At 57.7% G+C, this 47,441-nt stretch carries 44 protein-coding genes; 19 read left to right on the top strand and 25 right to left on the bottom strand.

The genetic code is table 11. From position 1 onward, the window contains the following. Positions 1 to 51: 51 nt before the first annotated feature. From LDK53_RS01435 to LDK53_RS01425, 3 genes are read right to left on the bottom strand one after another with little or no spacing between them, the layout of a single operon-like run. On the bottom strand, positions 52 to 1,047 hold the full coding sequence (locus LDK53_RS01435; RefSeq protein ID WP_225283564.1) for a DUF2891 domain-containing protein: 996 nt from the start codon (positions 1,045 to 1,047) through the stop codon (positions 52 to 54). A 9-nt stretch (positions 1,048 to 1,056) separates the two neighbouring features. Beyond that, positions 1,057 to 2,043 (bottom strand): DUF979 domain-containing protein, encoded by a 987-nt coding sequence (locus LDK53_RS01430; RefSeq protein ID WP_025756466.1) that lies wholly within the window; start codon positions 2,041 to 2,043, stop codon positions 1,057 to 1,059. Continuing rightward, the gene (locus LDK53_RS01425) at positions 2,040 to 2,762 is read right to left on the bottom strand and encodes a DUF969 domain-containing protein (RefSeq protein ID WP_025756467.1); all 723 of its coding nucleotides are present in this window, start codon (positions 2,760 to 2,762) and stop codon (positions 2,040 to 2,042) included. The genes LDK53_RS01430 and LDK53_RS01425 overlap by 4 nt, the downstream gene beginning before the upstream one ends. Before the next feature lie 198 nt (positions 2,763 to 2,960). On the opposite strand from LDK53_RS01425, the gene LDK53_RS01420 reads away from it, so the two are divergent. Beyond that, the gene (locus LDK53_RS01420; RefSeq protein ID WP_095440652.1) at positions 2,961 to 3,506 is read left to right on the top strand and encodes a winged helix DNA-binding protein; all 546 of its coding nucleotides are present in this window, start codon (positions 2,961 to 2,963) and stop codon (positions 3,504 to 3,506) included. A gap of 2 nt (positions 3,507 to 3,508) precedes the next feature. Here LDK53_RS01420 and glgX read toward each other — a convergent pair whose 3' ends face one another. From glgX to treZ, 3 genes are read right to left on the bottom strand one after another with little or no spacing between them, the layout of a single operon-like run. Next, positions 3,509 to 5,581, bottom strand: coding sequence for a glycogen debranching protein GlgX (gene glgX, locus LDK53_RS01415; protein ID WP_225283563.1), 2,073 nt, complete (start codon positions 5,579 to 5,581; stop codon positions 3,509 to 3,511). Between the two features lie 15 nt (positions 5,582 to 5,596). Next, positions 5,597 to 8,065 (bottom strand): malto-oligosyltrehalose synthase, encoded by a 2,469-nt coding sequence (gene treY, locus LDK53_RS01410; RefSeq protein WP_225283552.1) that lies wholly within the window; start codon positions 8,063 to 8,065, stop codon positions 5,597 to 5,599. Continuing rightward, positions 8,062 to 9,849 (bottom strand): malto-oligosyltrehalose trehalohydrolase, encoded by a 1,788-nt coding sequence (gene treZ / locus LDK53_RS01405; protein ID WP_225283550.1) that lies wholly within the window; start codon positions 9,847 to 9,849, stop codon positions 8,062 to 8,064. The genes treY and treZ overlap by 4 nt, the downstream gene beginning before the upstream one ends. A gap of 132 nt (positions 9,850 to 9,981) precedes the next feature. Here treZ and LDK53_RS01400 point away from each other — a divergent pair, with 132 nt between their 5' ends. The 4 genes from LDK53_RS01400 (at position 9,982) to LDK53_RS01385 (ending at position 13,381) form a co-directional block, all read left to right on the top strand. Next, positions 9,982 to 10,509: a GNAT family N-acetyltransferase gene (locus LDK53_RS01400; RefSeq protein ID WP_025756472.1), complete on the top strand. Its 528-nt coding sequence runs from the start codon at positions 9,982 to 9,984 to the stop codon at positions 10,507 to 10,509. A 77-nt stretch (positions 10,510 to 10,586) separates the two neighbouring features. After that, positions 10,587 to 11,339 carry a 5'-nucleotidase, lipoprotein e(P4) family gene (locus LDK53_RS01395; protein ID WP_126800735.1) on the top strand — a complete coding sequence of 251 codons (753 nt, stop codon included), beginning with the start codon at positions 10,587 to 10,589 and terminating at the stop codon, positions 11,337 to 11,339. A gap of 142 nt (positions 11,340 to 11,481) precedes the next feature. Further along, positions 11,482 to 12,468 (top strand): MBL fold metallo-hydrolase, encoded by a 987-nt coding sequence (locus LDK53_RS01390; protein WP_095451292.1) that lies wholly within the window; start codon positions 11,482 to 11,484, stop codon positions 12,466 to 12,468. A 1-nt stretch (position 12,469) separates the two neighbouring features. Then, a complete protein-coding gene (locus LDK53_RS01385) occupies positions 12,470 to 13,381 on the top strand; it encodes a LysR family transcriptional regulator (RefSeq protein WP_225283548.1) in 912 nt (303 codons plus the stop codon). Between the two features lie 15 nt (positions 13,382 to 13,396). On the opposite strand, the gene LDK53_RS01380 is transcribed toward LDK53_RS01385, so the two are convergent. Continuing rightward, complete coding sequence (locus tag LDK53_RS01380; protein ID WP_225283537.1) at positions 13,397 to 14,389, bottom strand: hypothetical protein; 993 nt, start codon at positions 14,387 to 14,389, stop codon at positions 13,397 to 13,399. Between the two features lie 524 nt (positions 14,390 to 14,913). On the opposite strand from LDK53_RS01380, the gene LDK53_RS01375 reads away from it, so the two are divergent. Then, a complete protein-coding gene (locus LDK53_RS01375) occupies positions 14,914 to 15,201 on the top strand; it encodes a VF530 family DNA-binding protein (RefSeq protein WP_225283535.1) in 288 nt (95 codons plus the stop codon). 7 nt (positions 15,202 to 15,208) lie between these two features. Beyond that, a complete protein-coding gene (locus LDK53_RS01370) occupies positions 15,209 to 16,501 on the top strand; it encodes a glycoside hydrolase family 10 protein (RefSeq protein ID WP_225283523.1) in 1,293 nt (430 codons plus the stop codon). A 40-nt stretch (positions 16,502 to 16,541) separates the two neighbouring features. On the opposite strand, the gene dsbG is transcribed toward LDK53_RS01370, so the two are convergent. The 15 genes from dsbG to LDK53_RS01295 form a co-directional block, all read right to left on the bottom strand. Beyond that, positions 16,542 to 17,300 (bottom strand): thiol:disulfide interchange protein DsbG, encoded by a 759-nt coding sequence (gene dsbG / locus LDK53_RS01365; protein WP_225283512.1) that lies wholly within the window; start codon positions 17,298 to 17,300, stop codon positions 16,542 to 16,544. Positions 17,301 to 17,341: 41 nt separating this feature from the next. Further along, the gene (locus tag LDK53_RS01360; protein WP_225283510.1) at positions 17,342 to 17,953 is read right to left on the bottom strand and encodes a DsbA family protein; all 612 of its coding nucleotides are present in this window, start codon (positions 17,951 to 17,953) and stop codon (positions 17,342 to 17,344) included. A gap of 7 nt (positions 17,954 to 17,960) precedes the next feature. Further along, positions 17,961 to 19,985 carry a protein-disulfide reductase DsbD family protein gene (locus LDK53_RS01355; protein WP_225283508.1) on the bottom strand — a complete coding sequence of 675 codons (2,025 nt, stop codon included), beginning with the start codon at positions 19,983 to 19,985 and terminating at the stop codon, positions 17,961 to 17,963. Positions 19,986 to 20,033: 48 nt separating this feature from the next. Further along, complete coding sequence (locus LDK53_RS01350; RefSeq protein WP_225283506.1) at positions 20,034 to 20,405, bottom strand: hypothetical protein; 372 nt, start codon at positions 20,403 to 20,405, stop codon at positions 20,034 to 20,036. An 87-nt stretch (positions 20,406 to 20,492) separates the two neighbouring features. Beyond that, a complete protein-coding gene (locus tag LDK53_RS01345; protein WP_225283603.1) occupies positions 20,493 to 21,053 on the bottom strand; it encodes an RNA polymerase sigma factor in 561 nt (186 codons plus the stop codon). 5 nt (positions 21,054 to 21,058) lie between these two features. Continuing rightward, positions 21,059 to 21,478 (bottom strand): hypothetical protein, encoded by a 420-nt coding sequence (locus LDK53_RS01340; RefSeq protein ID WP_025756496.1) that lies wholly within the window; start codon positions 21,476 to 21,478, stop codon positions 21,059 to 21,061. Positions 21,479 to 21,752: 274 nt separating this feature from the next. Then, the gene (locus tag LDK53_RS01335; protein ID WP_225283504.1) at positions 21,753 to 22,181 is read right to left on the bottom strand and encodes a hypothetical protein; all 429 of its coding nucleotides are present in this window, start codon (positions 22,179 to 22,181) and stop codon (positions 21,753 to 21,755) included. Positions 22,182 to 22,361: 180 nt separating this feature from the next. After that, the gene (locus LDK53_RS01330) at positions 22,362 to 23,912 is read right to left on the bottom strand and encodes a methyl-accepting chemotaxis protein (protein WP_225283502.1); all 1,551 of its coding nucleotides are present in this window, start codon (positions 23,910 to 23,912) and stop codon (positions 22,362 to 22,364) included. An 89-nt stretch (positions 23,913 to 24,001) separates the two neighbouring features. Next, the gene (locus LDK53_RS01325) at positions 24,002 to 25,018 is read right to left on the bottom strand and encodes a LacI family DNA-binding transcriptional regulator (protein WP_095451278.1); all 1,017 of its coding nucleotides are present in this window, start codon (positions 25,016 to 25,018) and stop codon (positions 24,002 to 24,004) included. Between the two features lie 28 nt (positions 25,019 to 25,046). Continuing rightward, positions 25,047 to 26,453, bottom strand: a complete 1,407-nt coding sequence (locus tag LDK53_RS01320; RefSeq protein ID WP_225283489.1) for a sucrose-6-phosphate hydrolase — start codon at positions 26,451 to 26,453, stop codon at positions 25,047 to 25,049. After that, entirely contained in the window at positions 26,453 to 27,823 is a 1,371-nt protein-coding gene (locus LDK53_RS01315) for a sucrose-specific PTS transporter subunit IIBC (protein WP_045285762.1), read from the bottom strand. The genes LDK53_RS01320 and LDK53_RS01315 overlap by 1 nt, the downstream gene beginning before the upstream one ends. A 68-nt stretch (positions 27,824 to 27,891) precedes the next feature. Continuing rightward, on the bottom strand, positions 27,892 to 29,409 hold the full coding sequence (locus LDK53_RS01310) for a carbohydrate porin (protein ID WP_047958642.1): 1,518 nt from the start codon (positions 29,407 to 29,409) through the stop codon (positions 27,892 to 27,894). 173 nt (positions 29,410 to 29,582) lie between these two features. Continuing rightward, positions 29,583 to 30,473 carry an aminoimidazole riboside kinase gene (locus LDK53_RS01305; RefSeq protein ID WP_225283487.1) on the bottom strand — a complete coding sequence of 297 codons (891 nt, stop codon included), beginning with the start codon at positions 30,471 to 30,473 and terminating at the stop codon, positions 29,583 to 29,585. Positions 30,474 to 30,561: 88 nt separating this feature from the next. Next, a complete protein-coding gene (locus tag LDK53_RS01300; protein WP_225283475.1) occupies positions 30,562 to 31,773 on the bottom strand; it encodes a diguanylate phosphodiesterase in 1,212 nt (403 codons plus the stop codon). A 90-nt stretch (positions 31,774 to 31,863) separates the two neighbouring features. Beyond that, a complete protein-coding gene (locus LDK53_RS01295) occupies positions 31,864 to 33,345 on the bottom strand; it encodes an alpha/beta hydrolase (protein ID WP_225283474.1) in 1,482 nt (493 codons plus the stop codon). A 266-nt stretch (positions 33,346 to 33,611) separates the two neighbouring features. On the opposite strand from LDK53_RS01295, the gene LDK53_RS01290 reads away from it, so the two are divergent. The 7 genes from LDK53_RS01290 to LDK53_RS01260 are packed head-to-tail and all read left to right on the top strand — an operon-like array spanning position 33,612 to position 40,445. Further along, positions 33,612 to 34,466: a MurR/RpiR family transcriptional regulator gene (locus LDK53_RS01290; protein ID WP_155031213.1), complete on the top strand. Its 855-nt coding sequence runs from the start codon at positions 33,612 to 33,614 to the stop codon at positions 34,464 to 34,466. Between the two features lie 12 nt (positions 34,467 to 34,478). Next, the gene (gene ddpX, locus LDK53_RS01285) at positions 34,479 to 35,054 is read left to right on the top strand and encodes a D-alanyl-D-alanine dipeptidase (RefSeq protein WP_045285768.1); all 576 of its coding nucleotides are present in this window, start codon (positions 34,479 to 34,481) and stop codon (positions 35,052 to 35,054) included. Positions 35,055 to 35,069: 15 nt separating this feature from the next. Continuing rightward, on the top strand, positions 35,070 to 36,602 hold the full coding sequence (locus LDK53_RS01280; RefSeq protein ID WP_225283472.1) for an ABC transporter substrate-binding protein: 1,533 nt from the start codon (positions 35,070 to 35,072) through the stop codon (positions 36,600 to 36,602). 22 nt (positions 36,603 to 36,624) lie between these two features. Continuing rightward, positions 36,625 to 37,647, top strand: a complete 1,023-nt coding sequence (locus LDK53_RS01275) for an ABC transporter permease (protein WP_059386669.1) — start codon at positions 36,625 to 36,627, stop codon at positions 37,645 to 37,647. Next, a complete protein-coding gene (ddpC, locus tag LDK53_RS01270) occupies positions 37,644 to 38,537 on the top strand; it encodes a D,D-dipeptide ABC transporter permease (RefSeq protein WP_225283470.1) in 894 nt (297 codons plus the stop codon). The genes LDK53_RS01275 and ddpC overlap by 4 nt, the downstream gene beginning before the upstream one ends. Then, on the top strand, positions 38,537 to 39,523 hold the full coding sequence (locus LDK53_RS01265) for an ABC transporter ATP-binding protein (protein ID WP_225283460.1): 987 nt from the start codon (positions 38,537 to 38,539) through the stop codon (positions 39,521 to 39,523). Before ddpC ends, LDK53_RS01265 begins: the two co-directional genes overlap by 1 nt. Next, positions 39,516 to 40,445, top strand: coding sequence for an ABC transporter ATP-binding protein (locus LDK53_RS01260; RefSeq protein ID WP_225283458.1), 930 nt, complete (start codon positions 39,516 to 39,518; stop codon positions 40,443 to 40,445). The genes LDK53_RS01265 and LDK53_RS01260 overlap by 8 nt, the downstream gene beginning before the upstream one ends. Here the strand turns inward: LDK53_RS01260 and LDK53_RS01255 are convergent. Next, positions 40,442 to 41,167, bottom strand: coding sequence for a lytic polysaccharide monooxygenase auxiliary activity family 9 protein (locus tag LDK53_RS01255; protein ID WP_225283457.1), 726 nt, complete (start codon positions 41,165 to 41,167; stop codon positions 40,442 to 40,444). The genes LDK53_RS01260 and LDK53_RS01255 overlap by 4 nt on opposite strands. Before the next feature lie 325 nt (positions 41,168 to 41,492). Further along, entirely contained in the window at positions 41,493 to 41,888 is a 396-nt protein-coding gene (locus LDK53_RS01250) for an OsmC family protein (protein WP_225283439.1), read from the bottom strand. A gap of 133 nt (positions 41,889 to 42,021) precedes the next feature. Here LDK53_RS01250 and LDK53_RS01245 point away from each other — a divergent pair, with 133 nt between their 5' ends. Then, positions 42,022 to 42,984 (top strand): hypothetical protein, encoded by a 963-nt coding sequence (locus LDK53_RS01245; protein WP_263643412.1) that lies wholly within the window; start codon positions 42,022 to 42,024, stop codon positions 42,982 to 42,984. Here the strand turns inward: LDK53_RS01245 and LDK53_RS01240 are convergent. Further along, a complete protein-coding gene (locus LDK53_RS01240) occupies positions 42,972 to 43,847 on the bottom strand; it encodes a LysR family transcriptional regulator (protein ID WP_225283435.1) in 876 nt (291 codons plus the stop codon). The two genes, LDK53_RS01245 and LDK53_RS01240, sit on opposite strands and share 13 nt — an antisense overlap. Before the next feature lie 110 nt (positions 43,848 to 43,957). On the opposite strand from LDK53_RS01240, the gene LDK53_RS01235 reads away from it, so the two are divergent. The 4 genes from LDK53_RS01235 (at position 43,958) to LDK53_RS01220 (ending at position 47,363) form a co-directional block, all read left to right on the top strand. Further along, a complete protein-coding gene (locus LDK53_RS01235) occupies positions 43,958 to 44,809 on the top strand; it encodes a Vmh family MBL fold metallo-hydrolase (RefSeq protein ID WP_225283432.1) in 852 nt (283 codons plus the stop codon). A 231-nt stretch (positions 44,810 to 45,040) separates the two neighbouring features. Continuing rightward, a complete protein-coding gene (gene bdm, locus LDK53_RS01230; protein ID WP_013096534.1) occupies positions 45,041 to 45,256 on the top strand; it encodes a biofilm-dependent modulation protein in 216 nt (71 codons plus the stop codon). A 95-nt stretch (positions 45,257 to 45,351) separates the two neighbouring features. Beyond that, positions 45,352 to 45,489 (top strand): stationary-phase-induced ribosome-associated protein, encoded by a 138-nt coding sequence (sra, locus tag LDK53_RS01225; RefSeq protein WP_008501714.1) that lies wholly within the window; start codon positions 45,352 to 45,354, stop codon positions 45,487 to 45,489. Between the two features lie 176 nt (positions 45,490 to 45,665). Next, positions 45,666 to 47,363, top strand: coding sequence for an NAD-dependent malic enzyme (locus LDK53_RS01220; RefSeq protein WP_013096532.1), 1,698 nt, complete (start codon positions 45,666 to 45,668; stop codon positions 47,361 to 47,363). The last annotated feature ends 78 nt before the right edge of the window (positions 47,364 to 47,441 follow it).

Genomic DNA, 47,441 nt, shown 5'->3' with positions numbered 1-47,441 from the left:
TGTAGGCCGGGTAAGCGCAGCGCCACCCGGCAAGAAAGACGGCGCAATGGTTTACTCCAGCGCCAACAGCGCAAAGCTTGCCAGCCAGTGCCCCCCGCTGTAGTGGCTGCCCACCACATGCCCGACGCTCGCCGTCAGGTGTTTCGCTACCGCATCACGCAGCGCCTGCTGCGCCGGATGGCTGGCAGGTAGCGCTTTCGCAATGTGCTTCATGCACCACGCGCGGCTGAGGTTTAACCCGTCAAGATGGGCAATTTTCGGGTCGGTACGATCGCTCACCTCTGCCGGGTTCATCAGTGCCGCAACGGAGCCAACATCCGGCAGAAACGCGTCAAACCACGCCGAGAAGTCCTTTGACACCTTGCTCATCAGCAGCGCTTCCGTCAGCGCGCCGGAAATATACTCATCACCGCCGGGTTCGTAGTGGGCTGGATAGCGCGTGTCGGCAAGATAAAACCGCTCGGCCGAGGACAGAATAGCCTGCTCAAGCGCGCTGTCTTCTACGGCTCGGGCGTAATCGAGCGCCAGCGCGAGCGCAAATGCCGTGTTGTAGTGCGTCCCGACGCGGATCGGGTAGGTGAGCTTAGCAAGATAATCCACCAGCCGGTTGCGAATGTCCTGGGTGAGCGGCGCCAGCGTCTGATACCAGCCTGCGGCCTGTGGCAACGACGACTGTTTCAGCTCCTGGGCCAGCGCCAGCAGCCAGCCGTAGCCATACGGCCGCTCAAACGAGGCGCGGAACGGCGCGGTGAAATAGGCCAGCTCCTTCGCCACGTTCTCTTCGATCAGGTGCTCGTTGACAAGCGCGACGATCGCTTCCCGGCACGGCAAGTCGGGATAGAGACGCACGCAGCGCAGCAGCAGCCAGTATCCGTGCACCGCCGAATGCCAGTCGAAACAGCCGTAGAAAATCGGGTGCAGCTCGCGTGGCGGCAGCACGTCGCCATCATCATTCAGCAGGTGCATGATGTGGTTCGGGTATTCCTGGCGCAAATAGGTCAAAGGCATGCGGGCAAACGCGTCAGCCTGATGTTGCGTTAATTCCATGACAGCTCCTTAGCGAAACACGAGGAAATACATTAAGAACACGTTCACCACCAGCAGGGTTAACGCGGTCGGGATCTGGATCTTGATCACCTGATATTTGTCCTTCAGCTCCAGCAGCGCGGCGGGAACGATATTGAAGTTCGCGGCCATCGGCGTCATCAGCGTGCCGCAATAGCCCGCGTACATGCCAATCGCCAGTAGCGGCGCCGGGTTGCCGTGATGCACGTTAATCAGGAACGGCAAGGCGATACCGGCGCTCAGCACCGGGAAGGCCGCAAACGCGTTACCCATGATCATGGTAAACAGCGCCATCCCCACGCAGTAAATGACCACCAGCATAAAGCGGTTATCCGGGTTCACAAACAGGCTCACCACCTTTTGCACCGAGTCCCCCGTGTTCGCCACCACAAAGACCCCGCCAAGCATGGCCAGCATCTGCGGCAGGATCACCGCCCAGCCGATGGTATCGACAAGGCGACGAGACTGGCGAACCGCATGCAGCGGCGTGCCTTTGGTCAGCCACCAGCCGGTAAGGATCGCCGCAACGCAGGCCACACAGAGCGCCGCCAGGGTAAGCTGTTTCTGATCGAGCAGGAACACGCCGCCAACCGACACCCCTTTCAGGAACAGGGTGCCGATCACCGTCACCACCGGGATCATCAGGGCGGGCAGGAACAGCCAGTTCTTGAGTCTGTTCGAAGAGGCGACGCGCGCCTCCTCGGTGGACATTTTATAGTGCCCTTTCCCGACCAGGCCAAAGCCCGCCAGCAGCGCGATAACAATGACGCCGCCGCCGATGATCCGGTACGCCAGGGATTTACCCAGCTCCTGCACCATCAGGTCGCCAAACAGGAAGATCCCGCCAAACAAGAACCAGAACAGCGCGGTGGTAAAACGCTTCGGATTGGCGCGATCGCGAAGGGTCATCACGACCAGCAGCATCACGACAAAGCCAATCAGGTAATACACGCGGTTAATGGAGATAAGCGTCATCATTGCGCGGCCTCCTGCGTACCCTGTTCGGCGCGCCAGGCCATGACGTCGCGACGGATGCTGGCATCGAGGCGCAGCAGGCGCGTCATATGAATAATCAATGCCGCAATGGCGGTTGGAATGGCCCACAGGCCGATGTGCAGCGGTTCGATGCCCTCAATGCCGTTTTCCTTCAGGAACGCGTCAATCAGCAGCACCGCGCCAAAGGCAATAAAGATATCTTCCCCGAAGAAGACCGCAATGTTGTCACACGCGGCGGCATGGGCTTTGATTTTGTCGCGGATGTGCTGCGGGAGTTCGCCGTATTCGTTCAGCGCCGCCCCTTCGGCCATCGGCGCCAGCAGCGGACGGACCGTCTGAGCATGACCGCCCAGCGACATCAGCCCCAGCGCGGCGGTGCCTTCACGCGCGACAAAGTAAAGCATCAGAATGCGCGCCGAGGTGGCGCTGGCGATCTTCGCCACCCAGGCCTGGGCGCGCTCCTTAAGCCCGTAATATTCCAGCAGACCAATTACCGGCAGGATCAGAATGAAGGTGGCCAGCGAGCGGCTGTTCACGAACTTCTCGCCGAAGGTCTCCAGCAGCATGCCGAAATCCATACCGACCAGCAGACCCGTCGCCAGCCCCGCGACCACGACCACCAGCAGCGGGTTGAAGCGCAGTGCAAAACCAATGACCACGATCGGTATCCCGATCAGCGGCAACAGCGTAGTACCGTCCATAACGTTTACCCTATCGAAAGTGAGCGTTGCGCGCCGACGGCTATTTTTTTAATTTGCGGCGAGCGATGTTGTGTTTTTCGTCAGGTTTGGCAAACCTGCGCTAAAAAGCTATATCTGAACCTCAAAAACATGTAAACAATTTATCAATAAAATGTTCTTATTTTATCGATGAGTTTACATTTCTGGCTAAGGAACGTTATGACTTCAGAAAAGAGTGCTAGCTCCCATCACGACGATATCAACGACGGCCGGATCGTCTCCTCCCGCCATCTGGTGTCCGAGCGCTGCGCGGAGCTGTCAGAGCTGGAATACGCGCTGATCATGACCAGCAACGCCTTCAACAAATGGATGGTGCGCTGCATGACCGCAGCGGGCGAGCCCGACATGGGCGCCTTTGACGTCTCGCTGCTGCATCACGTGAACCACCGCGATCGCAAGAAAAAGCTGGCTGATATCTGTTTCGTTCTCAACGTGGAAGATACCCACGTGGTGACCTACGCCCTGAAAAAGCTGGTCAAAGCGGGCTACGTGACGAGTGAAAAAGCGGGCAAAGAGCTCTTTTTCTCCACCACCGAGGAGGGGAAAGCGTTGTGCATGAAGTACCGGGACGTTCGGGAAGCGTGTTTAATTGCGATCCACGCGGAGAGCGGAATTGCCGGGAAATCGATTGGGGAAACCGCGCAGCTGTTACGCACGATCTCCTCCCTGTATGACACCGCCGCCCGCGCGGCGGCATCACTCTGAGGCTAAGGACGTCTGAACAGGGTAATGCTGCGTCCGGCCAGTGCGTACTCGACGGTTTCGGTGATCGCGGTCCCGGCGGCGTCATCCGCCGTAGAGAGTTCCAGCACCCATCCCCCTTCGCCAAACTGTGGGATCTGGAACGGCACGGTGCCTTCAAACGGATTGAACAGCATCAGCACGTCGTGCCAGATGCCCTCCTCCTGCTGAAGATCCGGCCTGCTGATGGAGACCCCGAGCGTCGAGCCTTCATCCCACTGCTCGGCCTGTTGCGGACCGCCGCCGGCATTGAACCAGCGGATCTCCAACCCGTCGCGCCAGCTTTCGCGACGCAGCAGCGGCTGCTGCGCGCGCAGGGCGATCAGCCTTTGGGTAAACTCGCGCAGCGCGGTGTCGTTTTCAGAGAGTCCCTTCCAGTTGATCCATGAGATCTCACTGTCCTGACAGTACCCGTTATTATTGCCCTTTTGCGACCGGCCAAACTCGTCCCCGGCCAGCAGCATCGGCGTACCGTGAGACAGCAGCAGCGTGGCCAGGAAATTACGCTTCTGCCGCTCCCGGGTGGCAATGATCTCCGGGTTCCCGGTTGGCCCTTCCTCGCCGTAGTTATACGACCGGTTATCGTTGTGGCCGTCGTTATTGTCCTCACCGTTGTCGGCATTATGCTTCTCGTTGTACGACACCAGATCGTTCAGCGTAAAGCCATCATGGGCGGTGATGAAATTGACGCTGGCCCACGGGCGACGCCCGCGCAGATCGTACAGGTCGCCGGAGCCGAGCAGACGCGCGGCAAAGTCGGTAGAGACGTTATCTCCCTTCCAGTACTCGCGCACGGTGTCGCGGTATTTGTCGTTCCACTCCCCCCAGCCCGGCGGGAAACCGCCGACCTGATACCCGCCAGGACCGATATCCCAGGGCTCACCAATCAGCTTCAGTCGGGATAACACCGGATCCTGGGTCATGGCGTCAAAGAAGCCGCCGCGCGGATCAAACCCTTCTGGCTCGCGACCCAGAATTGTCCCGAGGTCAAAACGAAAACCGTCGATATGCATCAATTCCGCCCAGTAGCGCAGGGAATCCATCACCATCTGCAGCACGCGCGGGTGCGAGGTATTCACCGTATTCCCGGTACCGGTGTCGTTGATGTAATACCGGTGCTGGTCCGGCAGCGTGCGGTAATAGCTGTAGTTATCAATCCCTTTAAACGAGAGCGTGGGGCCAAGCTCGTTGCCTTCCGCCGTGTGGTTATACACCACGTCCAGAATCACCTCGATGCCCGCGTCATGGTACGCGCGCACCATATCGCGAAAGCCCTGGATCCCCGCGGGTCCGTAATAACGTGACGCCGGGGCAAAAAAGCCCAGCGTGTTATAGCCCCAGAAGTTCTTCAGGCCACGGTCGAGCAGGTGTTGATCGTCCGGGAACCAGTGAACCGGCAGCAGCTCTACCGCGGTGATGCCCAGGCTTTTGATGTAGTCGACCGAGGCTTTATGCCCCATCCCCTCAAACGTGCCGCGCAGTTCGGGCGGTATGGCCGGGTTGAGCTGGGTAAAGCCTTTCACATGGCTCTCATAAACGACGGTATGCGGCCAGGGGACGTTTGGTCGGTTAGTGTCCTGCCAGTCAAAGGCATTGGGGTCGATGACCCGGCATTTCGGCGTAAACGGCGCGCTGTCGCGCGTGTCGAAGCTCAAATCTAACTCGTCATGCCCCAGCTCATAGCCGAAATGGGCGTCGTTCCAGTCGATATCGCCCACCAGTTCACGGGCATAAGGGTCAATAAGCAGCTTATGCGGGTTAAAACGATGACCGTTTTCCGGATCGTAAGGACCGTAGACGCGATAGCCGTACAGCGCGCCGGGCTTCAGATCCGGTACGTAGCCGTGCCAGATCTCGTGGGTATACTCCGGGAGTTCCAGCCGGGCGATTTCTGTTTTCCCGGACGGGTCAAACAGACAGAGTTCCACCCGCTCGGCGTGAGCAGAGAACAGCGCGAAGTTGACCCCCTTCCCGTCATAATTCGCCCCCAACTGCTGGCCATGACCGGCCCGAATTTCAAACGTTGTATCCTTAGCCATTTTCGTTCTCCACGATTATTCGCAGGTAAGCAGAACCAGTACACATCCCTTTTCTGACGTTAAATCCAGCGTCTCTTGCAGAATGCGGCTTTCACCGCTGAACAGATCCCGATAGCGCTTCCCGGCCAGTTCTGCAGGGATTGCTACCGTGGTATTCACCCACAGCCTGTCGTGACCGGTGATGTCAAACACCAGACGCGGCACGGCAACGATCAGCGCCTCATCGTCCTTAACGCGGGCATAAACAATCAGATTCTCCTCACGCTCACCGGTCACCTTAAGCGGCAGCCAGTCACCGTAATGGAAAAGTGAGGCGTAATGCGGTCGAAGCCGTAACAGCGTGGCGGTAACGAACTGTTTTACCCTTCCGTCCCGCCAGCAGGCCGGGTCGTTAAACACGCGGGCATCCGCCGCGCTGAGGTGTCTTTCCAGGGCCGGGAAGTCCGGCTCCCGGCGGTTATCGGGGTCGACAAGGCTAAAGTTAAGCGCCTCGCTGCCCTGATAGATATCCGGCACACCGGGTGCCGTCAGCTTGATCACCGACCGGCTGAGGCTGTTCATCAGCCCGGCGCGGATAAAGGGCTGCATCGCCTCGCTGAAATCCTCCAGAAACGAGCTGTTGTCCGGAGAAAGCAGGTGCCGCGCGTAGCTCAGCACCACGCTCTCATAGCTCTCGTTGCTGTCGATCCAGTCGGTGCGCTGTTTCGCCTCGCGCAGCGCTTTCTCCAGGAATCCGAGGAAACGCGCTTCCAGTGATTTAAGCCCGTCCACATCGTCGGGAGACAGCGTGGCGGGCCAGACACCCGCCAGCGCCTGGTAGATCATCCAGGTGTCAGCGGCGTTCGGCGCGGTACCGTCATTAAGGAAACGCACCTGGGTCTGGTTCATCTGTCGCCAGCGGGCCAGGTTTTCCCCCCACTGTTCCGGGGCTTCCGTCAGGGTGTAAAGACGCGCCCGGGCATCTTCCCCGCGCTTGGTGTCGTGCGTGGAGGTGCCGAGCAGCGCGTCGGGCTGACGGGCAAGACGAATGCGCATCTCCTGGTGAAAACGGGATAGCGAGAACGCGCGCGGCGTCGGGTCGGCGCCTACTTCATTGAGCGCCAGCTCCAGGTTATGGCGGAAGAACAGCGTGTCTTCAACGGACTTCGCCATCAGCGGCCCGGTCAGCTGCTGGAAGCGGGTTCTGAACAGCGCGGCGCTCTCGCGGCAATCTTCCGGCAGGTCGCCGGTAAGAATGCGCACAATCAGGCTGAGCGCCGCTTCAGAGGTCTCCACGCTGGCGACCACGCGGTTGAGCAGCGCCACGTCCGGCGGGGTTAACCCCTCGCGAGTGCCATAGGTGCGGTAAACCGGAAAAGCGATAAGCAGTTCGCGCAGCGCGTGGCGGATCTCATCGCGCGGCAGCGCAACGTCATTGCGCCGGGCCAGATCAACCGCAATCGTGAGCAGCGTGGTGAATTCACCCTCAAAATTGCGATCGGTCATCAGGCCCTTAGCGTCCCGCAGTTCAGCGTGGCGATCGACCGTGCCCCCCAGCGTCTCGTCGTGGATTTTCTCCAGGCGCGGCAGGTTAGCGTCGTCGACCAGCACCTCCGCCAGCGAGGCGATAAACTCATAGCCGGTAGTGCCGGAGACCGGCCAGTCTGTGGGCAGCTGTTCTCCCTTCGCGAGAATTTTTTCGACCGTAATGTAGCAGTCGGGGCCGGTTGCCTGCCGCAGGCGCTGCAGATAGCCCAGCGGATCGGCCAGGCCGTCGATATGGTCAATGCGCAGGCCATCCACCACGCCCGCATGGACCAGTTCAAGAATAAGCCGGTGCGTGTCGTCGAAGACCGCCTCATCTTCAACCCGGACGCCAACCAGCCCGGTGATCTCAAAGAAGCGCCGCCATGAGAGCTGTTTTGGCGCTTCGCGCCAGGACATCAGCCGCCAGCTTTGTGCGTCGTGCAGCTCGGCAATGCTCTTTTCCTCGCTGTACGTGCCGGGGTTGAGCGGGTATACGGCGTCATAGTAGACCAGGGCGGCCTTTTTTGTGACAGGGTCACGTTTTAGCGTAATGGCTCCCTTCTCCAGCTCCGCCTCAAAGGTATCGCCAAGAAACGGCAGCGTGAGCGGTCGCGACCAGTCGATATCAAAATAGCGCGCGTAGCGGCTCTGCTGGCCATGTTCAATCACATCCCGCCACCAGGCGTTCTCCAGCGAGGTGGACATATGGTTTGGGACAATATCCAGAATCAGCCCCATACCGGCCTGCTTAAGCGCCGCGGCCATGCGGTCAAACCCTTCTCGTCCGCCGACGGCGGGGTCAATTTCATTTGGGTTGGTCACGTCATAGCCGTGGGTAGAGTCTTTTGTTGCGGTAAACACCGGCGAGGCGTAGAGGTGGCTGATGCCGAGATCTTTCAGATACGGCACCAGCGCGACGACGCGGTCAAAGGTCATTCCGTTACGGAACTGAATACGGTATGTGGCGGAAGGGATCATAACGATGCTTCTCCATCAGCAAAGCGAACAACAATACTGTTCGGCGGTAAAACGTCGTCTACGTCCGGCCAGGCAAAGCGCGTCTCCCCCGCGAGCGCGGGCAGCCCGACGGGTCGGGTTCCGATATTCAGCGCCAGTGAGAGTGTCCCCGACGGGAAGCGCCAGCTCACCGCCACCATGCCGGGGGCCGTCACGACCACCTTGCCTTCAACGGCGCCCCCCTGTTGCAGCAGCGGAACAATATAGCGATGACGCAGCGTGAGCAGGTGGCGCGTAAAGCGCAGCCACGTTTTGCCCTCGTCGGTGGCGATTTTATGCCAGTCGAGTTTTGAGCGGAGAAAGGTGTTCAGGTCATTCGGATCGGGTACGTCGTCATCGTGCCCCGCGTGGCCGGTAAACTCTTTCGCGCGCCCTTCCCGCACCGCCTTTGCCAGTTCGCCGTGAAAATCGGTGAAGAACAGGAACGGGTGCGTTTCACCGTACTCCTCGCCCATAAACAGCAGCGGGATATGGGGGGAAAGCAGCAGCGCGGCCAGCAGTACCCGCGTCTTGTCAGCGCCCGCCAGGGAGATGAGCCGCTCGCCCTGGGCGCGATTCCCGGTCTGATCGTGGTTTTGAATAAAATCGACAAAGAACTGCGGCGGCTGCGAGTGGCACTCCACCCCGCGGGATTCACCGGTTTGCAGGGACACTTCGCCCTGGTAGACAAACCCTTCGGCCAGCGCCCGGGCGAACTTTTTCTCCGGTTCAAAGGCAAAATCCTGGTAGTAGGCGTGCGTCTCACCGGTGGCAAACACGTGAGCAGCGTTGTGAAAATCATCGTTCCACTCGGCGGTAAACAGGGGCGTGTGGCCCTGTTCATCGCGCGGATGCAGGAAAATCACGTTGCGGCTGTCTTCCGTGGTCAGGTGAACGTGCCGGTGCGGGATCGCCTGACGGATCTTCCCGGCTATCTCCACCAGAACATGCGTATCCGAGGCGTCTTTAATCTGGTCGATGGCATCAAACCGCAGGCCATCCAGATGATATTCCGTCAGCCAGTAGAGCGGCGCATCGGTAATATACTGCCTGACCGGCTCCAGCTCATAGGCGATGCCGTTACCCCAGGGCGTCGTGCGCTGTGCATCGAAAAACGCCGGCGACAGCAGGGGCAGATAATTCCCTTCCGGGCCGAAGTGGTTGAGCACGATATCCAGCACCACGGAAAGCCCCAGCCCATGCGCGGCATCAATAAACGCGTGGAAATCCTCCGGCGTGCCGTAGGCGGCGTGCGGAGCATACAGCAGTACGCCGTCGTACCCCCAGCCGCGGGAACCGCCGGACTGGGAGACGGGCATCACTTCAAGCTGGGTGATCCCGAGCTCTGCCAGATAAGGCAGCTTGTCGATGGCCGCCCGGAAGGTGCCCTCCGGAGTGAAGGTGCCGATGTGCAGTTCGTAGATGACCGTCTCTTCCCATGGCCGCCCGGCCCATTCCCGGTTGACGGGCTGCCAGCGGCGGGGATCGATAACCACGGAAGGTCCGTTAACATCCCCCTTTTGCGCCCGTGACGCGGGATCGGGCACCGTCATCCCGTCCTGCAGGACAAACTGATATTCTGTCCCGTGTGTGACGCCGGGTACGTCTGCCTGGAACCAGCCACAGCCCGTTGCCGTCATCGGCACGTCGGCGTTGGCCAGACGAAGCGTAAGTTTTTTCTGTCCTTCTGCCCAGACGCGAAAACGTACAACGTCATCGGAAATAAACTCAGCACCCCACTGCTTTTGAAATGTCCTGAATTCCATTCATTGTCCTCGAATGACCCACATTTTACGCGGAATGAAGTACAAGCTTAGTTCAGGATTAAAAGTGCGTGAGCTCAGCGGATTTATCCGCTTCGTCTATTCTTTATGAAATAACTCACTACAGAGAATACTATGCAGATTCGAAAAGGATTAAATACCGACCTCGTTCGTCTTGAATGTTGTGACTTTTCTTTCACCATAAGCCACATTGCCCGAGAGCCCTTTATCCACTGTGATTTGCATATCGAAGCCGTTGCCGAGCCCTGGATAAAAACCTACGAGCTCGACATACAAACCCTTGAAAACCATTGCGTAAATCCGGACGCCATATTTCTTGTCGCCGAAACTGATGACGGCGAAATAGCCGGATTTATTACCGCCTCAATGAGCTGGAATAAATTTATTTCGGTGGATTATATTGCCGTCGATCGCGCCAGACGCAGAACCGGCGCGGCTCAAAAATTAATGGCCGCCGCCCACGTCTGGGCCCGCAGCGTCAATGCCGCCGGATTACGACTGGAAACCCAGAATGTGAACGTGTCTGCCTGCCTTTTCTACCGCCATTATGGTTTTACCCTGGGCGGATACGATCGTTATTTGTACAACGCCTTACCGGAAAAAGACGAGGTCGCCCTGTTCTGGTATTACATGCTGGTATAGCGGCGCGGCATTCATCAATTTGTCATTAAATTTCACTACCCTTTCCGGATTTTAAACAAGGCGTTGAGGAAAGAAGCGTGAATTTTATGGCGAAGGCAGTACTGCTGGCATTACCTGTTCTGAGTGCGACGGCAACGGCCGCTGAGAGCAACCTGTGTGAACCCAAAGCGTACGAAATGGCGCTGCGCTATCAGCAGAAATCGGCTGAGATTATGGCTCTTCAGCTACAGACATATCGGTTTGCCACCGAGCGTTTCAATGAAAAATTAAAAAATCTGAAAACGCCCGAAAATTACGCCGTGGTGATGGATCTGGACGAAACGGTACTGGACAACACGCCTCTGCTGGTGCGCGACACAGAGCAGTGCCACGACTATACAAAATGGGACACCTGGAGCGACTGGGAGAAACAGGGGAAACCCGGTTTGATCCCGGGGGCGAAAGCGTTTCTTGACCACGTGAATCAAAGTAAGGTCCGTATCTACTATGTCTCGGATCGTATGCAGGAAAACAAAGCCGATACGCTCAATACCTTAAAAGCCCTCGGACTTCCGCAGGTCTCCGACGAAAGCGTGCTGCTGGATACCGTCAGTAAGGAAGAGCGTCGCCAGAGCATTCTCAAAAAGCAGCAGATCGTGATGCTGTTCGGCGACAGCCTGCCGGATTTCGCGGTGCAGTTTAAAAACAAAAAACCAAGCGAGCAGCAGCGCGAGCTGGTGGAAGCCAGTAAGGCGCACTTCGGCGATGACTGGATTGTGCTGCCTAATGCCGCTTATGGCTCATGGTCCAAAGCCACGCCGGACAGCTGGAACGCACCGCTGAAAAAATAATGTCTTACGGGCCGGGAAAGCTATCGCGCGCCTTCCCGGCCTTTCGGTTTCCTATCCATCCCGTTTATAGGTCCTATCATTTCTGGGCAGCTTCTTATAATTTTACGGAGCAGTAAGATGAGCACTTTCAAAGGAGACTCGTATGCTTACCGTGAAAAAACTTGCTCTTTCCACGCTGATTTCCAGTTCACTGCTTTTTTACCCTGCGCTCCAGGCCTCTGCAGAAACGCCGCAGCACGTCGTTAAACAACCGGCGGGCGGTTACAGCGTGCAGGTCGGCGACGTGCTTGTCACCTCGTTTACGGACGGAACCGTCGCGCAGGATCTGCACACGCTGCTGCGCCGGACAACGCCGCAAAACATTGATGCCCTGCTCGCGAAAAATTTCCAGACCAACCCTGCCGAGGTGTCCATCAACGCTTTCCTGATTGCGATACCCGGACATAAAATCCTGGTGGATACCGGGTCAGGCCAGCTCTTTGGCCCCGATGCCGGCGGACGTCTGGTTGAGAGCCTCGCCACGCAGGGAATAAAACCCGAGGACATTACTGAAGTCCTGCTGACCCACGCCCACTCCGATCATGCGGGCGGCCTGGTGAAAGACGGCAAGGTGGTGTTCAGCAACGCCCGCGTCTTCGTTGGTAAACCGGACATCGACTTTTTCTTTAACGACGACAATCAGAAGAAAACTGGCTACGGCAAGAACTACTTCGATGTCGCGCAGAAGACCTTAAAACCCTATCTTGACGCGGGTAAAGTGGTGCCGTTTAGCGGCACATCGGAGATTCTTCCGGGGCTTACCGGCACGGTTCATCCCGGACACACGCCGGGTTCAGCCTTCTACACCCTGGAAAGTAAAGGCGAGAAGATCACCTTCGTGGGCGACATCATTCACGCCGCGGCGGTCCAGTTCCCGCAGCCTGCGGTGACCATCACCTACGATGAAGATGAGAACAAAGCGGCAAGCGTACGCGAGCATGCGTTCGCTGACTTTGTGAAAAATAAAGACCTCATTGCCGCGCCTCATCTGCCGTTCCCGGGCATCGGCTATGTGACGAAAGGCGAGAAAGGCGGCTATGCCTGGGTCCCTGTGACCTATACCAACCGGGACGCCAGCAGCGCGAAATAAGATGACGCGGATATCTGACATGGACATAGACCTGCTCCTGACGCTGGATGCCCTGCTTCAGGACAGGAACATCACCCATGCGGCCGCGCGGCTGGGCATCAGCCAGCCCGCGCTGTCCGCTCGTCTCGCGCGTCTGCGCACGTTGTTTGGCGAACCGCTGTTTATCCCCTCCCCGCATGGACGCGGGGTATTGCCCACGCCGCGAGCGGAAGCGCTTAAGCCCCAGGTGGAAAGCGTGCTGCGCGGCATCAGCGCGATGTTTGCCCCCACCACGTTCGAGGCGCGAACCAGCCGCCGGACCTTTGTTATTGCGCTGCATGAAAACCCGGCGCTGATGCTAGGCACCGGGCTGCTTAACCAGGTGGTTACCGATGCTCCCGGTATTCGCCTGCGCTTCGCCCTGCCCGAGATGGCCGAACTGCCGCAGCAACTGGAGAACGGCGATGTGGACATCTACATCGGCGTAAGCGCGGGCGCCCATGACGGCTGGGTGAGGCGCAAACTCCTCGACGACGCTTTTGCCACCGCCCAGCGTAAAGGCCATCCGCGCGGGACAGGTCCGCTGGATCTGGAAAGCTACTGCGCGCTTTCTCATCTGGTGGTCTCCTCTGCGGGGGATCCGTTCACCGGCTTTGTCGATCAAACCCTCGCCGGGCTGGGCCACCAGCGACACGTTGCCATGTCCACGCAGAGCTACGCCGTGGCGCCTGCGCTGGTTGCCGGTACCGACCTGGTGTGTACCCTGCCGGAACGGATGCTGAAGCAGTTTGCCAGCACGCTGGATCTCTTTACGCCGCCGCTGCCGCTCCAGCCGATTACCATCAACATGTACTGGCACCCGAAGAACAGCCAGGATCCGGCGAACGCCTGGCTGCGCGAGCAGCTGCTGCGGGCGGCTGGACGTCAGGTGTGATGATTCCAAAGTGAGCTATTCATCACGGCGATTACGTTCAAATCCCCTCCGTCCTCTTGCAGCCCACTCAGCATTGAGCACAACATAGCGCTCAAAGCGCTCACGCAGTTGCGTGAGCTTCAACGGTAGTTCTTTGGTGACAAAAGCTTCCGGGATGTCAAAATCATCAAGATGTCCTGCAAGGTAGGAGTGAACAGCCTCCAGTACATCCGGCAGCGTGATGTTGTTGCTTTGTTGCCTTTCAAGTAGCGGACCCTGCCAGCTATGCCAGAATGCTTGCTGGCGTAGGCAACCTTCATCATTAGCCAGCCGCCACAAGTCCATAAATATCTCCCGTGCTACTTTGAAGGGCTGTTCATCAAACTGCTCGATGAGAAAGAAATAACATGGGATTTTCAGCGCGTTAATTCTGGCAATTTCAATTTCTGCATCGCGACGTAAGTTAATCAGATTACTAAAGCGAGAGCGCATACAGGCGACAGGGGTGAGCACTCTTACCTTTTCATTCATTTCTGGCATGCCAGGGCCGGTGGCTTCCACATAAAATGGAGCAGTATGCAGGTAAAGTTTTGCCCCTAGAAAATCAGAATGGTCAAAACCTCCGGGCCGGTCGATAATATCCACCACATTTGGCTCGTCAGGCGCATCCGGTACGGCAAACAAGCGTCCATCATCACGCTTGATATCGTGAGTGTCCTGATCGATAAGCATGAACAGTGCAAGGGATGGTGGCTGGCCGTCTGTGTTCTCCCACGTTTTAACGTTTAGCGTTTCGGCTATCGCCGCAATATCCTCTTTCCGGGCGCTATAATCGCAATCAACAGAAGTTATAAGACGCTCGTCAGGCAACCTGTCGCCGTATTGTGCATGATAGTAGGATATCCAATATTGTACGGCCTGACCGCCGACTGTGATAACGGCATGTCTGAGCCTATCAGCATTGCAGATCAGTTGCTGATTTAGCAGATATATCTGCTCATAGGGAGGAATAACATCTTGAACAGGCATAAAAAAACCATCAACGAATGATGGTTTATTGTGCCTTAAAGTTCAGGATCAGGCAAAAGTGATAGCGTGAGCAAATTTATTGCTAGCTGACTTGCTGAAACGACTTTTCATGGCAGGCTTGTATCCGTCACGACCACGCGCTACCTGCACCGCTACGGCATCGTAACGTTTATGCTGCTTTTGTTTGGCTTGTGCGGGAGACATAATTAAGTACCTGACGGTTGAAACATACAAATCGGTTGACGTAACTATACGTCACGAAACTACATCACACAATAGTGAGCTATGGTTAGACATCAACGATGTCTGCCCCACTGGCAACCACTACTCTGGCCGCATCGGTTTGAAGCCGCGCTGGTCACTGCTTTCGTTGCCTTTTGCGGATAATTTTCTTCTTCCATTTTCCTTTTGTTCACCTCTCCGAGGTGAAGAAACCTCACGCCAAAATTGCCGCTTCCCCTCCTTTCTTGGTACCCTTTCAGCGTTTACCCCATTCCCCTGAAAATCGAGACATCCGGACGCCTATGACTGCACATATTTCCAAAGATCCTTTGCATGGCGTAACGCTGGAGATGATGGTCAACGCCCTGGTGGCGAAATATGGCTGGCACAAGCTGGGCGACCGAATCAAAATTAACTGTTTCAGAAAAGACCCCAGCGTTAAATCGAGCCTGAAATTTCTGCGCCGTACCCCGTGGGCGCGCGCGGAGGTTGAAGCCCTGTATCTGGACTCTCTCAACGATGAGGGACACGCAGAACAGGAAGCGCCCGTCTTTAATCCCTGGGCCAACAGTCGGATTATCAAGAGCTAATACGCAAATGACGCGACACGTAAAACGGACTGGTGCGCTGGCTGCCTGCGCACTTTTACTTGTAAGTTGCTCCTCAAAACCGCCAAAGTCACTGGTTACCCCCCTTCCCACCATCAGCAAACCGACGCAGCAAGCAAATGTGCCGATGCGCGGGATCTGGCTGGCGACCGTCTCGCGTCTCGACTGGCCCCCGGTGGCCTCGGTGAACGGCCGCAGCGCGGATCAGCGCATCGCGATGCAGAAACAAGCGCTGACCAGCAAGCTCGACAACCTTAAACACCTCGGCATTAACACGGTGTTTTTCCAGGTGAAGCCCGACAGCACGGCCCTCTGGTCATCAAAGATTTTGCCGTGGTCAGATACGCTAACGGGCAATATCGGTGAGTATCCGGGATACGATCCGCTGCAGTTTATGCTCGATGAAGCGCACAAGCGCGGCATGAAGGTCCATGCCTGGTTCAACCCTTACCGCGTGTCGACCAATACTAAACCGTCCACCATCGCCGCCCTGAACCGGACGTCCTATCAGACCCCGTCCAGCGTCTATGTCCAGCACCCGGAGTGGGTGCGCATCTCGGGCGACCGCTTTGTGCTCGACCCGGGCATTCCCGACGTGCGGGACTGGATCACCAAAGTGGTCACCGAAGTGGTGGCGAACTACCCGGTAGACGGCGTGCAGTTCGATGATTACTTCTATGCAGAATCGCCGGGATCCGCGCTTAATGATTCCCAGACCTGGCGGCAGTACGGCCAGGGATTTGCCTCCAAAGCCGACTGGCGAAGACACAACACGCAGCAACTGATTGTCCAGGTCTCCCGGGCGATTAAACAGACAAAGCCCGACGTGGAGTTCGGCGTCAGCCCGGCAGGCGTGTGGCGCAACCGCTCCTTTGACCCGGCAGGCTCCGACACCCGCGGCGCCGCGGCCTATGATGAATCCTACGCCGATACGCGTCAGTGGGTTCAGCAGGGCCTGCTGGACTACATCGCCCCGCAGATTTACTGGCCCTTCTCGCGGGATGCCGCGCGCTACGACGTGCTGACCAGATGGTGGGCCGACGTGGTGAAGCCGTCCCACACGCGCCTGTACATTGGCATTGCGTTCTACAAGGTGGGTGAGCCGTCAAAAAATGAGCCTGACTGGACGGTTCAGGGCGGCGTGCCGGAGTTGAAAAAACAGCTCGATCTCAACGATTCGCTGCCCAACGTTAACGGCACCATCCTGTTCCGCGAAGATTACCTCAACCGCCCGCAGACGCAGCAGGCGGTGAATTACCTGAAGGGACGCTGGGGTGGCTGAATGACAACCAGGCAGAAACGCCCTGTTTCTGCCTGGCTATTTACGGCTTCGGCCCGAACATCGCCTCAAGCTGCTGCGCATCAGGCATACCGACCACCTGCTGCAGCTCATTTTCCGCATTCAGATAATAAATGGCTGGCGTGGCGTTAGCGCCCAGGCTGTCCATCAGCGCCTGGTGCTTCTGCAGTATCGCTACCGTTTCGCGGGAAGCCTCACCCTCTGGCTTCGGCAACTTTTTCCCACCGGAAAGCTCGTATTCGTGCCAGGCCGCCACCGGATCTTTCGCATTGAGGATCGCGGCGGCGTTACGTCCGCTGTTGGGGTTGATGAACGCCACCAGCAGCGTATTGAGCTGCACCTTACCCGCCTTCACCCACGGCTGCGCCTCGGACCAGAACTGCTTGCAGTACGGACAGAACGGATCGGCAAAGACAAAGACCTTACGCGGGGCGCTATCCGCCCCTTCCTTCAGGGGATGTGCCGCGTTGAGGTTTTTCCACATCTCGCGCCCCATCGGGGCGTAGATCTCTTTCTGGAAGTAGCCTTCGCTAAGGTTCTTCCCCTTGTCGTCATAAAGATAACCTGAGATCACGTGCTTGCCGTCCGGCGTTAAAAACAGCGTGACGCCCATGTCCTGATACTGCCCCAGCCAGGCTGGCGCCCCGCCGGGAGCATCCAGCTTCTTGATGATTTTAATGTTCTGCTGCTCGCTGAAGTGCTTCACCACATCCGGTATGGCTTCAGCCGCCTGTACCAGCCCTGACGTCGCCAGCGCCGAAAGTAACAGTAATTTTTTCATTTCCCTCTCCGGTTTGTCGGGGGCATTCCGCCCCCTTCAGGTTAGCGGTTTTTCAGTGCGTCACTGACCATTTCATCGAACTGTTCGAACGGCACCCAGCCGGGAAGCAGTCCCTCGCCGATAAGGGTGGCGGGCGTGCCCTGGATCCCCATTTTTTCCGCGACGATCAGGCTGCGCTTGATCGTCAGCAGGCTCTCGTCATCCGGCGTCGTCACGTTCACGCCCGCCCGCTTCTGCGCCTCCTGAATGCTGGCCTCATCGTGGTACCCCTTTTTCGCCATCAGGGTATGGTTGAGTTTCATAAACTGCTCTGGATGCGCACGCCAGACGGTTAATGCGTCTCGCGCGGCGGTGAGCGAACTTTCCGAACGGAAAGGTAAAAACTTAAAGACTACCGCCACGTCCGGGTGTTTTTCGACAATCTTCTCCAGGTACGGATCGAATTTTTTACAGTACGGACAGTTGTAGTCGGTAAACACCACGAGGGTGAGCTTTGGTTTTTTCGCGCCGATGCGCGGGGAGTTCGGGTCGTTAAACAGGAAATCAGCGATCATCTGCTGCGCGCGCTGCTCCTGGTCCGGCGTCAGCGGCTGGGCCGCGAACACCTGAACCGGGGCCAGCAGAAACAGAAGCGTAATAAGGAGTGTTTTCATCGTACAGTTAGCCTTTTGCGTTGTTCAGGGTGGTGACCAGGGTGCGTTTGTCCAGCAGCGGCGAGAGGATTTCGCCATCAGGCAGGCCGGGGCCATACACCGCGTTAAACGGGATGGCGTAGCGGTTTCGCTTCGCCAGAAACGCCGCGATGAGCGCGGACGGCTGGCTCCAGTCTCCGCGCAGGGCCACCACGTCCGGCTGGCGCAGTGCGGCAACGATCTCCGGCTGAGTGAGTACCCGATGCTCGTTCACCTTACAGGTTACGCACCAGTCGGCAGAGATATCCACGAACACCCGTTTCCCCTGCGCCAGCGCCTGCCCGATGGCCGCCTCGCTGAGCGGCTGCCACGGTATGGCCTGCGCGGTATTTTGCGCCGGCGCGTCAGGCGGCGCGTTAAGCAGCCCGCGCACCTGATACCCGCCGAACGCCGACAGCGCGATAACCACGAGCCAGAACAGCGGCGAGGCCGTTTGCCGCTTCATTGCGAACAGCGCCAGCGTGACGGCGACCAGCATCAGCAACACCACCTGAGTGACCCTGTCGCCCAGATGCAGGCTCAGCAGCGTCGCCAGCCAGAAGCTGGAGGCCAGCATCATCAGGCCGAGAACGACTTTCAGCGTGTTCATCCAGCGACCGGGTTTCGGCAGCAGCAAGGCCGTTTTCGGCACCAGGGCGACAAACAGCCACGGCAGGCTCATGCCCACGCCGAGCATCAGGAAGATGAGCCACAGGGCGTGCAGCGGCGCGCCAAGGGCAAAGGCAACCGCGGTACCCAGAAACGGCGCGGAGCACGGGGTCGCCAGCAGCGTGGCGAACATCCCTTCACAGAAGCTGCCGCCAATCCCCGTCCCCCCGGCCGTTGCCAGCCGCCCGGCGGCGGCAGAAGGCAGCAGCATCTCAAAGACCCCAAACAGGTTCAGCGCAAACAGGAAGGTGACGGCGACCATCAGGCCGATAAACCACGGGTTCTGGAACTGAATGCCCCACCCCAGCGACGCGCCGGCCAGCTTCAGCGCGGTGACCATTGCGGCCAGCAGCATAAAGGAGGTCACGATCCCGGCGCTGGTGGCGAGAAAGCGCAGCCTGATCGTGCGGCCATCCGAACCCGCGTGCAGGATGCTGTTGAGCTTCATGCCCATCACCGGCAGTACGCAAGGCATCAGGTTCAGGATCAGCCCGCCCAATAGCGCAAACAGCACCATTTTGCCGATCCCGTCCGCCACTGAAGTCTCTTCGGGCGTTGTCCCAACGGTCATGGTGGTTTGCTGCGCGCGATCGCCATTGGTCAGCACAAACGACAGCGCTTTGCCTTTCAGCGAGGCGGGCTTATCGCCCCATTCATCGGTGACGGGGACCGTTACCCGAAGCGTATTGCCGTCGTGTTTAATGACCGGCTCGCCGGGCAGAATGTCACCCTCCAGTGGGTCAAAGAAGATCCCCGGATTATCCCATTTCCCGTCCGTCGTCCCCGTCACCACCAGATTGCCGTCAGAAAGCCAGGCCGACAAATCGGCGGAAACGCCGGAGGTGCCCGGCACGGCGCGCATCGCTTGCGCGAAGGCGCTGCGGAAGCCCTCATCCACCGGTTGGGTAAAATCGAGGTGCAGCGGGTAGTCCGTCAGCAGGCAGACGTTGCTGCAGGTAGAGAGCGTGAGCGTCCCGTCGAGCGTGTCGCCCCTCACCCCGTCGAGCGTAATCGGAATAGTGACCTTATCGTGATAGCCCTGCGTGGTCATGCCGGAGATATCGAAGCGCGACGGGACCGGCCAGGACCAGCTGTCCGTTACGCCGTCCGGCCAGCTGATTTTCGGCGCCACGCCGCCCTCGCCCGGCGATCGCCAGTAGGTTTTCCAGCCGGGTTTTAGCTCAACGGTGAGCAGGCCCTTAATGTGGTTTTGTTCCCTCTCCGCCTGAAAGCGGATGCGGGCGTGATCGTTTTGGGGGGAAACCAGCCAGCCGGTGTCCGCCGCATGGGCAATGCCGATGCAGGACAGCCACAGGAAGACGAATCCCCTGAAGAGGTTAACCATGTTTTACTCCGTGAACAGTGAAAAATTATCGTGCGGTGACGATGATTTTCACTCACGGAAAACGCAGTTTTTCAGGTGTATTCGGGGAGGCGGTGCCTGAACGGGCTGTTCGACGGGCGCAAACGCCCGCCCTTGCGTAACCAGCTGCAGCAGCGCGAAGAAGATAATAATGGCTGGTAGCGCACCGTCGAAGAACAGCGGCTGCGCGCAAAGCAGCGAGTGCGCGCCCAGCTGACAGGGCGACGGGCCGGGCTGTTCCGTATCGCTGGTTTGCGCCGGGGCATCAGCTACCAGAGAAATCTGCGGATCCAGTCCCTGTAAAAAATGGTTGAGCATCACCGCACGCTGCACGAGGCAAAGCGCCATCGCCAGACAGGTGATAATCAAAAGCCATTTTCCGAGGAGCTGACGGTTGCGCATAACATTCCAGAGTAACAAGACGCCCCGATCATAAACGATAGTGATGAATCTACAAGTGCCGGAAGTGTAAGGTTTTGTCTGTCACCGCTATTCGCCCGTTAGCGCGTCATAGACGTCCCGCAGCCGGGTGCGCAGAAACAGTACTGCCTTATGCTTGCGGGATAACAGCGCCTGTTCGCTGGCACCGGTCTCCTCTGCCAGCATTTTAATGCTGTAGCCGTGGAGCTCGGTCTTCTCAAACACCTCCCGCTGCGGCGGCGGCAGTTCAGACAGTGCCTGCCCCAGCTCTTCCCACAGCAGCGTTTTGAGGTACTCCTCCTCCGGCGTGTGCGGTACGCCAAACAGGGTTTCGGCCAGCTCGTCCTCCGGGAAACCCTCGTCGTCATCGCCCGTAAAATAGCCGGAGAGCGAGACCTCGCGCTTTTTACGCGCCCGGTCGGTCATCTCGTTACGCGCCGCGCGGAACAGCCAGGCGGCGACGTTTTCGACCGGCTGTTCCACTTTCATCAGCTGATACGTCACTTCCTGCAGAATGTCGTCGGCATCATCACGGACGGACGTCCGTCCGCGAATGAAGGCTCTCAGCCGGGCGCGGCAGACATTGAGCGCCGACAACAGCATGGATCCGCCCGCCTCCCCGGCTTTCATTTCGCTCACTCTGCTTCCGGCGCTTTTGGCGTGGCGTCGTCGCGCTTATCGTCACGATGCCCGTGCCAGCCGCAGTGCCCGCGGCCGTGACGACCAAACCCTTCGCGGCGCTGCTGAATAAACGCCTCGCGCTGCTCGGGCGTCATGTTCATCCAGCGTTCGTGCATGCGGCGGTGCGCACCGAACATCCCAGGGCGGAAGCCCAGCCCGCCAAACAGAATGCGGCTTAGCACCAGAATACCCAGCGCCTGCCAGAATCCGATGGCCTTCACGCCAAGGATCGCCGGAAGCAAGGCGTTCCACAGGGACATCACCAGCAGGCCGAGCACGATGAAAATCACCGCGCCGATGACTAATCCCTTGCCCATACGGTGACGACCAAATCCGCGCCCGTGACCTCTGCCGTGCATTTCAAAATCTCTCATGGTGTTTACCTCGTTTACCGTAACTGATTATGGCTTGTGATGAGGTAGACGGATGAGGGAGGGAAATATTGCTGGGGTGGATGAAAATTTTTTGTGCTGTCGGATTTGGACTCATAGCTGTTAGAGTTGGCGGGCGCTATGAGTCACCTTCAGGCCATCATTTTTTGCGTAATGAAGTCGCTAGTCTTCGCTTGACAGAAAAGGAGAAAGGCGCGAGTAAATGGCATAAAAAGTCCGGCAGTCTGAGTGCCGGTCTTGTAGCGTAATTCAAGCATCAGTTTTGCCATGAAATGATGTCGTCCAGACCAGAGAGCAGGTCGTGAAAGTAACTTTCATCAATCTCGAAGGAATCGTCAAGGGTAACACTGTCAGCATGGTTTTCAGGCATCAGTACCATACTCACTCCAACAGCCCCGGCAAAATGTGCCTGATGAAACTTAAGCATAACCTGCTCGAATGCCGAGGTTAAACTAATATCCTTAGACTTTGTACCTGTCGTTAAGGCCTGATGGAAAGCATGTGCATCATTCCTGAATTGCTCTAACTGACCGACAAAAAACTCTGCAGCAAACTCTGTTTTTAAGACAGGGATTGAGAATTCAACCCATACCATAATACGGCTATAGGCAGGCACCTCGGGTTCAGTCAGCCTTTCATAGGGCGTTAATTTAAGGTGTCTGTCACCGCTTGTGATATCTATCATGCCCCCCCCTTACGGCATGTACTGAAAATGCATAATAGTCCAGTCAGCTTCCCTGACCAACACCTCTAGACGGTAAGTCTTGTAAATATAAGTGCTTTTAAAACATGAAACTTTGTCTGATACGGCTTTCCCGTTACGCCAGACATTAAATAGGCTCCCTCAGGAGCCTCTTATATTCAATCAAGCCTGCACCGGCAAACTAAAACTCGAAATACTCCGCGATAGCTGCTGCGCCTGCTCTTCCAGCGAGGCCGCTGCCGCGGCGGACTGCTGCACCAGCGCGGCGTTCTGCTGGGTCACGCCGTCCATCTCGGTCACCGCCTGCCCGACCTGGCTAATCCCGCGGCTCTGCTCTTCCGAGGCGACGGAAATCTGCTCCATCAGCGTATTCACCTTATTGACCGACGAAATAATCGCGTCAATCACCGCACCTGAACGGCTCACCAGCTCCGCACCGTTTTTCACGCTGGAAACCGACTGGGCAATCAGGCTCTCAATGTCCTTGGCGGCCACCGCACTTTTCTGTGCCAGGGTGCGCACTTCGCTGGCCACGACCGCAAAGCCACGGCCCTGGGTACCGGCGCGCGCCGCTTCAACCGCCGCGTTCAGCGCCAGGATGTTGGTCTGGAAGGCGATGCTGTTGATCACGCTGGTGATGTCTTCGATGCGCTTCGAGTTCGCGGCGATGGTATTCATCGTGTCGATGACTTCGCGGGTCACCGCTTCACCGGTGTGGGCATTTTTCACCGCGTCCTGCACCAGTTTACCGGCCTGGAACACATTGTCGGTGTTGTTCGCCACCGTCGCGCTCAGCTCTTCCATGCTGGCCGCCGTCTGGGTTAATGCGGAAGCCTGCTGCTCGGTGCGTGACGCCAGGTCAATATTCCCGGAGGCAATCTCCTGGGCTGCGTGCGTCACGGTATGGCTCGCATCGCGTACCTGAGCGATGGTTGACAGCAGTGCCTGACGCATCTGCTCCATCGAGCTCATCAGATGATCGATTTCGTTATGTGCGCTCCCCTTCACCGGCACCGGAATGTCCAGCTTACCTGCCGCAATCTGGCTGCAGTGCTCGCGCGCGAGGTTGACCGGCGCGAAGACAAAGCGCTTCATCAGCAGGCTGACTGCGATGATCACCACCACAAACAGACTGGCGATTGCGGCAATGATCGCCAGGCCAGAGACGAAGTTACTGCTCGCATCTTCATTCAGGCTTTTGGCATATTTCTGGTGCACGGAAAGGACCTGGTCGAGAACGATCTCGTACTGGCGATCGAGGCGGGACACTTCCGGGATCAGCGCGTCAAACTTGCCGACATCGTGTGCCGCAGCGGCATCAATCAGCGGCGCAAGCCCCTGGTTGCGGTAGTTCTGCCAGGCATCCTGATAGGCACTCACCAGCGGCGCTTCATCGCTCAGGCGCGGTGACGCCATAAAGGCCGCAAACGCGTGGTCCGCTTTGGTCAGCGCCTCTTTCACGGCGGTCAGCTTTGCTGCCCCGTCCGCCGCGTTGCCCGCTTCCACCATCTTCACATACTCCATCACCCGAACGCGCAACGTACGGCTGTGGTTAATGGGGTCAATAATGGACAGCACCACCTGGATCTCTTTGTTGACGTTATCCAGGGAATTATTACTTTTAATGATGAGGCCAACGCTGGTGACAGTGCTGACAACAAAGAAGAAAAGCAGCGAGAACAGGATAATCAGGGACGACTTTTTCAACGACATAAACCAATACCTCAAGGAGAATTATTCCTTATGGTTATCGGCGCTTCCAAAACTTAAATTAATTAAAGTTATTGAAGTATCGAACCGGGCTATTTCGCTGACTTATAGCGTCGCTGCAGGGTGGCATTGAGCTTGCGCTGCAACGGCTGCGGCGTCTCCCCTTCGATTAATTTGCTAATCAAATCAAAGCAGTGCCACGCCAGCTGGCGGTTATCCTGGCGAATGGTATCCACGGGGATCGTCAGCGAATCATAGAGATAGTGATCGTCAAAACTGGCTAACCTGATATCGCTTTGCAACAGGTTATGTTGGCCCATATAGCGCAACACCCCTTCCAGCAGCCCGCAGGCGGCAGCGAACAACGCTTTCGGCGGACGTCCCAGCCGGGCGCAGAGTTCGGCAAACATCTCGTAACCGGAGCTCGGGTGATAGTTGCCGTGAATGATCCACTCCGGACGCAGTTCCACACCGGCATCACGCAGACCCTGTTTGAACCCTTCCAGGCGGTCGCGCGTCGGGGATAAGCGGGGCTGGCCGCCGAGGAAGTAGAACTCATCAGGATGCTGGCGCGCAATATCCGCCACCAGTTCCGTCGTCGGGGTAATAGAGTCGGTGATCACCAGCGGCAGCGCGCTGTCGTTGATGTGGCGGTCAAACAGGACCACCGGCAGCTGCTCGCTCAGCTTATGGTAGTCCGCGTCGTTAAGCATGCTGGAGGCCACGATCAGCCCGTCCACCTGCCGCGCCACCATGTTGTTCACCACCACCGTCTCCTGCCCCGGGTTTTCATCGCTGCAGGAGATCAGCAACTGAACGCCCGCCTCGCGGCACAGCGTTTCCAGCTCGTGAGAAAAGACGGCAAAACCGTAGTTGGTGATCTCCGGAACCACCAGACCAATGGTGTGGCTGCGGTTATCCCGCAGCGAACGGGCGTGAATGCTGGGTTGATAGTGGTGCTCTTTTGCAATCGCCAGCACGCGCTCACGCGTCTCTTCCGCCACGCGAAGCTCTTTGCTGCGACCGTTCAGGACCAGGCTGGCGGTGGCTTTGGACACCCCCGCCAGCTCCGCGATGTCTTTGATGGTGACGCGTTTTGTTTTTCTCACAACGACTTAGATCCGGCTGCCAAAACCCTCATTCTATCATGCACGTGCGCAACGACCAGTAGCGTAATGTGATGTCGGACGCACCTTCGAATCGCACCCGGGCCGGATGGACAGGAAAATAGCGGCTGCTCATCACCCCTTCGCCGTGGTTGATGAAAATTTCAACGCTGGAGCGGTCGCACAGGACGCGTAAATGACGGACGTCGCCCTGCCAGTAGCGGGTCAGCGTTTCACCGGTTTCCAGGCTCGCGCGTTCCAGACGCAGGCCCTGCCCATCGACGCTGAGGCGCAGCGCGCCGGCAAAATCGACATTCACCTGCGAAGCGCCCAGCTCAAACTCCAGGCGCGTCGCGTCGAGTGCGGGCGCGGCGCTGGCGCGCCCCTGCCAGTTGTGTTCATCTTCGCGCAGCGCCGTCAGCTCACGCACCGGGGTCTGCCAGAGCCTACCGTCGCGGTACCGTAATTCGCGCGGACAGGTCATCTGGTGCATCCAGCCGTGCGCCCGCGTGGGCTGCAGCATCTCTTCCCCGTCCGGTACGCCCATCCAGCCGATCAGAATGCGGCGACCGTCTTCCGCCAGCGTGGTTTGCGGGGCGTAGAACTCAAAGCCCGCATCCAGTTCGTGCAGCTCGCCGTGATCAAACCGGGCGGTGGAAGAGTCAAACGCCCCGCTCATCCAGGTGGCCGGATAGGTGTTGAGGTAGCGATGCGGCTCGCGCGCCAGCCCCTGTGGGCAGCAGATCAGGACGTGCGTCCCGTCGAGGGCAAACAGGTCCGGGCACTCCCACATATACCCTGCATCCGACAGGCCGTTGACGCCGTGACCGGCGATCTCCCCACAGGATTGCCAGGCGTGCAAATCGGCTGACTTAAACAGCAGCACCTTGCCGCGCTTTTGCACATCCTGTGCGCCAAGCACCATGTACCACATCCCGTCGTGCTGCCACACCTTCGGGTCGCGCACGTGGCCGGTGTAGCCTTCCGGCAGCGCCAGCACTGGTCCCAGCTTCATGAAGGTTCCGTCCGGCTGTTCCACGGCCAGGCACTGCCAGGCCGTGCGGCTGCCGTCATCAAACTTGACGTTGCCGGTGTAGCACAGGGTCAGGACGCCCGCGTTATCCACGGCGCTACCGGAATAGCAGCCGTTGCGGTCATACTCTTCATCCGGCATGAGCGCCAGCGGCTCGTGCCGCCAGTGCACCAGGTCCGCAGAGCTCCAGTGCCCCCAGCACTTAAAGCGGTGCTCGCAGTCCAGCGGGTTCCACTGATAAAACAAGTGATAGCGGCCAGCAAACCAGATAAACCCGTTCGGGTCGTTCATTAGCCCCGTCACCGGCGCGGGGTGCCATTGCGGATAATGGCTGTCCGCGAGCGCCCGCGGCTGACCTTGCATAACGGCCTGCAGGATCGCAGGCCAGCGGGAAGGTAACGTCATTATTCAGAGTCCGTTTTATATTTCAGCAGCAGTGAGACGGTAAACGCCACGCCGAAGGCAATCACCATGCCGATAATATAGTTCAGCAGCGAGCTGGCCTGCACAATGGCCATACCCGGAATGGCAGTCAACCCGACGGCGGTCATGTAGACATGCACCGACACCACCCAGGCACCGCCCACCGCGCCGCCAATCAGCGCGGCGATAAACGGCTTAACGAAGCGCAGGTTGATACCAAAAATAGCCGCTTCGGTGATGCCGAGCATCGCAGAAAACGCCGATGGCAACGTAATGGCTTTGATTTTGGCGTCTTTGGTTTTGAACCACACCGCCAGACAGGCGCCGCCCTGCGCCACGTTCGCCATGGCCCAGATAGGCAGCAGGAAATTAACGCCAATCGACGGATTGCCCAGCAGCCCGGCTTCGATGGCGTGGAAGCTGTGGTGAATACCGGTGATTACAATCACCGAGTAAAGTCCGCCAAACAGCAGTCCCGCCAGCCAGCCCGCGTGGGCGATAAGGGTGCTGAGAATAAAGGAGATGCCGTCCCCCAGGGCGCGCCCTGCCGGACCGATAATCAGCAACGCGATAAAGCCGGAGATCACCACGGTGAGGAACGGCGTCAGGATCAGGTCTAAGGCGTCCGGAATCACGCGGCGCAGGTTTTTCTCCACGATGCTCATAAACCAGACGGCCAGCAGCACCGGGAATACCGTGCCCTGATAGCCAATCATCGCGATCTCAAGGCCGAAGAAATTCATGGTGTGGAAACCCGACGCCACGCCCCAGGCGTTGGTCAGCGCGGGATGGGTCAGAATGCCGCCCAGCGTTGCGCCAAGATACGGGTTACCGCCAAATTCCCGCGCGGCGGTAAAGCCGATCAGAATAGGCAGAATGATAAACGCCGCGGAGCTGCACATGTCCAGCATGATGTAGAGGGCGTTATCCGCATTGACCCAGCCGTAGGTTTTCACCATCCCGAGCAGGCCCATCAGCAGACCGGACGCCACAATCGCGGGAATGATCGGCACAAAGATGTTGGAGAGCAAACGGGCAATGCGCTGGAACGGGTTAAGCTTGCGCGCCGCCAGATCCGCGGCTTCTGATTTACTGGATTCGCTGATCCCCGCCGCCCGGATAAACGCGGCGTACACTTTGTTAACCACGCCCGTACCAAAAATCACCTGCATCTGCCCGGCATTACGAAAACAGCCTTTTACGCCGTCAACCTTGCCGATAGCCTGCTGATCGGCAAGCGCGTCATCGACCAGCACCAGACGAAGACGCGTTGCGCAGTGTGCCGCGCTGGCGATGTTCTCTTTGCCACCGAGCAGCGGAATAAGCGCGCGGGCGATATTATCAAAATCCATAGATACCTCTGCCTGACTTCATTTTTTATGATGTTTAAACCGCTCCCGCCAGGCGGGAGCGGGATGGGTTAAAACCAGGTTTCCATCTGGACCCCAAAGTTCCATTCCCCGCCGGCGTTGAAGCCGCTGCTGCCAAAGGCATCATCGCTGGCGTAATTATCCAGTTTGCTGCTCCAGTCCATCCAGGTGGCAAACAGGCGCAGCTCAGGACGGCTAAAGAAGTCGCCGATCTTGCTCGCTTTTAACGTCGGTGCAAAGGTCAGCTTGTAGAAACTGCCGTTGACGGCGTTACGGTCCTTATAGCCTTGTGGATCTAAATCCATGTACTGATAGCTGCCCTCAAACGCCAGCGCGAAATTCTGCGTCACCTCTTTAATCAGACGGGTGTTGAGCGTTACCCACTCATAGCTATCGCCTTTGACGTAGCGATCTTTACTGCTTTGCGCCAGCACGGCAGGCGCAATGCTCCAGCCGCCACCGATCGGCGTGACACCGTAACTTGCAAAGCGCCAGGTATCCGCTTCAGACAGCAGGGCCCCGTCAGAGCCGATGCTTTTCACCTCCGCACCCAGCCCGTGACCATACAGCAGCGCCGTTTTGGCCGTCCCTTCACGCAGGCCATAGAAGCTCTCATTATGTAATCCCACCAGGGCATGCACGCCGGTATTGGCGGCGTCCGTCTTTATAAGATCGCCGTTGGTGTCTTTGCGGTCGTCGTTATCTTTCGCCCGCAGGCCACTCACCATCAGCTGGAACGGGCCGGCGAAGTGGTTCATGCTGAGGATATAGTTCTGAACGTTGTTGTCGGTCTGCTCCACGCTGCCGAAGTTGCGGCCATAGATGGAGAAGTTGCTGCGCAGCGAATCGTTCCATTTCACGTCGTAGACGCCGCCACCGGTACCGGCCAGGAACACCACGTCGGAATCCAGCCAGTGGATGTCAAAGTTGTCGCGGTCAAAGCGTTTACCCGCCCAGAAGGTACTGCCCTTCAGCGCGCCGGTAAAATCAGGCAGGTTGCCCAGCTCCGCGAAGGCCTGACGAATATTGAGATCGCTGGTATCGGCAGACCAGTCGTTATAGGTTCGCTGACCGTCGGCCAGCATCGCTTTGAAGCGCGTGGTCGCCCCGTTATCCAGGGTTTGTTTATGCTCCAGGTTCAGTTCAACGTAGGTATCGGCTTCGTTACCCAGACGCCCTACTGCACCGCCGGTTTCGCCGGCTGGCGTCAGGTAAGGACCGCTTTTGCTGCTGGAGGCGGCATCGTTCATCAGCAGGCCTGAACGGGCATAGCCGTGAAACTCAAATCCGCCGCTTTGATCCGCCTTCTTCTCCAGCGCGGTGGTGCGCTGCGCCACCTCCTGGGTTGTCGTTTGCGCCTGCTGCTGAGCAGCCACCAGCTGCTGTGTTTTTTGTTCTGCCGCCGTGGCGCGTTTCTCCGCCACCTGGGCACGCGTTTCCGCGTCCTGGAGGCGCTGCTCCATTGCGGCAAGGCGCGCTTCGATACTGGACATATCGGTCTGGGCAAAAACAGAGGTACTGCCGGCCAGCATGCCTATCATCACGGCAAGTCTGCGTTTTTTATACATTTTGTCGCATCCCTAAAAGAAGTCATTAAACGTGCTAAATTGCTAAACCGGTTTAGGCTGCTGATACTAAACCTGTGAATTTTGGATCGGCAATCTTTTTTGCTAAACCGTTTTAGTAAGTGTGATCGAGGCGACAATTCAGGCCGCCGACTGGCGGCCAGTGAAGGGAGGAATTACAGCTCGTGCTGCCAGGGCAATGCGGTCATTGCCCCTTTGGCGGTAGTTGCTAACGCGCCGCAGCGCTGGGCCAGGGAGATAACCGGCGTCAGGTCCTGCCCGGCGGCCAGGCCGTAGAGCAGGCCCGCTACGAAGGCGTCCCCCGCGCCGGTGGTATCGACGCACTGAACGGGCGTGGCCGGATAGTGTTTTACGCTACCTTCATGCCAGGCCGTCACGCCCGTTTTACCCTGGGTGACCAGCACCAGCCGCGCCGGGCAGCGCTGCATCAACGCCTCCAGACCGTCGTTTACCTGCGCACAGCCGGTAAAAAAGGCCAGCTCTTCGACCGAGAGTTTTACCACGTCGGCGCGTTGCAGGGCTTGCTCCAGGCAGCCATGCAGGGCGTTCTCATCCGGCCAGAGATCCGGGCGAATATTGGGGTCGAAACTGACGTAACCGCCCGCCTCGCGAATGGCGGCCATTGCCTGAAACGTCGCAGTACGGCTCGGCTCTGCGCTGAGCGCGATGGAACAGACGTGCAGCCACTCCCCGGCGCTGAACGCGGGCAGATCGGCGGGTTCCAGAAACAGATCGGCGCTCGGGCGCACCATGAAGGTAAACGAACGCTCGCCGTGGTCGTCCAGATCGACCACCACCGTCGAGGTGCGGTGTGCCGGGTCAAGGCGCATCTGCTGCACATCGACCCGCTCCTTCGCCAGCGTCTGATACATAAAACGCCCGAAAGGATCGTCGCCAACCCGGCCGATAAAGGCGCTCTGGCCGCCCAGTCGGGCAATCCCGACTGCAACGTTTGCCGGTGCCCCGCCAGGACATTGCAGTAGCCGGCCTTCTCCATCCGGCAGCAGATCCACCACTGCATCGCCAAGTACCCAGATTTTTTTCATGTGACCCTCTAAGCTAAACATTGTTAAACCGTTTTAGCTATTTAAGCACAGGCCAGGCAAAGGGGAAATAACGGGAAGGAAATTTGGCTTAACGCATCAGATGCGGCCAGTGAATATCACCGACGCCATTCAGCTGCGGACGAGCAAACAGAAAGCCCTGGAAGCGGCGGATCCCGGCAGATTCGAGCCAGCACCACTCCTCTATCTTCTCGATCCCTTCGGCCACCAGGGTAATTTCAAGGTCAGAGCAACAGCTGATAATGGAGCGCACAATCGCCTGCTTCACGCCGCTGAGGTGGATATCGCTGACAATTTCCCGGTCGATTTTAATTTTATCCGGCTGAAAACGGGTCAGCAGAGAAAGACCGGCATAGCCGGAACCAAAATCATCGATCGCCAGGCCAACCCCCTCACCGCGAAGCTGCTTAATGGCGCTGTTGAACTGGTTGAAACCGGAGATCATCTCGTTCTCAGTGACTTCAATAACCACCTGCTCCGGCTGCAACCCGTGTTGTTTGATCTGATTGACCAGAAACTCGACGGCACCAGGCACATTCACCAGCGACATGGGCAGCAGGTTGACCGCAATTTTATGGCTGCCAATCCCCAGTTTTTCCGCCAGCGCAAAAGCATACGCCTTTGTCTGGAGATCAACTTCGTAGATTTTGTCCGGGTCGAGGGTGCTGAAGAAATGCTCCGGGCTGCCGCCGTCATTGCCGCGTATCAGGGCTTCAAGGGAGCTGATCGTCCCTTCCGACGGCTCGACAATGGGCTGAAGCGCAAACTGACAGGGCTGACCGGCAATCAGCTCCAGACTCTCGCCAAACGGTAGCACTTCGGGTGACAGCGTCCATTTTTCAGGGAGATAGCGTGCCCCAGACGGTGACGGACGTTTGCCGGTGATAAACGTCTGGATAAATTTGAACACCCGATCGTCAGAGGTCAGATAGCTGTCCAGCTTGCTGTAATGCAGAACCGACTGCAGCACCTCTTTCGGCGACTGGGTTTGCAGATCAAACAGCAGCATGCCGACATTTTCAAAACGTCTGCGCGGGCCATAGTCCCGCATCAGTTCAACCACCCCGCTGTGACGCTGGTCCTGACGAATGGTATGGAACAGCCTGACCACACTCTCTTCGGAACCTTCGAGAATTTGCAGGACATCGCTCCCTTTAGACAGGAGTACACCGGTAATATTCAGCTTTGCGTTGCGGCCCCTGGCGCGCTCGACCAGCTCCCGCAGTTCGGTGGACGGGTGAGATAAATTTAACTGGCTTCGGTAGATTAGCGTCGTCAGCACAAAAGGGGTTCCGATGAGAAAGGTGCCTTGAAGCTACTATTTAACATACTTAATCAATGCGACCTAACATATTCACGCCACAAGGGAACGTTACTTCTCCCCGTCCCCAATCCGGCTGTCGATCCTCTCCAGCATAGAGTCATAAAACGGGTTCGAGGTGACCCGCATCAGCGCCTCTTTGCCGACGCTCAGCACGGACGTCTCTCCCCACAGCGCAATTGTCCCCAGACTGATGCCATAGCGGTTTTTCACGCCAGGCTCGCGGCCATAGAGATCGTCATCCGGCGGGAACGGCACGGCAACGTGCGACAACGAATAGACATCCTGCGGCCAGGACTGCGCAAGCGGCATGACCGTCTCCTGCGTGCTGCCGGCTGAGGTGGTTTTCGCTACCACCGAGAAACGGTGTTCGTCTGCATTGGTGATAACCGTGACACTGTAACGCCTCTGTGCAACCGGCAGCAGCGCCGAGGTTGCCGTCCACGACGACGGTTTGAACAGCGGGCGGAAGCTGGCAGCCTGATTGATGTCAAACACCACCAGCTCGCTGCCGTTTGCCGGAAGCTGGTCAAACAGACCGGTGACCACCGCGCGGGTGCTGACCGTGGAATCCATCACCGACTGGAACGCCAGCACCGGCGGGAGCTGCCCCAGCCGCTGCTCCCGCGCCGCGCGGCCAATCTGCTCCTGCAGGGCTTTCGTCAGCAGCCACGACTGGCGGGCGGCGTTAACCGGGAAAGAATTGTATTTATACGGGTTATATTCCGGGGCGATATTCAGCCACGCCGCTTTGGCAAATGCCGGCAGCAGCGCCGGGAGCCCGGCGAAACCGGCGAACCGCGCAAAGGCCGTCACGCCGATCATCGGCGAAAGCAGTATCACCTGCTGCGGTTTTCGCAGCGCAGGCGCGTCCAGCGCATCGAGGGCATATTTCATCGCCAGCGCTCCGCCGTTGGAGTAACCCACCAGATGCAGCGGCACATGCTCTCCCGCCAGACGCGTGGCTTCCCGCACGGCAAGCCGCGTCGCCGCCAGCCACATCTCCCAGTCAACGTCAGTAAGCGCGCCGGGGGCAGTGCCGTGCCCGGGCAGGCGCGGAACCACGGCCACGAAGCCGTGTTGCTGATAGTTCAGGGCAAGATGCCTGACGCTGTAAGGCGAGTCCGTCAGCCCGTGCAGCAGCACTACCGCGCCGCGGGGCTTTCCGGCTGGCATCAGCACAAATGAGCGGTTGGCATCAGGTGAAAACTGACCGGGCCACACCAGGCTCTGGCGATAATAACGGTTTAGCGGCGTTTGCTCCTCGCGCCCTGTTTTCGCCGTTACCGCGTTATCCAGGTCGGCGAAAATCGCCTTTTCCCGGGTGAGATATCCGGCAAAATCGGCATTATCCAGCTCGCGCACGGACATCTCATCTGCCCGCCAGGTGTGCCAAAGGTGCAGTTCCGGTCCCTGCTGCGAAAGATACACCCGCACCGCCAGCAGGACGACCACGACGATCCCAACAACCATCGCCATTTTCTTTGAAAGCGCGATAACGCGCACGCTGACACGCCAGGGCAGATTCGCCATGCCGGGATCCCTTTTATTTTCACAGTGCCTCTATCTTATCAAAAATGTGAACAGGCTGACGTATTCACCAAATTCATACCTGCCGCGTCAGACAGTGCACCAAAAGTGAACTACGCTGCACAAATGTTGATCATTCGTTAAACAAATATTGCATGAATTTTACCGCACAGCGGGTTTTACCCGCCCTGTGAATATGGCACGCGTCATGCATTGTTAACGTGGTAACAGAAATCTGGCTTTTGACAGCCAGTTAACAGCGAGGCGGTATGACGACGAAACCAGAGATGTTGAATCGTATCGAAGCGATCTTCAGCCAGCTAACGCCCAGCGAAAAGCGGGTTGCAAGCTGGCTGCTGGCGCACGCCGCGCAGATCCCATTTGAAACGGCGGAGAGCGTCGGTCTGGCGAGCGGAACCAGCGGGATCACCGTCGGACGCTTCCTGCGCAAGCTGGGGTATCGCAATCTTGAAGATGCTAAAAAGAGCCTGCGCGACCCGTATCAGCCCTGGGGCATGAACGAGCGGCTGGACTCCTGGCAGCAGCAACGCCCTCTGCCCAACCGTCTTCAGCACGCTCTGTCGCTGGAGGTGGATGCCATCACTCAGGTGTACCAGCTGGCGCAAACGGACGTCTTCCGCCAGGTGGTGCATAGCCTTGCTCACGCCGACGCGGTGTTTGTGCTGGGGATCCAGTCCACGCGCGGGATCGCCAACGCCTTCTTCAGCCACCTCGAGTACCTTCGTCCGCGGGTGAGCTATTCCGAAGGCGCATCCGGGAGCTGGGTTGAATCCCTGAACTCGGGGTTTGCGCATCCCTACGTCGTGCTGACCGATACGCGCACCTACTCCGCGATGGCGCGTCAGTACTGCCGCGTCGCGAGCGAGAAAGGCATTCCGCTGGCCTTAATTACCGACATCTGGTGCCCCTGGGCGCGGGATTACCCGCTTGATTTGCTGCAGGTGAAAACCGATACCGGTCATTTCTGGGATTCCCTTGCCCCGGTGAGCTGCCTGTTCAACCTGCTGCTGTCGGGCGTGGTGGAAGCACTGGGTGATGCGCTTCCGGCGCGCCTGGCGGTCAACCGGGAATTACAACAAGAGTTTGGACAATTCGAACGCTAAAGGAGCGGAGCTATGCCCGAAGAGAGTCAACTGATTGATGTGGCGAAGACCTTTCCCACGCTGCATATCGATCTGAAATACGCCACCGCCGACAACATCACCGGCCGCCCGATTTATCAGGAGGCGCTGTGCCTGCTGCATACCGACGCCGCCACCGCGCTGGCAAAAGCCATCAGCATTGCCGCGCTGGCCGGGCTGAAGCTGGTGGTCTACGACGCCTATCGACCGCAGCAGGCGCAGGCCCGGCTGTGGGATGCCTGCCCGAACCCGGAATATGTCGTCGACGTGGCGATTGGCTCCAATCACAGCCGCGGTACGGCCATCGACGTCACGCTGATGGACGAACATAACGTCGTGCTGGATATGGGGGCCGGTTTTGACGAAATGCACGACCGTTCGCATCCTTATCACCCCTCTGTGCCGCCGCACGCCCAGCGCAACCGTCTGCTGTTGAACGCCATCATGTTCGGCGGCGGTTTTGTCGGGATTGCCAGCGAATGGTGGCACTTCGAACTGCCGAACGCCGCCAGCTACCCGCTGCTTGAAGACCGTTTTGCCTGTTTTCCCCAGACGCACACCTCTCTTTAAACCTGGAGCACTGCCATGAAAACATCGCTTCTCTCGACCATCATTGCCGCTACGCTGGCCCTGAGCGCTCCGCTGGCGCTGGCCGCCGTCCCGAAAGATATGCTGGCGATCGGTAAAGCCGCCGACCCGCAAACGCTCGATCCTGCCATCACCATTGATAACAACGACTGGACCGTTACCTATCCGTCCTACCAGCGTCTGGTCAAGTACAAACCCGGTTCGACCGAGGTGGAAGGCGATCTGTCGACGGGCTGGAAAGCCTCCGACGACCAGAAGGAGTGGACGTTTACCCTGGCGGATAACGCCAAATTCTCCGACGGCACGCCGGTCACCGCCGAGGCGGTAAAACTCTCCTTTGAGCGCCTGCTGAAACTCAGCCAGGGGCCGTCTGAAGCCTTCCCGAAAGACCTGAAGGTGGAGGCCATTGATGACCACACGGTGAAATTCACCCTCAGCCAGCCGTTCGCCCCTTTCCTCTACACTCTGGCGAATGACGGAGCCTCCATCATTAACCCGGCGGTGCTGAAGGCCAATGCCGCGGACGACGCGCGCGGGTTTCTGGCGCAAAACACTGCCGGCTCCGGGCCGTTTATGCTGAAAAGCTGGCAGAAAGGCCAGCAGTTGATCCTGGTACCGAATCCCCACTGGCCGGGCGAAAAGCCGCACTTTAAGCGCGTGTCGGTGAAAATTATCGGTGAAAGCGCCTCCCGCCGGCTGCAGCTTTCCCGCGGCGACCTGGACATTGCTGATTCTCTGCCGGTCGATCAGCTCGCGGCGCTCAAGCAGGAAGGGAAAGTGGCCGTCGCGGAATACCCCTCCCTGCGCGTGACCTATCTCTACCTCAACAACAGCAAAGCCCCGCTCAACCAGGTGGATTTACGCCGGGCCGTCTCCTGGGCGACGGACTATCAGGGCATGGTCAAAGGCATTCTGAGCGGCAATGGCAAGCAGATGCGTGGCCCGATCCCGGAAGGCATGTGGGGCTATGACGCCACGGCCATGCAGTACAGCCTTGACGAGGCCAAAGCCAAAGCGGCCCTGGGGAAGGTGAAAGACAAACCCGCCAGCCTGACCTTCCTCTACTCGGATAACGATCCGAACTGGGAGCCTATTGCCCTCTCGACCCAGGCCAGCCTTGGCAAGATCGGCATTAACGTCAAGCTGGAGAAACTGGCCAACGCCACCATGCGCGACCGCGTCGGCAAAGGCGATTACGACATCGCCATCGGTAACTGGAGCCCGGACTTTGCCGATCCGTACATGTTCATGAACTACTGGTTTGAATCAGACAAAAAAGGGCTGCCGGGCAACCGTTCGTTCTATGAGAACAAAGAGGTCGATTCGCTGCTGCAGGCCGCGCTGAAAACCACGGACCAGGCGGAACGCACCAAAGATTACCAGCAGGCGCAAAAGGTGGTGATTGACGAGGCGGCCTACGTTTATCTGTTCCAGAAGAACTACCAGCTGGCGATGAACAAAGAGGTCAAAGGCTTCACCTTTAATCCGATGCTCGAGCAGGTATTCAACATCGGCACCATGAGTAAGTAACCGTTTCGCCGGGGGAAAGTGTATGACGTTCTGGAGCATTGTGCGCCAGCGCTGCTGGGGGTTACTCCTGGTGGTGGCCGGTGTCTGTATTATCACGTTTATTATTTCGCACCTGATCCCCGGCGATCCGGCTCGTCTGCTGGCCGGTGACCGCGCCAGCGACGAAATCGTGCAGAATATTCGCCAGCAGCTGGGGCTGGATCAGCCGCTGTATGTTCAGTTTGGCCGCTACGTGAATGCTCTGGCCCATGGGGATTTAGGCACTTCCATTCGTACCGGACGTCCGGTCGCCGAGGATCTGAAGGCCTTTTTCCCCGCCACGCTGGAGCTGGCCTTCTGTTCTCTGCTGCTGGCGCTGGTCATTGGCGTGCCGCTGGGGATTTTGTCAGCGGTGTACCGTAACCGCTGGCTGGATCATCTGGTACGGCTGATGGCGATGACCGGTATTTCCACCCCGGCCTTCTGGCTCGGTCTGGGCGTCATTGTGCTGTTCTACGGACATCTGCAGCTGTTGCCCGGCGGCGGCAGGCTGGATGACTGGCTCGACCCGCCGACACACGTCACCGGTTTTTATCTGCTGGATGCGCTGCTGGAAGGCAACGGCGAGGTCTTTTTCAATGCGCTTCAGCACCTGATTTTACCCTCGCTGACGCTGGCGTTTGTGCATCTCGGCATTGTGGCGCGTCAGGTTCGCTCGGCGATGCTGGAGCAGCTTAGCGAGGACTATATCCGCACCGCCCGCGCCAGCGGCCTGCCCGGCTGGTACATCGTCCTGCGCTACGCCCTGCCCAATGCGATGATTCCGTCCATTACCGTGTTGGGGCTGGCGCTGGGGGATCTCCTCTACGGCGCCGTACTCACCGAAACCGTTTTTGCCTGGCCGGGGATGGGTGCCTGGGTGGTAACGTCCATTCAGGCGCTTGATTTCCCTGCCGTGATGGGCTTTGCGGTCGTCGTTTCGCTGGCCTACGTGCTGGTTAATCTGGTGGTCGATCTGCTTTACCTGTGGATTGACCCGCGAATCGGGCGCGGAGGTGCCGAATGATGTTGACTCAGGAAACGTCCGTCCCTGTTAAGCGCGCCAGGCAACGTATCAACTGGGCAAAGCTGTTATGGATGCTGCGTCAAAGCCCGCTCACGATCGTTGGCGGCGTCATTATGCTGGTGATGCTTTTCATCATGGTGGCCGCACCGTGGATCGTGCCGCATGACCCCAACTCGCTGGATCTGACCGCCCGCCTGCAGGCACCCTCTGCCCGGCACTGGTTTGGCACCGATGAGGTGGGACGGGATCTGTTCAGCCGCGTACTGGCGGGCAGCCAGCAGTCAATTACTGCCGGGCTGGCAGTGGTGGTGATTGCAGGCGGCATTGGCTCGCTGGTGGGCTGTTTATCCGGCGTACTGGGCGGGCGCGGCGACGCCATTATTATGCGGGTGATGGACATTATGCTCTCCATTCCTTCCCTGGTGCTGACCATGGCGCTGGCGGCAGCGCTCGGGCCGAGCCTGTTTAACGCCATGCTGGCAATCGCCATTGTCCGCATTCCGTTTTACGTGCGCCTGGCTCGCGGGCAAACCCTGGTGGTGCGCCAGTTTACCTACGTTCAGGCCGCCCGCACGTTCGGCGCATCCCGCTGGCATTTGATCAGCTGGCATATCCTGCGCAACGCCCTTCCGCCGCTGATTGTGCAGGCTTCGCTGGACATTGGCAGCGCCATTCTGATGGCCGCCACGCTGGGCTTTATTGGCCTCGGCGCGCAGCAGCCCACCGCCGAATGGGGCGCGATGGTGGCCGTGGGCCGCAATTACGTTCTGGACCAGTGGTGGTACTGCGCATTTCCCGGTGCGGCGATTTTGATTACCGCCGTGGGCTTTAACCTGTTTGGCGATGGCATCCGCGATCTGCTGGATCCGAAATCGGGAGGAAAACAGTGATGACCGAACCGGTATTACGCATTGAAGACCTGCACCTGAGCTTTCCGATTTTTCGCGGGGAGGTCCACGCGCTGAACCACGTCTCGCTGGAGATTAACAGGGGGGAAATTGTCGGCGTGGTGGGCGAATCGGGATCCGGTAAATCGGTTACCGCCATGCTCGCCATGCGGCTGCTGCCGGAGGGCAGCTATCGTATTCATCATGGTCAGGTGAAATTACTCGGCGAAAATGTCCTGACGGCCTCCGAGAAACAGCTTCGTCAGTGGCGCGGTGCCCGGGTGGCGATGATTTTTCAGGAGCCGATGACCGCCCTCAACCCGACGCGTCGGATAGGCAAACAGATGGTGGAGGTGATCCGCCAGCATCAGCCCCTTTCGCGGCGCGAGGCGCAGCAGAAGGCGATGAGCTTGCTGGAAGAGATGCAGATCCCGGACGCGAAGGCGGTGATGGCGCGCTATCCCTTTGAACTCTCAGGCGGTATGCGCCAGCGGGTGATGATCGCCCTTGCCTTCTCCTGCGAGCCGGAGCTGATTATCGCCGACGAACCCACCACCGCGCTGGATGTCACCGTCCAGCTGCAGGTGCTGCGCTTGCTGAAGCATAAGGCGCGGGCCAGCGGCACCTCGGTGCTGTTTATCAGCCATGATATGACTGTGGTGTCGCAGCTCTGCGACAGAGTGTATGTAATGTATGCCGGCAGCGTGATCGAGAGCGGATCCACACAAACGCTGATCCACCAGCCCGTGCATCCCTACTCCATTGGCCTGCTGCAGTGCGCCCCGGAAAACGGCCAGCCGCGCGATCTGCTCCCCGCCATCCCCGGTACGGTGCCTAACCTCAGCCAGCTTCCGCAGGGATGCGCGTTCCGCGAGCGCTGCTTTGCCGCCGGGGCGAAATGCAGCGAAACGCCGCGCTTACGCCCTTCTGGCGCAGAGGGCCAACAGGCCGCCTGCTGGTATCCACAACGGGAGAAAGCCCATGTCTGATGTACTGCTGGAACTGGATAGCGTGCACGTGAACTTCGCGGCGCGCAAAAACTGGCTGGGGCGCGTCACGGAACAGGTGCATGCGCTCAACGGGCTCGACCTGCAGATCCGCCGCGGGGAAACGCTCGGTATTGTCGGGGAATCCGGCTGCGGGAAAAGCACGCTTGCCCAGTTGCTGATGGGCATGCTTAAGCCCAGCACAGGCGCATGTCAGCGGACGCCCCACGCGGGCGGTATGCAGATGGTGTTTCAGGATCCGCTCTCCTCGCTCGACCCGCGCCTGCCGGTCTGGCGCATCATCACCGAGCCGGTGTGGGTGCAAAAACGCAGCAGCGAGCGGGAGCGACGTCAGCTGGCTGAACACCTGGCGCTGCAGGTGGGTATTCGCCCGGAATATCTCGACCGCCTTCCGCACGCTTTCTCCGGCGGGCAGCGCCAGCGCATCGCCATCGCCCGGGCACTCTCGTCCGATCCGGACATCATCGTGCTCGATGAACCCACCAGCGCGCTGGATATCTCCGTACAGGCGCAGATCCTCAACCTGCTGGTGACGCTACAGCAGCAGCGTAATCTGACCTACGTGTTAATCTCGCATAACGTCTCGGTGGTGAGGCACATGAGCGATCGCGTGGCGGTGATGTATCTCGGGCAGATTGTCGAGCTGGGCAGCGCCGCGCAGGTTCTGAGCGAGCCGCGCCATCCCTATACCCGTCTGTTGCTTGATTCGGTCCCCCGCACCGGTGAACCGCTGGACGAAAATCTGGCCTTGCGCAAAACGGAGCTTCCCGGCAATCGTCATCTGCCTGAAGGCTGTTTTTTCCGCGACCGCTGCCCGATGGCAACGCAGGGATGTGAACGTCCCCAGCCGTTACAGCCCTCTCACGAGGGCCGTAACGTCCGCTGCTGGCGCAATCTGGATTAATTTTTCAGGATAACGTCACTGCAACTGAAGAAGGTCTCGCGCGCGGGATCTTCATGACGTGCCCATGCAATATATATGATGGCTTTCTTACCGGTGGTATAACCTTCCGGTAATTTTACATCCAGTTTGTAATGCCCTTTATCAGGATCTGTTTCATCCGGAATACCTGTTGATTTCACATCAGGAGATTCCTGTAAATCTGACCATTTCAGCTTGCTGGTTGTGGGGTCAAAATCAGGTTTACTTAAATACACGGAGAACTCACTCGGGTCATGCATCTTGCTTGCTATATAATCCAGCGCGACGTGACCATTTTTTACTTCCAGTTCAGTTGTGTACCAATCCGCACTGGGCAAATTAATACTTTTATAATCTTCAATGCCCGCAGAACATAATTGCTCATCTGGCACCTTCGTTTGCCATTGGTCTTTAGGGGCATTTTGAGAGTAAGCATTCCAGTTGTTAAATAATCGTTCTCGTTGCCAGTTCTCACTACCAGCAGCCTCATACGCCGCCTTGCAGGCCGCATTTTTAATGCCTCCACTACCACCGCCGAAATCTTTCTGACTATAACAATAATACTGACGGGAAGGTGGCACGTTTGCTGTGCCATGTCTCGGCGCTGATGCCCCCTCAGATTTTTTTGTTTCTTCAGCCATGGAAAGTGAACTTAAACTGGAAAGTACTGCAATACAGCCGAAAGCCAGAACTGAATATTTCATAATACCCACCGTATCAAATTGATGTATTAACAACTTCGATACCAGTATAGGTAGAATATCAGAACAACAACTGCGAACCATTAAAACTAGTGGGTTATGATCTTTAATATTATATATTAATAATAAAGTACACCATATATTTATCACTAATTAACAACAAATGAAACCATTAATAAAAACAACAGAAAATTATTCCATTGCTGCATAATACCAGATGAAATTAATTAGATTATATTTGTTCCAGGGTACATATTTTTCTGCAGAAATAGCCGGGCGCTAACCCGGCTCAGGCTCAGTTAAGCGTATAGTCCAGCGTGATCTCGGCTTACAGTCCCTGCGACACCGGGCAGCCCGCCTTGGCTTTCTGAATAATGCCGTCAAACTTCTGCGGGTCGATACCTGGCACAGTAACCTTACTGGTTAGCGCAATTTTGCTGATCGCAAAGCCGCTCTCGGTTTTATCCAGCGAGACATCCGCCGTGGTATCAATGGAATCGGCGGTGTAACCCGCTTCACCAATCATCAGCGACAGTGCCATTGAGAAGCAGGCAGCATGTGCTGCGCCAATCAGCTCTTCCGGGTTGGTCCCTTTAGCGCCTTCGAAACGGGTATTAAAGCCGTAAGGTTGTTGATTCAGGACGCCACTTTCAGTAGAAACCGTCCCTTTCCCCTGCTTGATATCACCGGACCAGTGTGCCGAACCTTTCTTATGAATCGTCATTCTTGCTCTCCTTTTGGCTTACAAAGGGTTAAGTATAGACTACGTACCTGACCCACCCTGGAACACAGATAATTCCGGGACGTTCACCTGCTGTACCGACAAAAAGGATAAACCTGTGACGCTAAAAATCAGAATGACCGTTGCGGTAACCACACTGGCTCTCTCGTTGTCTTTGCTGGCGAAAACGCCGGAGAACTTTATCTACACCAGTTCCGACGAACTCGACGCGGCATTCCCGCTTGTTGCACGAAGCGACATCGGCGGCGTGCAGATCGTCTATAACTGGCGCGCGCTTGAGCCCGGGAAGGATCGGTATGACTTCTCGCGGATAGAACGGGATCTGGCGCGCCTTCAGGCCGCGCGAAAAAAACTCTTCATCCAGATCCAGGACCGTTTTTTTGAGCCGGACGCCCGCTACGTCCCGGATTATCTGCTGCACGATAAGCAATACGGTGGCGGGCTCGCACCGCAGTTCGATAACCCCGGCGAAGGCAAGCCCGTCGGTTCAGGATGGGTGGCACGCCAGTGGGACCCTGCCGTGCGCCAGCGCTACCAGGCGCTGCTGGCGGCCCTTGCGAAGCGCTTTGATGGGGAGGTGTATGGGGTAAACCTGCCCGAAACCGCCATCGATATCGACGAAAAACATCCGCCCGCCGGGTTTAGCTGCGACAGCTACTTCGCGGGCGAAATGGAAAACCTGGCCTTTGCGCGTAAGGCGTTTCAGAAATCCCATGTGGTGCAATATGTCAATTTCTGGCCGTGCGAATGGGATAATGACCATAACTACATGGGACGGCTTTTTGCTTATGCCAGCGCCAACAACATCGGCCTGGGCGGGCCGGACATCGTGCCCAACCGCAAGGCGCACATGAAAAATGCCTATCCCTTCTTCCATAAAAATAAACAGACGCTGCCGCTCATCGCGATGGCGGTGCAGGAGCCTACCCTGACCTATAAAAATCCTAAGACCGGTAAGCCCTTCACCAAAGCGGAATTTGATCAGTTCACAGAAAACTACCTCGGGGCCGATATTATTTTCTGGAGCACGGCTTCGCCCTGGCTACAGAAAAAATCATCACCCCCTCATACCAGGTAGCGGGCCAGCTCATCAAGGAACACCCGCAGCGCGGCAGGCTGATACTCCCGGGACTGATAAATGCCATGGATGGCCAGCGGTTTCGGCGCCAGCGCCGCCAGCACCGGCACCAGCAATCCCTGCTCCAGGGCGGCACGCGCTTCGCGCTCCGGCAGCATGGCAATACCGCAGTGCTTCATCGCCGCCTCCATCAGCAGCGAAGAGATGCTGGCGCTCAGGTTGCCGCTGACGGCGACGCTCAGGCTTTCCCCTTCCGGGGTCAGAAAGTGCCAGGACTGCCCGGCAAAAAAGCTGTAGTGCAGGCAGTTATGCTGCGCTAATGCTTCGGGGCTGTCGGGTGTCCCGTGCTGTGCCAGATAATCCGGCGAGGCGCAGAGTACCGAACGACACTCCCCCAGGCGGCGGGCAATCATCCCGGGCTCGGGGTTGTCGGTAATACGCACGGCAACATCAATACGCTCACCCACCAGGCTCACCGGGTGATTATTCACGTCCAGCTCGATACGCAACTGCGGGTAGCGCGAGAGCAGACCAGGCAGCACCGGCGCAATCAGGTGCATGGCGGTAAAGTGCGCGCAGGCCACCCGCAGGGTGCCTGACGGCAGATCTTTTTCCGACTGGCCCTCAATTTCCTGCGAGATCTGCGAGAGCGTCCGCGTTTTTTGCAGCACCTTTTCGCCTGCCGCGGTCAGCGTCAGCTTGCGCGTGGAGCGGTTTACCAGCCGGGTTCCCGCCCACTTTTCCATTTGTTCCAGATAGCGGCTTACCATCGGCCGGGAGATCCCCAGCGCGCGGGCCGCCGCGCTCAAACTTCCCAGCTCGCATATCCGGTTATAAACCTGGGCGGCAATAACGCGATCCATATCCACTCCATCTGCTCGATTTATGAAACTAAGCATGTCTTGTTTCAGGAATTCTGGCAAATACGAATATCCGTACAATAGAGACATTCCTGAACAACAGAGACAACAGCATGAAACTCACTCACATTGCCCTGCTTTCCACCCTTTTCACGCCGGCCGCGTTTGCCGCACCGCTGAACGTTGATACCTATAACCCGCAGGAAAAAGGCATTTTCGCGGTCTCTTCCACGCTGGTTTCCGGTCCTAAGGAAGCGGTGCTGTTTGACGCGCAGTTCAGCGTGAAAGATGGCGAAGCGCTGGTGGAGAAGATTCGCCGCAGCGGCAAAACCCTGAATAAGATTGTGATCACCTCCGGCGATCCGGATTTCTACTTTGGCCTGCAGCCGCTGGTTAAAGCCTTCCCGAATGCCAAAGTGGTGGCCACACAGCACGTGGTTGACCATATTAAGGCCACCAAAGACGCGAAGCTGGCTTTCTGGGGCCCGCAGATGAAAGACGGTGCGCCAACGGAACTGGTTGTTCCGCAGGTACTCGCCTCCACCACGTTTATGGTTGACGGAGAAAAGATCGACATCGAGCAGCCTGACAGCTACGCGGCCTATGTGTGGATCCCGTCAGCGAAAACCATCCTCGGCGGCACCGGGGTAGCCTGGGGTATTCACGTGTGGACGGCAGACACGCAGACCGCGGAAAGCCGTAAGCAGTGGCAGGACACCCTACAGGCGATGGCTGCGCATAAGCCAGAACGCGTGATCCCGGGCCACTATCTGGGTAACCCACCCGCGGGCAGTGGCGCGATTGATTTTACGCGTAACTATCTGCAGCGCTTTGAAAAGGCTTTAGCTGCGCATAAAGATTCCGCTGGCGTTATCCGTACCCTGAAAAAACAGTATCCGAATCTTGCGGAAGAGAGCTCGCTGGAATTAAGCGCTAAGGTCAATACCGGCGAAATGAAGTGGTAATTTAAACGCTGCTCCTGCTCTATTTTCATGATGGCAGGAGCACCTCCCTAATATTCCCTCCGTGACGCGACGATATATTCTCATCCGTTAAAACCACATAAAAGCATGCACTTATGGCATTTTTATTTCTAAGATGAATCTGAACCACAACCGGGAAAATATTTGCCATTCTGTTTATGAATTAATTTTTTGCGAGCCGTACCATTAAACAGACAACGACACGGAGGCAGCATGTTTACTTATTACCCGGCTAATACCGCAGCAGCACAACCTGAACTCGTTAACGCGATTGCGCAGGGTCTTCACGCCGAGCACGGTGCTGTGACTGAAGATGACATTTTAATGGAACTGACCAAATGGGTGGAATCCACAGACAATGACATCCTCAGTGACATCTACCAGCAAACCATTAACTATGTCGTCAGCGGGCAAAACGCACCCTTGTAAAAACCTGCTAAGCTGGATCTGCAACCTAAGGGGTTACATTTCGTTTGCGTAAGCAAACTGGTCCTTAAAACTATCAACAGGATTGAGGAGTTAACATGAAATCGAACCGTCAGGCACGCCATATTCTGGGACTGAACTACAAGCTTTCTAATCAGCGCAAAGTGGTGATTGAAGGCGACCATGAGACGCAAGTCACTCACGCCACCGGCAGAAAACGCCACGCCGGCAAGTAAGTTCCAGAGTGAGATCCAGAACACCATCGGTAATCCCGATGGTGTTTTTGTTTATGTGTTGCGGTAATTCATATTTAGCTCCTTTATAATACCGCCGGACCGCATCCCATCGCACAGGCCAGAAAGATGACAAACAGCAGTGTCAGGGACGGATCTTCATAAAAAGAGTGAGTGACATGGACAACAAACTGAAAAAACATCGTTCCTTATACATCCCATACGCCGGACCGGTTTTACTCGAATTCCCCCTGCTCAACAAAGGCAGCGCCTTCAGCATGGAAGAGCGCAGCAGCTTTAACCTGCTGGGTTTACTGCCGGAAGTGGTGGAAACCATTGAAGAGCAGGCAGAGCGCGCGTGGATCCAGTATCAGGGTTTCAAAACTGAAATCGACAAACACATCTACCTGCGTAACATTCAGGACACCAATGAAACCCTCTTCTACCGCCTGGTGCAGAACCATCTGGAAGAGATGATGCCGGTGATCTACACCCCGACGGTAGGTGCGGCCTGTGAGCGTTTCTCTGAGATCTACCGCCGCTCCCGCGGGGTATTTATCTCTTATCAGAACCGTCACAACATGGACGACATTCTGCAGAACGTGCCGAACCACAATATCAAAGTGATCGTGGTGACTGACGGCGAACGTATTCTCGGCCTCGGCGACCAGGGCATTGGCGGGATGGGGATCCCAATCGGTAAACTCTCCCTCTATACCGCCTGTGGCGGCATCAGCCCGGCGTATACCCTGCCAGTGGTGCTGGATGTCGGTACCAACAACCAGCAGCTGCTTAACGATCCGCTCTATATGGGCTGGCGTCATCCGCGTATTACTGACGACGAGTATTATCAGTTTGTCGATGATTTCATCCAGGCCGTGAAGCACCGCTGGCCGGACGTGCTGCTGCAGTTCGAAGACTTCGCGCAGAAAAACGCGATGCCGCTGCTGAACCGCTATCGCGATGAGATCTGCTCCTTTAACGACGACATTCAGGGCACCGCCGCGGTGACCGTGGGGACGCTTATCGCCGCCAGCCGCGCGGCCGGCAGCCAGCTGAGCTACCAGAAAATTGTCTTCCTGGGCGCGGGCTCTGCGGGCTGCGGTATCGCCGAGCAGATTATCGCCCAGACCCAGCGTGAGGGCCTGAGTGAAGAACTGGCCCGCTCCCGTGTCTTTATGGTTGATCGCTTCGGCCTGCTGACCGACGGTATGCCGAACCTGCTGCCGTTCCAGACCAAACTGGTACAGAAGCGCGAGAACCTGAAAAACTGGGATACCGACAACGAAGTGCTCTCCCTGCTCGACGTGGTGCGCAACGTGAAGCCGGATATTCTGATTGGCGTTTCCGGGCAAACCGGTCTCTTCACCGAAGAGATTATTCGCGAGATGCACAAGCACTGCGAACGCCCTATCGTGATGCCGCTCTCCAACCCGACCTCCCGCGTGGAAGCAACGCCGCAGGACATCATTGCCTGGACCGAAGGTAACGCGCTGGTTGCTACCGGCAGCCCGTTCGATCCGGTCGTGTGGAAAGATAAAACTTATCCGATTGCCCAGTGTAACAACTCGTATATCTTCCCGGGCATTGGTCTGGGCGTTATCGCCTCCGGGGCGTCGCGCATTACCGATGAAATGCTGATGTCCGCGAGCGAAACCCTGGCGGGCCACTCGCCGCTGGTCAATGACGGCGAAGGTCTGGTGCTGCCAGAGCTGAAAGACATTCATAAGGTGTCGCGTGCTATCGCCTTTGCGGTCGGTAAAATGGCGCAGCAGCAGGGTGTGGCGGTGAAGACCTCTGCCGACGCGCTGCAGCAGGCTATTGACGACAACTTCTGGATGCCTGAATACCGCAGCTATCGCCGTACCTCGATTTAACTCTGCGCCTCAACCATTCCCTCTACCAAAGGGCTGAGGGATCCCCACAAAATAATGTCTGCACAGACGACCCCCTCT

Origin of the sequence: Enterobacter sp. K16B (assembly GCF_020216105.1) — a bacterium.
Classification (GTDB): domain Bacteria; phylum Pseudomonadota; class Gammaproteobacteria; order Enterobacterales; family Enterobacteriaceae; genus Enterobacter; species Enterobacter sichuanensis.
The sequence above is the reverse complement of the archived record's forward strand: the minus strand, read 5'-3'. Positions and strand labels throughout refer to the sequence as shown.

Coding starts and splice junctions, on each gene's coding strand:
- LDK53_RS01435 (WP_225283564.1), bottom strand. CDS start 1,047: ATGGAATTAACGCAACATCAGGCTGACGCGTTTGCCCGCATGCCTTTG.
- LDK53_RS01430 (WP_025756466.1), bottom strand. CDS start 2,043: ATGATGACGCTTATCTCCATTAACCGCGTGTATTACCTGATTGGCTTT.
- LDK53_RS01425 (WP_025756467.1), bottom strand. CDS start 2,762: ATGGACGGTACTACGCTGTTGCCGCTGATCGGGATACCGATCGTGGTC.
- LDK53_RS01420 (WP_095440652.1), top strand. CDS start 2,961: ATGACTTCAGAAAAGAGTGCTAGCTCCCATCACGACGATATCAACGAC.
- glgX (WP_225283563.1), bottom strand. CDS start 5,581: ATGGCTAAGGATACAACGTTTGAAATTCGGGCCGGTCATGGCCAGCAG.
- treY (WP_225283552.1), bottom strand. CDS start 8,065: ATGATCCCTTCCGCCACATACCGTATTCAGTTCCGTAACGGAATGACC.
- treZ (WP_225283550.1), bottom strand. CDS start 9,849: ATGGAATTCAGGACATTTCAAAAGCAGTGGGGTGCTGAGTTTATTTCC.
- LDK53_RS01400 (WP_025756472.1), top strand. CDS start 9,982: ATGCAGATTCGAAAAGGATTAAATACCGACCTCGTTCGTCTTGAATGT.
- LDK53_RS01390 (WP_095451292.1), top strand. CDS start 11,482: ATGCTTACCGTGAAAAAACTTGCTCTTTCCACGCTGATTTCCAGTTCA.
- LDK53_RS01385 (WP_225283548.1), top strand. CDS start 12,470: ATGACGCGGATATCTGACATGGACATAGACCTGCTCCTGACGCTGGAT.
- LDK53_RS01380 (WP_225283537.1), bottom strand. CDS start 14,389: ATGCCTGTTCAAGATGTTATTCCTCCCTATGAGCAGATATATCTGCTA.
- LDK53_RS01375 (WP_225283535.1), top strand. CDS start 14,914: ATGACTGCACATATTTCCAAAGATCCTTTGCATGGCGTAACGCTGGAG.
- LDK53_RS01370 (WP_225283523.1), top strand. CDS start 15,209: ATGACGCGACACGTAAAACGGACTGGTGCGCTGGCTGCCTGCGCACTT.
- dsbG (WP_225283512.1), bottom strand. CDS start 17,300: ATGAAAAAATTACTGTTACTTTCGGCGCTGGCGACGTCAGGGCTGGTA.
- LDK53_RS01360 (WP_225283510.1), bottom strand. CDS start 17,953: ATGAAAACACTCCTTATTACGCTTCTGTTTCTGCTGGCCCCGGTTCAG.
- LDK53_RS01355 (WP_225283508.1), bottom strand. CDS start 19,985: ATGGTTAACCTCTTCAGGGGATTCGTCTTCCTGTGGCTGTCCTGCATC.
- LDK53_RS01350 (WP_225283506.1), bottom strand. CDS start 20,405: ATGCGCAACCGTCAGCTCCTCGGAAAATGGCTTTTGATTATCACCTGT.
- LDK53_RS01345 (WP_225283603.1), bottom strand. CDS start 21,053: ATGAAAGCCGGGGAGGCGGGCGGATCCATGCTGTTGTCGGCGCTCAAT.
- LDK53_RS01340 (WP_025756496.1), bottom strand. CDS start 21,478: ATGAGAGATTTTGAAATGCACGGCAGAGGTCACGGGCGCGGATTTGGT.
- LDK53_RS01335 (WP_225283504.1), bottom strand. CDS start 22,181: ATGATAGATATCACAAGCGGTGACAGACACCTTAAATTAACGCCCTAT.
- LDK53_RS01330 (WP_225283502.1), bottom strand. CDS start 23,912: ATGTCGTTGAAAAAGTCGTCCCTGATTATCCTGTTCTCGCTGCTTTTC.
- LDK53_RS01320 (WP_225283489.1), bottom strand. CDS start 26,453: ATGACGTTACCTTCCCGCTGGCCTGCGATCCTGCAGGCCGTTATGCAA.
- LDK53_RS01315 (WP_045285762.1), bottom strand. CDS start 27,823: ATGGATTTTGATAATATCGCCCGCGCGCTTATTCCGCTGCTCGGTGGC.
- LDK53_RS01310 (WP_047958642.1), bottom strand. CDS start 29,409: ATGTATAAAAAACGCAGACTTGCCGTGATGATAGGCATGCTGGCCGGC.
- LDK53_RS01305 (WP_225283487.1), bottom strand. CDS start 30,473: ATGAAAAAAATCTGGGTACTTGGCGATGCAGTGGTGGATCTGCTGCCG.
- LDK53_RS01295 (WP_225283474.1), bottom strand. CDS start 33,345: ATGGCGAATCTGCCCTGGCGTGTCAGCGTGCGCGTTATCGCGCTTTCA.
- LDK53_RS01290 (WP_155031213.1), top strand. CDS start 33,612: ATGACGACGAAACCAGAGATGTTGAATCGTATCGAAGCGATCTTCAGC.
- ddpX (WP_045285768.1), top strand. CDS start 34,479: ATGCCCGAAGAGAGTCAACTGATTGATGTGGCGAAGACCTTTCCCACG.
- LDK53_RS01280 (WP_225283472.1), top strand. CDS start 35,070: ATGAAAACATCGCTTCTCTCGACCATCATTGCCGCTACGCTGGCCCTG.
- LDK53_RS01275 (WP_059386669.1), top strand. CDS start 36,625: ATGACGTTCTGGAGCATTGTGCGCCAGCGCTGCTGGGGGTTACTCCTG.
- ddpC (WP_225283470.1), top strand. CDS start 37,644: ATGATGTTGACTCAGGAAACGTCCGTCCCTGTTAAGCGCGCCAGGCAA.
- LDK53_RS01265 (WP_225283460.1), top strand. CDS start 38,537: ATGACCGAACCGGTATTACGCATTGAAGACCTGCACCTGAGCTTTCCG.
- LDK53_RS01260 (WP_225283458.1), top strand. CDS start 39,516: ATGTCTGATGTACTGCTGGAACTGGATAGCGTGCACGTGAACTTCGCG.
- LDK53_RS01255 (WP_225283457.1), bottom strand. CDS start 41,167: ATGAAATATTCAGTTCTGGCTTTCGGCTGTATTGCAGTACTTTCCAGT.
- LDK53_RS01250 (WP_225283439.1), bottom strand. CDS start 41,888: ATGACGATTCATAAGAAAGGTTCGGCACACTGGTCCGGTGATATCAAG.
- LDK53_RS01245 (WP_263643412.1), top strand. CDS start 42,022: ATGACCGTTGCGGTAACCACACTGGCTCTCTCGTTGTCTTTGCTGGCG.
- LDK53_RS01240 (WP_225283435.1), bottom strand. CDS start 43,847: ATGGATCGCGTTATTGCCGCCCAGGTTTATAACCGGATATGCGAGCTG.
- LDK53_RS01235 (WP_225283432.1), top strand. CDS start 43,958: ATGAAACTCACTCACATTGCCCTGCTTTCCACCCTTTTCACGCCGGCC.
- bdm (WP_013096534.1), top strand. CDS start 45,041: ATGTTTACTTATTACCCGGCTAATACCGCAGCAGCACAACCTGAACTC.
- sra (WP_008501714.1), top strand. CDS start 45,352: ATGAAATCGAACCGTCAGGCACGCCATATTCTGGGACTGAACTACAAG.
- LDK53_RS01220 (WP_013096532.1), top strand. CDS start 45,666: ATGGACAACAAACTGAAAAAACATCGTTCCTTATACATCCCATACGCC.